The following is a 57,671-nucleotide window of genomic DNA, read 5'->3' on the forward strand; positions in this document are numbered from 1 at the left end:
CATACAAACAAAATGCATAAAAATTCAATAAATGAATTATCACATATTATTTGTTTGTCTATTTAATTATAGACGATAAAGCATTTACTGTCAACAAGTATTTATTGCTATTTCTTAAAAAAAGAATCAATCTGTTGCAGCAACATTGATTACTATACGCTCTCACAATTAAGTCGTCAAGAAAAAATTTAAAAATAAATATCAGCAAAAAAATTCCAAAAATATCTGCCATTGAATATCCTAACTATTTTATTGTATAAATAAAAATAATTCGGAATTTAGTGTAAATACTATCAAAAAAACTTTATTCTGAAAAAAACATTAAATTCAGAATAAAGCTTTTTCTATTTTACTTTAGCAAGAAAATATTTCTTTTTACCCCGACGCGCAATTACAAATTTTCCTTCGAATGATTCAGCAGGATTAATTATATAATCTAGATCCTTGATTCTATCACCATTTATATATATAGCTCCATTCGTAACGTCTTCACGAGCTTGGCGTTTTGATTTCTCAATTTGAGTTGAAACAAGCCAATCAACAATATTCATTGACTCATTCGCAATCTCAACCGTTGGCATCTTTTTAAACCCTTGCTTTATTTCAGTAGCAGTCAGCATCTTAACATCCCCAGAAAATAATGCCTTTGAAATATGTTCAGCTTGGATTACCGCATCTTTACCATGTACAAAAGCTGTCACTTCTTCAGCCAATCTTCTTTGAGCCTCGCGCTTCTCAGGCTCAGCGGCAACCTTCTTAGCCAACTCATCAATTTCCTCTTTTGTCAAAAAAGTAAAGTATTTCAAATATTTCACTACATCGCGATCATCTTGATTCAACCAGAACTGATAAAATTCATAAGGTGTTGTTTTCTCAGGATCCAGCCAAACTGCTCCACCTGCGGTTTTCCCAAACTTAGTCCCATCAGCCTTCAACATCAAGGGAATTGTTAATGCAAATGCCTCTGTATCAGACCCTTCAATCTTATGAATCATGTCAATTCCCGCTGTGATATTTCCCCATTGATCTGCACCGCCAATTTGCAATTCAACATCCTTTTCCTTCAGTAAATGATGAAAATCAATTGACTGCAGAATTTGATATGTGAATTCCGTAAAAGAAATTCCACTCTCTAGTCGACTCGAGACAACTTCTTTGTTCAACATTGTATTTATACTAAATAACTTCCCATAATCACGTAAGAAACTCAGCAGGTCTATTTTTGACAGCCAATCATAATTATTCACAATAGTTATATTATCCTTGCCAAAAAGGTGTTTCATTTGAGATGTCAGTGCTTCTTCATTGTGATGAACCTGCTCCATAGTCTGCAGAACTCTCTCAGAATTTCGACCAGAAGGATCACCTATTGACCCCGTACCACCGCCAATTATAATATGTGCGCGATGTCCAGCCATCTGGAATCGTTTGAGCATCATAAATGGGATAAGATGTCCAATGTGTAGGCTATCTCCAGTTGGATCAACACCACAGTATACGCCAATCGACTTTTCTTCAACTTTTTTCCTTAGTTCTTCTTCATCTGACATTTGGTTAATCGCACCACGCCATGTCAATTCATCAATAATATTCATTTTTCCCCTCCTGAAATAAAAAATCCCTAATACTATTAATAATAGTATTAGGGACGAAATAAATTCCGCGTTACCACCCAAGTTGTCATGATCATGACCAGCTCTTACACCGATAAAGAGGTGAACCTAATCCAAGCTCAATAGTGTAATTCGGAAGAATAATTTATCTTGATTTGCAGCACCATCAAGTCTCTTAAATAGTGATTACCTTCCTACTATCTATCTCATTGCTTTTTGACAGATAAAGTATAACTTAGACATACCTAAGTGTCAATTAAATTCTAACTGCTTTGTTCTTGAGTTTTACCTGGCATTCGGGACAAACTCCATAAACTTCATACTGGCTATTCAAAACCTGATAACCAGTCTTGGCTATAGCAATTTTCTCATTTTTCTTATATGAATCATCAAAAACATCAACTATCTTATTACAATTAACACAAATTACATGATAGTGTGGCACTTCGAAATAATCATATCGCATATGCCCACCACTATCAGCCGCAATTTCAATAATCAAATTATGATCTACAAATAACTGCAGTGTATTGTACACAGTAGCCAAACTGACACTGAAACCATTTTTTCTGACATACTTGAAAATCATCTCAATCGATGGATGAGCATGTGACGTCATTAAATATGACAGTATTACCTGTCTTTGTGGCGTATTTTTAATTTTGTTGCTCTTTAGTTTATTCGCAGCTACCAGCAAAGTATTTTGTTCCTGCGTTGCCATCACATTCACTCCTCAATAGTTATAAATGATAATAATTCTCAACAACAATATTATACCTTAGACAAAAAAAAGTCTATCTAAGAGTTGGCAACTCTTCAAAATCAAAAATATAATGCGCCACACTGCGTCCATTTTTAGATTCTATTCTTAACTGTGCCGGCAATTGTTCACGTAATGCACTTACATGACTAATTATTCCAATTAAACGATTCTTTCCTTCTAAAGTCTGGAGTGCTTCTAATGCAACTTGCAATGAATCGTCATCCAGTGCACCAAAACCTTCATCAATAAACAAAGCATCAATTTGAGTTCCTCCATTTATACTCTGAACAACTTCTGCCATGGCAAGCGCTAGACACAATGCCGCAATAAAACTCTCACCACCAGAAAGAGTCTTGACACTTCTAAGTTTACCCAAATCAGCATCAAAAATATCCAACTCGAGTCCCGTATCTGTAGCATAAGTTCCGTTACTCTTGTCAAGTTCAAAATAATATCGCTCATTCGTTAGATTCATTAATTTAACATTGGCTACTTGCAGCACCTGTCTCATATATTTGCGCAAGACATATCGCTCTAGGCCTAATTTAACTTTCCCTTTCCCACCTATCACTTCCAATAATTGGTTCCATTGAGCATCAAGTTTGAGTTTTGTCTGATATTCGGTCCATCTTTTTTTAACAGTCTGAGTAACTTTGAATAGTTCAGAGTATTCCTGTGAATTCTTTTCATATTCCGCAAAAGCAAATTCTTTGTCCTGTTTTAATTGCACCAGTCTTGCATCTAATTCTGTAATATTTTGAATATCTTTACCATCCGTTCTCATTTCAAGATCAGCAATTTGTGTCTTTAATTCAACAATTTTATTCTGATAATTCCGAATTTCTGATTCAATCACAGCAATCTCTTTTACCTCATCAATCCCTGACCTCATCTTAGCAATGGTTAAATTCTTGTCATGCTTGAACATAATTTCATTGAGTTTTTTTCTATTTTGTCGCAAACTCGCTTCTAAAGAACCATTTGTTTCTTTAAGACCTTCAAGTCTCTCAGTAAGCATCGTTAAGCTGGTAGCAAGCTTGACCGCCTGATCGACAACTTTTTTCTTTTCTGTCTCAAAATCTGTAATTACTTGTTGTTTTTCGAATATAAGTAGTTCCATTTGTTGTAATGAAGTAATGCCATTTGGTATTTCTGCGTGAACCGTTGCTAATTTTGCCTCTATTTTAGCAATGTCGAGTTTAAAACCACGTTCTTGTTCTTTTAACGATTCCATTTTCTCTTCAAACTTTGCTTTTTCATGCAGCATATCTTCAAGATTTATTGAGGCATCTTTAATATTCTGTTTTTGCTCCTTTAGCTCCCGAATCCCAGTATTTAAATCTTTTTTTAATTCAGAGACCCGTATCTGCATCTCCGCAAAATCAACTTCTTTTATATTCAGAATATCATTCAATTTTTGCAAGTCTTGGTCGGAAGTGATCATTAGTTCTGCAATTCTTTCCTCATTGGTATCAATCTTGCCCGCTATTTCACCACTATTTTGCATTAATTTCTGTTGCTTTTTTGCTGCATCTTCAACATCGCTTTCTGTCACCTCAACTAGCAATTCATCTATCATCGATGCTTGTGGATGTTCTAATGAACCGCATAGCGGACAAGGTTCACCTGGTTTTAACTTCTTACTTAACATAATTATCTGATTTTTTGCTAGTACAGCATCTAATTCTTCGTGCTTTTCTTTTGCAATGCTCATCTGCTTTTTTGTATCTGCTAAATCAGCTTTCAGTTTTGTTAAAGTTACCTTTAATTTACCAACCTTGGACTTGTTTTCCTCCATTTCTTCTATCAATTCATCTGCTTTGGTGAGATTGCTCCCTGTTTCTTGCAATTTCAATTCTTTTTCTGATATACCTTCGTTCAGCTTAATAATTCCCTGCTGCTTTTCAATATTTTTCTGGTCTAGAGCTAATGTTTTCTCTAGTTTGGTTATCTCATTTTTAAGTATCTTGAACTCATTGCCAGCAGTTATCCGTTCAACATCTAATTGCGCTGCTTTTTCAACATAAACCTTCTTATCTTTTAATCGTCTTACATCATCAGTTAAAGAATTAATTTCATCTTCTTTTGCTTCTAAATTCCTATTTTCTTCTTGATTTGCCCTAAGTTTCTCTTCGACAGTTCTTTTCTGTGCAGCAACCTCTTCAATTTTGTCCTTTGTTTTATCATAGGACGATTGTTGTTCTTCAAGCCTTAAAACTAACTGTTCATTTTTCTGAAGCCATTTCAACTCATTTAATTTTTTCTCTTCTTCTTTAAGCCAGTCTTCATTTCTAAATTCAAGTAAACTGTTTTTAATAGATCCTAATGTTTCAAAGTCCTGCAGTAATAGTTTGTTTTTCAGTAAATTATCTTGCGCATCTGCAACCTGTTCTTCCATCTTGGTTAACTTTAACTTAGCAGCATCTCTAACTCGCTTACTCTCTTTATTTCTTTCACCTGCAGCCTCTAACCAACTGGCCACATCCAGTTTGCTATCGATTCCATTGATTTGGCCCTTTAATGCATCAATCTCATTCTGCTTTTCTTGGATCTGATTATGTGTCTCTTTTGCTTGGTTTTGAATATCATCCGCCCATTTCTTAAACAAACTCGTAGAAAAGAGCTCACGTAATAGTTTTTCTTTTTCATTACTATCTGAATCTAAAAAATTCCGAAATTTTCCCTGCGGCAACATAATTATCTGTGTAAACTGTTCTAATGTCAGATGAATTAATTCTTGAATAAATTTATTGACTAGCCCAACTTTATTTAGTTCAACTTCTTTACCATCATCTTGATAGCTCAGCAGTACTGTCATATTTTGAATTTTTGTTCCAGAACCTCTCTTTTTGATAATGACTTGTTTGGGTTGGCGTTTAATACGATAAACTTTATCTTGATGTTCAAAAATAAATTCAACTTCTGTCACCTCAGATTCTTTGGCAAAACCTGAGCGCATTGCTTCTGCCTCACGATCATCCCCTGATGTGCTTCCAAAAAGAGCAAAACACATGGCGTCAAAAATCGTCGTTTTTCCACTACCAGTTTTACCACTGATTAGAAAAAGCGGTTGTTCAGCAAAACGTGTAAAATCAATTTCTTGTTTTGCATATGGCCCAAAATTAGTCATCTTTATTTTCAGCGGCTTCATTCTTCTTCACCACCAATCACACGTTCAAGACTATTAGATGCCCATTTTTTTTGCTGCTCCGTTATTTTTTCACCTGTCATATCCTCAAAAAAATTCTCTAACAACCTCATTGGATCTAATTCAAGCACAATGTCTTCATTCTTCGGAAGATCTACTATTTGATTTTCACGACTTAAGCTTATTATTTTGGGATAGAATTCACGCAAATTATTCATGACGTTTGGAATAACCGCCTTATCTGTCAGTGTAATCGCTACGAAATCTTCATTGTCTACTTCGTTATATACACTTGGCGAAATCAGCTCTTCATACCTATCTTGCAGCAATACAATATCATTAAGAGGTTTTATAGCAACAAAATCAGAATGGAAAGGTTCAGTATCAACAATCCATACACCCTTAGTAGTCTCTGCTTCTGACACTGAAAACTTAGCAAGAGACCCACTATATTTAATTCGTTCATCATGCAATGCATTAACATCATGAAGATGACCCAAAGCTACGTAATCAAAGTCTGTAAGGAGGTCTAATGGTACAGCGTTTAATCCTCCTACCTCAATTTTTGTTTCAGAATCAGTTTTGGTACTACCAGCTGCAAAAAAATGTGCGACCAACACATGTTTTTTATTTGCAGCAAAGTTCTCTTTCATTTTTTTTATTATCTTTTTCATAGCAACAGTCAAATCAGTCAATGATTCATCCGCAAAAAAGTTTCTAGCCTGAAATATTTGAAAATACGGTAATAAAAAGAACTGTGTATCTGAAAATTCAACAGGTGTCATTGCTTCTTCGATACTAGTATTCAAGAAGTATTGCGTCGCTTTAAACCATTCCCTTCCAGTATTCAGTCTAGCTGCTGAATCATGATTACCACTGATAGCCAAGATTGGTTTCTTTAATTTTAAATTCAGCTCTACAATCATTTTATTCAAACGATTTACAGAATCTTCATTTGGCAAAGCTCTATCATATAAGTCACCAGCAATTACAATTGCATCAACTTTCTTTTCTAACGCAATTTTTGTAATTTGTGCAAAATCATGCTCCTGTTCCTTCGCTAAATCATATCCGTATAATTTTCTCCCGATATGCCAGTCTGCTGTATGTAAGAAGCGCATCCTATCCCCACCTTTTTTACGAACGTCTGTTCATTTTAAAAGTATAACATATCTTGCCTTTGATATTTACTCACTTGCAAAGTGTAAATAAAAGGACCAGTCAAAAGTCGTCCTTTGTCCTAGTCCCTTCATTTTTTTACATGTAAAAAATATGCATAAGCCAAAATAATCCAATTGTCTTCAAATTTCTTCAATTTATATTGATCTTTCAGAAATATTATACAAAATATCTAGTACTATTTATTACGCAATGCTAAAATCTGTCTAACCATTGATAATTCCTCATTTGTTGGGATTATCATTATTTTTGCAGAAGAATCTTCCGCTGATATTACCCCTTCTTTATTTGTTTCATTGGCATCCTGAGAGATTTTCAGACCCAACACTTGCAGTTTCTCAACAATAAGATTACGTAATTCTCGATTATTTTCTCCAATTCCACCAGCAAATACCAGAACATCCAGTCCACCCAATTCAGCATAATAGCTTCCGACATACTTGACTATGCGATTAATAAAAATGTCGATTGCAAGTTTTACCTGTTCTTGCTCCGAGTTTGCCAATAAATCCCGCATATCCGAAGATATCCCGGAAACACCAAGTAGTCCGGATTCCTTATTCAGCATCAACAGAACTTCGTTCAAACTTAGTGATAGTTTCTTCATCAGATATGGAATGATCGATGGATCAACATCGCCAGCACGTGTTCCCATTGTTAAGCCTGTCAAGGGTGTAAATCCCATTGATGTATCAAATGCCTTACCATCTTTTTCAGCAGCTACTGATGCTCCGCTTCCTAAATGAAGTGTTATCATCTTCAAAGATTTCAACGGCTTATTTAGCAAATCTGCTGCCCGATGAGAAATATATTCATGGCTAATTCCATGTTCTCCATATCTTCTAATTCCAAATTTCTTTGTATATTCATATGGTATGCTGAAAATCGCATTTTTTTCAGGTAAATCCGTGAAGAATTGACTATCAAAAACAGCATATTGTGGAACTTCAGACAATGTCTGCTTCATGATATTCACATATTTAACTTCCATTGGATTATGTAAAGGTGCAAAATCATTCATTTTAGATAACTTGTTTAAATTATCCTCTGTCAATTCGACAGCTTCCTTAAACAGTTCACCACCTGCAACAACACGATGCCCTACAGCCTCTATTTCTCCTAAATCAGTAATGATTTTAAGTTCTTGCAACTTTTCAAAAATTAACTCAGCAGCCTTTTCATAAGATAAATTATCAATCTTAATCTCATACTTTTTGCCACTGTATTTAACTTCGAATAGGGATCCTAGCATGTTTATTCGTTCTACTAGGCCCTTCGCGATAACACTCTCATCACTTGCTTCAAATAACTTCCATTTAACTGAAGAACTTCCTGCATTTACCAAGAATACCTTACCCAATCAAAGCACCTCCATTATTATTAACTTAATTATATCGTACTTCTTATTTTCTGACAGTATTCCATTAAAATTTGCACAAATCAAGCACCTACTAAAAAAGTATGCTAAAATTTTTCGTAATAACTAATTAAGAGGTAACTACCATGATTACAAAGCATATAATAGAAGGAAAAAGAAACTCATTCACTTGGTTCGACGTTTGTGACATCACCGATGAAGACAAAAATAACCTCATTGAAAACCATGAACTCAATCCCAGACACATTGCATACGCAACAGATAAACATGAAAGAGCTCGCTACGATCAGCAAGAAAACATCGAAATATTGATTTATAACTTACCTGTTAAAAAAAATGTCGACACTAATAATTTTGTTTTGGAGCCAATCACATTTTTGGTCAAGAAAAATACTGTTTTTACCTTCCGTTCTAAATTCTTAGATCTTGATACTGCAAAAACGATTGCAAAAGCGACTCATTTGGATGCATCAATAAAAACCTTGATTTTAACTATCTTATATCAAGTCACAATCTGCTTTCAAGATGCCATTGACAATCTAAACCTCACACGCGATCGTTATTTAAATAACCTTAAACACAAAATAAGCAATCAGAATCTGATTCAGTTATCAAATGTTGAACGCAGTCTTGTTTATATCGCTAGTGGTATCAAAACAAATCTATTAGTTCTTGAGAATATAACTGAAAATCAATCTTCACAAGAATTATCTCAAACAGAAAAAAAACTCTTGCATAATATTTCAATTGAAGCCCATCAGGCAGAACAAACTGTCGAGATTGCATTAGAAGTTACTGAGCGTATATCTGCAACGTCGAACAACTTACTCAATAATAATTTAAATGATGTTATGCGTTTTTTGACTGTTTGGTCTCTTGTGCTAACAATTCCGACTATTATCACAGGCTTTTATGGTATGAATGTAGTTCTACCATTCGCTAAGGGTTCGATTGCATGGGTCAATATTACATTTGCGACAATAATTATGATAATAATTCTAGTTATTTTTTTCAAAATTCGTAGATTTTTCTAAAAATGTTGCAAAAAGCCGAAATATTTGTAATTTATCTTCTTAATACCCCCCAAAATGGGACCATCAAATAAAAAAAGCATTTTTTTCTATTTTTTTTCTGCAAATACTAAAATTTCTGGCAATTTTTTATCCATTTTTGTCACATTTAATGAAAGGTCTCATAAACACCTTCACTTTAGCAATATTTCGCTTTTTTATTCTGAATTATCACTTATTTATATTACGATATATTACAAAAGCAATAAAATGTTACAAAAAAGATCCCTATAGTAACAGAACTGCTATTTTCCTGTCATGTTTAATGGATATACTAATCACTGTTGACGCGATTTGATTTGGAAATCGCATGAAGGGTAGCTAAATGCTACGAGACAAAAAACAGGAGTGAATATATAACTATGGATATTAAGAAAATTTTATTGTCAGCTGCAACAGTTACAGGTATGTTAACAGCTGGTACAGTCGCAGCAAATGCTGATACTGTTACAGTTAAGGCTGGGGATACTGTTTCTGAATTAGCCAATGAATACAACACTACAATCGATGCTATTAAGCAACAAAATAGTTTACAAGATGCAAACGTGATTGTTGTTGGTCAAAAATTAGAAATTGGTGGAACTACAAGTACTACAAGTACCTCAACAAGTACTACAAGCACAGCATCAACTTCTACCAGCACAACAAGTGCACCTGCTGCAAGTACAACAAGTACACCAGCTGTAAGCACAAGTAATACTTCAAGTGCTGCAACTAGTACACCTGCTGTAAGTTCTTCGAGCACTACTACAGCTGCTGCTAGCTCAAATACGGCAACATCCACAACATCGACAAGTACATCAACATCATCAAGCGAATCTGCTGCTCGTGCTTGGATTGCCGCTCGTGAATCAGGTGGTTCATATACAGCAAAAAATGGTCAATATTATGGTAAATACCAACTTTCTGCTTCGTATTTGAATGGTGATTATTCTGCTGCTAACCAAGAACGTGTTGCCAACAGTTATGTTGTCAGTCGTTATGGCTCATGGCAGAATGCGGTTCAACATTGGCAAACTAACGGCTGGTACTAAAACTAGTCGTCAATTACAACAGTGTTATAATATAGTTTTTAAATAGGATATTAATAAAAAAAGGCGTTGACACGATTATTTTGTGTCAGCGCCTTTTTTATGCATATTCAAATTACAGTTTGCCTAAAAAGAATTGTTTATCTTATCTAAACTTGCTTCAAATTGCCATCCATAATCTCATAAATTCGATTGGCGTATTCCTTTAATCGCAAATCATGTGTCACTATGATAACGGACTTATTATGGTTATGTGCTAAATCTCTAAATAATTTCCCCACTTCAACAACTCTTTGTGAATCCAGAGCTGCAGTTGGTTCATCAGCAAAGATTATATCTGGATTCGAATAAAGTGCCCGTGCAATTGCTACACGCTGTCTCTGCCCCCCCGACAACTCACGCGGATACTGATTCAATAAATCTGCGATTCCTAGTTGTTTAATTACTGCAGTGAAATCAGCTTTATTCATGTTCCCTTCTTTTTTTACACGCCTCGCTAATTCAAATTGTTCTTCAACTCTAAGATACGGAACCAAGCTATAATTTTGTAAAACAAAACCAATTTTTTCTAATCTAAGTTGTTCTTTTTGTTTCTCTTTCAAACTATCTAGTTTTACATTATCAATAAGTACTTCCCCAGAAGAGGGTGTCTGTATTCCACCCGCAATTGTCAGAAAAGTACTTTTCCCAGATCCAGAAGGGCCTAGCACCAGACATAGCTCACCTTTTTGTGCTTTAAAATTAACATTAGTTAGGACATGAATCCGATTCTTCTTCTCACCAAAATATTTATTAATTTCTCTTAAAATAACCTTCTCCATTACCTATCCTCCAATCACTGTCACTGGATCAACACGTGTCACTACCCTTATTGGAATTATTACACCCAACAATGCAACCACAACTAAGCCAATAGCCACAATACTCAGCAATGGAATACTGAAATACATTGGGACTTCCGAAGGTATGAAGCTCGCTGTTAATCCCGTCAGTGCAGTTCCAACTATCAACCCACTGACAACAATTAATAGTGACTGTGAGATCGTAGCACGTACCAATACGCCCACAGGAACCCCCTGTGCTCGTAATACTGCATAGTTCTCTAGTTTTTGCATTGTCAGTATATATAGGAACACAGCAACTACTACTAGTGAGATTATCATTAAGAAACCTATCATAAAAATAAAGGTAGTCAGTTGTGCAGAATACCCAGGAAGTTTTTTAATGAACCCTCCTACTGAGTAATTCTTTAAACCACTATCCTTGCTGAGAATAGGCTTACTATCTTGCGAGACAATTGCGCTTGCTGCAAAAGTAGATCCTGCATTTTTTAATACCTTGGCCACACTATTAGCGCCGTAGATGACAGGAGCAATATTAAGTTTCTCATTATTTACAAAACCGCTAATTAAATAATTGGTTTGACCAGAATTCAACTTAACCTTATCCCCTATCTGATAACCTGCTTGCTTAAGTGAGCTATCTGCCAGTACCTCATTAGCTTTTATTGGCTTTTTACCCTCTATGACTTTCAAATTTTTCATAATAAACTGGTTACTATTTACGCCCACAAACTGTGCACTAACCTTACTATTACCATCACCGTGAACTACGACCGGGACTTGCGTTACAATTGCTGTTTTCTTACCAGTCTGTACCTTGTTTAATTGTGATTTTGTAATTATCGATTGGGTCATGCTTGTATTAGCATTATCATTTAAAATAACACTTTGAATATCCCATGATTTAATTGCATCCGTATTCTGTCTAGCTAATCCTTGGGCTAAACTAGTTAAAATAAATATTAAATAACTTATTAAAACAATCATTGCTATGATCAACGTATACCTCAGTTTTTCGTAACGCATTTCTTTCCATGCAAGGAACATATTTTAATCCTCCTGTTTTATTTTTTTGACAGCCATATCTAGATAATTTAGTAATTTTTCTTTATCAGTAGGTTTAAGAAGTATTTGTTTAATAACTTCATGAGACAAAACCATCACGGCCCATTCTTCAAAATCTGCTGGCTGTTCTTCAAATACCTGTTTTTCTTCGTTCTTAATTAGTGATTCATTCACACAAAGATGCATTTTGATAAAATTAAAGAACTGACTGTTTGCAGTTTGTTCCACAAAATTGCGAACAAGCATTTGATAAGGAATTTTTTGCCCCTGTCTGCTTACATTTTGTTTATGAATTTCTTCCATAGCGATTCGATAAACATACCAGTACGCATCATTAATACCATTAAAGTATTTGTAAAAACTTCCTCTTGAAATCCCAACTTCATTAATAATTCTTGCAACTTGCGCCTGAGACAATGGATACTTTTCAAATTCATTCAGCATTGCCCGAAATATTCTTTTTTTCTTTTCAATATTTAAATTTTCAAATGTTTCTGAAACCACATGACTCCCTCCTTACATTTTTGGTGACACGGTGTCACTATGTATGGATAATAGTTCAGTCATGTATTATCTGTCAAGTTAATAGTTTTATCAGAATTTAGGAATACATGGCATACTATCGTACTTAAATTTTATCATTATTACTACTATTTTTACTTCTATTATTTGCATTATTGCTAGATAAAACAGTTAAATTGAGAGTATTAATCGCAAATAAAAAAGCTGAGTTTTTTAACCCAGCCTAACTTATACTAATTATTTGTGATATAAAATTCATTGAACCAATCATATATATCCTTCGGTTCACTGTAATCAACAATATGACCACCAGGATATTCATGATACTCAACGTTGTCAGTATATTTTCTAAAGAAACTTGCAAGTTTGCGACCAGTTTCAAGTGGAAACACTGGGTCTTTTTGTCCCTGAGAAATAAATACTCCTGTATCCAACTTTTTTTCTGTAAGGCTCTTTCTAGCTTCCTCAATATAGAATTGAGGCAATCTTGCACTTAATATTGCTACTACATCCAACCAATTCGGATAGAAAATACTCAAACCTGCGCTAATAATTGCACCTTGACTAAATCCCAAGCAAAATAACGGATTACCTTGCAAGTTTTTCTGCCCTAGGATTTTTTCTACTTGATCATGAATACCTGCGATAACATCCCCAATAACTTCTGTTTCTGTCTTATCAATAAATTTAGGAATAAAATATGCATATCCACTTCCGTAATTGAGATCACCTTGTATATGCAACTCAATTACATCTTTCCCAAAAACTGGAACCAGTGGCCTCAAATCAAAATAAGATGAGTTCATTCCATGGAGTGTCATAACAATTGGGGTTTCCTTGGTCACTTCAATCTTAGGATATATAATCTCATATTTATACTTCATATTAATCTCCTATTTCTATATTTTAATTATAACTTTTTTAATTATAATTGCTAACATCTTAAATAGAAATTAAAAATTAATAAATTTAACAAAATATAATCTTTATTAAAAAAATGACCTTGCTATTTTTTTATATGTTTCAATTGTATTTATGTAACTTTTAATACTAGTCATTTCATTTGCCTGGTGAGCTATTTCCCAAGTATTCGGTCCTAACACCACAACCGGCAATGTCGGATATTTCTGCACATAAACACTCGCATCAGTTGCACCATTAATAATTCCCAATTGTGCTTTAGAACCAAAATTCTCCTTTGCTGCTTTAAGTACTTGTTTTACAAAAGTATTCTCTGAAGACGTACTCATCGGGAAAAAGTCATGGACTATTTCAAGTTCTAACTTTAATTTATGTTCTTCATTTAAATTACGAATTACCTTAGCAAGCATGTCTTTGACCTTTTGATTACTCAGCACCATTGTTGGTCGAATATTACCATATAGTTCTGCATAGTCGGGGATTATATTAACTTGACTACCCCCTTTGATTGTAGTGATACTGTGTTTGAACTTTCCTAGGATTGAATCGACAGGGCTATTCTCAAATATCTTCCGTTCAGCATTAATGAAATAATTCAACCCAATAATTGCATTAGTTCCTCTTTCAGGGATTGAACTATGTACAGATTTGCCAAAACTTTTAATTCGATAATTTAATGATCCTGAATGTGCATGAATTATTTTACCACCAGTAGGTTCTCCCACAACCATGGCTGAAACGTCATCCAATACATCACTATCAGCTAAACGATATGCACCCTTTGCACCGAATTCTTCACCTGAAGTAGCTACCAATCTTATTCTGCCTGGAATTTTTTCTAAATCTTCATTCAATTCAATCATTGCAATTACCGCTGCTGCTAAACCACTCTTCATATCTGCGGCACCACGCCCATAGATATTATCGCCAACTACTTCAGCTTCAAAGGGTTTGTGTTTCCATTTTCTTTCATCCCCAATCGCTACAGTATCTTGGTGACCTTCAAAGCAAAGTACTGGCCCATTGCCGACACCGATATTGGCAATAAGGTTTGCACTATCTTCATCAAAGTAATCTGCATGTACCTTAATATTTTTATCTTCGAGTAGTTTTACCAGATACTTAGTTACTTTTGCTTCATGTCCGTTAACTGAATTTATTTTTATCAAATCACGTAATATTTTAATTTTTTCATCTTTATTCATAGTCTATCCTCCTCAATTAATTTAGTATAAAAAAATTAGTGCGCACTTTCCTAATAGAAAAGCAGCACTAATCATCTATTCTTTTTTACTAAAGCTCTTAAAATCTAATACTTTATCTTTAACTAAAATTGCTTTCTTTACTGAAGATGGATTGTGAGCAATTTGATATTTAAGTTTATCAAGTGTATCTATTACCTTACGCAATTCTTTAACTTCTTGCAAAACATCCTCATCAGCCTCACTAACAGCCTGTAGATTGACAAGATTTTTTACCATTGTCTGGTACCTAATGATTGCAAAAATAATATTGAAATTCGAAGAAATCGTCCTTGGATTCTCTAGATCTGGATGTTTTTCAAGAAGAGAATATATTTCTGGATAGTAGCGCAAAGCCACCGTGTATAATGGAAAATACCGATGAAATACTTGTTCCTCATTCTTAAATCCGAATCGATCAACTTTTTCCATAATATCTCCCCCTACAAATCCAACTATTACCTAAAAATCAGCCGGTCTTGTAATACCTTTACCAAAATAATATACAATTGCCTTCAAAATTCGTTCACTTGCATGACCATCACCATAAGGATTTTTCGCTTTTGCCATTGCTTGATAAATTTCGTCATCATTTAACAGCAAGTCCATATTTTTCTCGACTTCCATCTGGTTTGTCCCGACAAGCCTTAGTGTTCCAGCTTCAACGCCTTCTGGTCGCTCAGTTGTATCACGTAAAACGAGAACTGGCTTTTTCAATGCTGGGGCCTCTTCTTGGACACCACCAGAATCTGTCATAATATAATAGCTTCTAGCACAGAGATTGTGAAAATCAACAACATCCAAAGGCTCAATCAAATGAATTCTTTCAGTATTCCCAAGTATCCGCTTAGCAACCTCTCTAACTTTCGGATTCAGATGCATCGGATAAACTACCTCTACATCCTGATTTTGCTCAACAATTTTGTGCACAGCCTTAAATACCTGTTCCATTGGCTCCCCGAGATTCTCGCGTCGATGCATTGTCAATAATATCAATCTATTCTTCTCATCTACTTCTTCTAGTACACTATGATGATAATCACTTGTCACAGTTTCTTCAAGTGCATCAATCGCTGTATTACCAGTTATAAATATCTGTTCACTTTTATGGTTTTCCTTAAGTAAATTATCTTTACTCTGACTGGTAGGAGCAAAATAGATATCACTCAAAACATCCGTCATTTGACGATTCATCTCTTCTGGATAAGGAGAATACTTATTCCATGTCCTTAGACCAGCTTCAACATGACCTAATGGAATTTGGCGATAAAAAGTTGCTATACTTGCTGCAAAAGTTGTCGTCGTGTCTCCATGAACCAAAACTATATCAGGTTTTTCCTTCTCTAACACTCCATCTAATAATTTCAAAACATTAGCAGTGATATCTCCTAATGTTTGATTTTGTTTCATAATATCAAGATCATAATCAGGGACAATATTAAAAGTTACCATCACTTGATCCAACATTTCACGATGCTGTGCCGTCACAACGGTTACGGTATCAAACTGACTTTCTCTCTTCTTCAATTCTAATATCACAGGTGCCATCTTGATAGCCTCAGGTCTAGTACCAAAAACTGTCATCACTTTTAATTTCTTCAAAAAATATTCACCTCAATATTATCTAATTTATGTATTAATTGTACTACAAACAAAAGTTTACTGGAACAGTAATCCCAAGTAGTTTATACTGCTTTTTGCATATATTCTCCATATATCTGTTAGAAAATTCACAAAAGTTAACCATAATGGCCCTTACTTCAAAGAAAGGAGCCAAATCAAAAGTTAACTTTCGACTTGGCTCCTTTTTAATCAGTTATAGATATCCGAGTGCGCTTGATCGGAATCGAACCGATGACCTACCGCTTAGGAGGCGGTTGCTCTATCCTGCTGAGCTACAAGCGCATACCAATAAGCAAAATACTAACTATATAAGTATATGAAGATAACCTCCTAAAGTCAATAGTTCGCTTTATTAGTAACTGACTTAAAATAAATATTCTCACACAGTCTGTTTAATTAGGGCGTGTGGCATAAGTCAATAAAATTTGGGCATTAACACGAAATACGAATATAGCTTTAACTTTGCCACACGTAACTCACAACTAGACGAAGAATTTTGACTTATTGTGAACACGTTTATCTAGGATTAATAGGAAGCGAGTTAAATTTTAATTTTTGTCCCTTGCCCTGTTTATTGTCCTATTTTTACTCTATTGATTTTCTTTCTTATGCCGCTTTCCCTTATTTAATCTGTCTCTTTTTCTTTTCTTGTGCTTTTTTTTCTCAACAATAACAGGGGAAACTATTTTCTTCTTCTTGCGCTGTACGGGTTCAGTTTTTGATTTAGACAGTTGAGATTCCCTTACCTCATCCGGTATTTCTTCCACTCGCAATAATGCACCACGATAAACAGTTCCAAAATGTAGCTCGTAATTTTCAGATTGCACCAACTGGCGGAAATTTCTCAAATCATGATCATTACCCAAGTTAATTACAATTCCGCTTGCTCCCATTCTACCAGTTCGTCCTACTCGATGAATATAGGTATTGCTGTCCTTTGGCAAGTCATAATTAATAACCGCAGGGAGACCTACAATATCGAGTCCACGAGCTGCAACATCCGTCGTCAATAACAAACTAATCTCACCCTTACGTAGCTGACGCAAGGCTTTTTCACGTTCAACTTGACGCTGTTGTCCCTCCAATACTGCTACCTTAACACCCAAGTATTTCAGCTTATCTGCTGCATTCTCAATTTCAGTGACTTTTTTAAAAAATACAAGGGCACTGAATTTTTCAAGATTAGAAAGTTTGCGCAAAGTATCAATTCTTTTCCTAACAGGGGTCTCCACCAAAAAGTGTTCAACCTCGCCTTGAGTCTGATCCTCTGCCCGAACATCAAAAACCTCGACCTCAGTCCCAAACCACTGATGTAATTGGTCGAATATGTCCGACTTAGTGGCTGAGAAAAATGCGAGCTGAACAATTCCAGGTGCGTGGTTTAATAACGAACGGCATGCAACCAAAGTTTGTTCAGTCAATAAGTCATCTGCTTCGTCAAAAACAAATGCTTTAACATTATGCAGCTTCAACTTCTTATTCTCGGCTAATTCAAGCATTCTCCCAGGTGTTCCAATTACAACCTCGGGTGCCTTCTTCAACTTTTCAATTTGCCGTTTTACATTCGCACCTCCAATTAATGAGAGCACCGTTAAATCTACAAGTTTTGCCCACTGCCTTGCCACCTCTGTAATTTGTGCAGCTAATTCTTGCGATGGTGCAACTATCACCAACTGAACGCCTTGTGCTTTATCAACTTGTTCAAGTAGTGGGAGCAAGTATGCTAAAGTCTTACCCGAGCCCGTCGGCGCAAGCCCTAATACACTCTTTCCTTCCTTCAATGGTTCATACACCTGTTCTTGAATCAACGTTGGTTTTGTAAAGCCTTGTTCTTTAAAACTATTTTCAAATTTTGAATTCATTTTTTCCTCTTCTGGACCTGTGACAAAAGTTAAATATCTCCAATCAGGTTTCAAACTAATTTGAAATTTACGCTCTTTTGCCATATTTCCCTATCTAAATTCTTTGTCTGCCCTAAATACAATATTTGCACTTGATCTTAAATCATATAATACACGATTAACTTGTACACTGACAGCTAACCAGTCCTCCATTTTTTGCTTATTATCCAATGATAAAGGGTCTTGTAGGATACTTGTAAAGTCTGAAACTTCAGCTGCCATCGGATTAGCGGCTGTTTTTTGAGTCAATATTCGCTTTGTGGCCCCATCAACTAGTTGAACATCAGCAAGGTCTGCTGCATTATCCATAATAATAGTCTCTCTAAGTCCATATATTTCACTTGTCAGGTATGAATTTGCAATTTTACCCACATTCAAAGTCACCGTGTATCCAGAATAATTTAGCAGTGCCAAACCTTTACCATCAATCCCATTTCGAAGTTTAGTTGCTGTGTAACTCACACTATCTGGAAGCCCAAACCAACTAACAGCATCGTATACAAGATATACGCCTAAGTCTTGCAATGCTCCACCTGAAAAATTCAACGAAAAGACATTCGGTTCATTACCTGCGAGAAAATCATCGTACTTGGAAGAATACTTCATATAAGTCAATGTAGCACCTTGAATAGTATCCATCTGCTTAACCGTTTCTTTGATTTTCAAGAAATTTAGTTCATGAAAATGCCTTGCTGCTTCAAAGTAGTAGACATTATTATATCTGCGCAGTAATCTCTGTAGAACCTTCATTTCAGCAGGGCTTGAACAAGCAGGTTTTTCAACAATCACATGTTTACCTGCCAAGATAGCCTGCCTACTCTGTTCAAAATGCAAACTATTAGGAGATGCAATATAAACGACCTCAAAATTTCCTTCAGAGAAAAATTGATGCAGGTCTCGATAACCCTTAACATTTTCCGAAAATTCACGCCCAAATTGCTCCGCTTTTTCAATTGAACGTGAAAAAACGCTGGTTAATTCCCAGGAACCGTTTTCTTGTGCAGCTTCAACAAATTGTTTCGTAATCCATCCCGTACCTATTACCCCTAACCTCAACATAGAACCTCCTCCTTTGTGAATCGCTTTCTTAAAAACCATTGTAGCAAAAAAAGAAGGTGGAGTATATCTAAGTAGGAATAGTTAGCTACTTAAATTAAAAAAATATTGCTATAACCTAATTGTTGTTAATATCTTTCAGATAATACAATCTTATTTCAAAAATAATATATTGCTGTTAAAATCTGTTTAAATACTACTTTATTCAACACTTAAATGTTATATTATATCTTGAAATCAATTAAAGTTATACTATTTTGTAGATTAGTGAGAGGAGCGCAATTATCAATGAATCACAAACGACATGCTACTTCAGGATTCAGCCCGCGCAACCATTTCAACCCTCTCGTCCTATTTAAGAAGAAGTCAATCCCGGAAGTTTTGCCTAACTTCTATGTAGGCAAGTGGAATTTTACAGATGAACTTAGTGGAAAAGTTCATTTGCTTGAAGTCAATGCTACACTCAAAATACTCATCGATGGTCGTAAGTTACCTGGAAAAATAACAAAATTAGATGATAAAGAGTTGATCTTTATCGACAAATATGGATATCAATTGCGTCTTGATGCCACCGAAAAGCATCCTGTAAGCCTATTTGATGAAGCAGATAATCGTGTTTATCCAATTGTAAAAATAGATAATTAACTAGCGACATAAGTTTTAATTTCTGGTTCTTGAACTCTTGGGTAAAATGACAACATAATCAGGTGCTCGTTGTTCTGTTACTAGATTAATCAATTTATTCTATTGTTTTTTTATCATTGGAGGATGCGTTTGATGAGGTTATTCACTAATTACATAGATACTCCTATTGGCAAGATGGTCAGTATCAGTGATGATAGTTACCTGTATCTATTGCAGTTCACTGATTCGAAAAAATTGGACTTACGAATACAGCAAGTGTGCAAATTTTACAAAGCTGAGTTGGTTGAACAACCCACAGCCGTCTATCTCACTTTGAAAAAGCAGCTTACCGCATACTTTCTAAAAGAAATAGATACATTTTCAGTCCCATTAGTTCTTAATGGAACATCTTTTCAAAAACAGGTTTGGAACATCCTGCAAAGTACACATTCTGGCGAACTGCTCACTTACAAGAAAATCGCAGAATTACTCGGAAGTTCTGGCAAGTCACAGGCGGTCGGAAATGCCAATGGAGCCAATAAAATTGCAATCATAATTCCTTGTCATCGAGTAATAAATGCCAGCGGTTCTCTTGGGGGCTATGCGGGTGGGCTATCACGAAAGATGTTTCTTTTATCTCTTGAAAGCAAAAATGTAACTCTGTTCTAATTGTTCTAAACCCATGTTAACAGCATATAATTGTATCTACCTTATCTACCCACAACAAAATAAGCAGTTGCAGATCGAGTACTGATATGATATTCTCCCCGTGAAGCACGTTTATGTCTAATAATAAAGGACTAGATCATGAGTTGAATTTTTGATCTAGTCCTTTATTATTTTTTTCTTAGAATGTTATTGCGGAAATAAGACTCCTATTTAATATTTTTTGTTATTCCATCTGACACACTTACCATGTATTTATCAGATAGACCATATTTTGCAAGGATTTTCTTGAGAGTTCCATCTTTTTTCATTTTATTTAGTGCTTTATTTGTTGCATTCAGTAATGACTTATCTGAGAAGTTTACTGCAGCACCAATTTGCCCAGTAGCCTCAGATTTGTACGAACTCAGCAGTTTAAGTGATAGTGATGAATCCTTTGAAAGTGTGTAATCAGCAACTATCCCATCGGTAACACAGGCTGCGATTTTACCAGTGTCTACAGCCAACATTAACTCAGTTTGTTTCCCATACACTTGAACATCCTTAACTATTCCTTCTTTCTTCCATTTTTCTGCAATTTCCAAAAATGCTGTTCCCTTTTGTGCCCCAATAACTTTACCCTTTAAATCCGATAATGAATTGATACTAGAATTTTTAGGAATTACAACTGCATCCCCTTCTTTATACCATATGTCTGTAAAAGCCGCTTTTTGAAGGCGTTCTTTCTTTATATACATAGCATCTGTCACCATGTCGATTGAACCCTTATTCAACTCAACCAGAAGATTTTCAAATGGAACTTGCTTCATTTCGACTTTTTTAATTCCAATACGTTTAGCAATCTCCTTAATGATATCTGCATCAATACCCGTGAATTTCTTTGTTTTTGTATCAATGTAAGCAAATGGTGCATCATTGGATGATCCAACAACAAGTACACCTTTTTTCTTTATTTTTGCAAGCGTATCTGTACTAGATGATGTCGAAGAACTTTTTGAACTGCTTTTACCTGAAGAACAAGCAGTTACAAATAATAATAGTGCTGTGATACTAAGCAACATTAATAATATTCTTTTCTTCATGTACTTATCTCCTTTTTTAATGCAAAACCTTCATTTTCTTCTCCAATAATTTCATCAACTGCGACAAAGGCAAACTCAAAAGCAAATATACACCTGCTAAAATAGTATATGATTCAATTGTTTCAAATGTCTGTGATGCATATGTCTGTGTCCGTAACAGTAACTCACTCACTGAAATGATAGCCAGTAATGATGTATCCTTTATCATCATTACCAAATAATTACCAAGAACAGGGATACTATTTGCAAAGGCCTGTGGAATAATTATTTTCCACAAGACCTGGTAATAAGTAAATCCGAGTGCCAATCCAGATTCTTTCTGACCATCATCAATAGAAAGAATAGCAGAACGAAATACTTCAGAAATATAGGCCCCATAATTAATTGAAAGTCCTGCAATCCCCGCGGCCACTGCTGAAAATTGTATATTAGCACTACTGTTACCCATTGCTTTCAATATATTATCAAGTATTAATGGCACAACATAGTAAATATAGAAAAGCTGTACTAACAATGGAGTTCCCCTAACAATTTCCACAAGCGTTGCAAAAAGTACCTTAACAATCTTTAATTGTGTAAGCCTGCAAATAGCAACTAACAAACCTACTACCACAGCAATTAAGAAACTTGAAATCGTTGTTTGTAGTACAACCACTACGCCCTGTAACAGTGACGGAACTAAGTTATTAAAAGCATCTGTCCAGTTTAAATTCATGCAAAAACTCCTTTCTTTACAGAATACGTGCGAGAAATTCTTGAGTTCTGAGATTCTGAGGATTTTCAAAGATTTCTTTTGGAGTTCCTTGCTCCACTATGTATCCACCTTCCATAAAAATCACTCTATCGGCAACATCACGAGCAAATCCCATCTCATGTGTGACCACAATCATAGTCATCCCATCGTTAGCCAATTTTTTTATAACTTTCAAAACTTCGCCAACTAACTCTGGATCGAGTGCCGAAGTGGGTTCATCAAATAATAGAAGCTCTGGATTCATCGCAAGTGCTCTTGCAATTGCCACTCGCTGCTTTTGACCCCCAGACAATGAAGATGGATATACATCTTTTTCTCAAGCAGACCCACCTTGTCCAATAATTCGCAAGCTTCTTTTTCGGCCAATTCTTTCTTTTTCTTGTTTAAACTTCTAGGTGCCATTGTTATGTTATCTATTACCTTCTTTAAGTTGAACAAGTAATATCCCTGAAATACCATTCCAACATTTTGTCGATACTTATTTACCCTTATTTTCCCATTTAGGATACTTTGATCTTGAAAGATAATATCGCCTGCTGTTGGTATTTCTAGTAAATTTAAGCATCTTAAGAATGTACTTTTTCCCGAGCCAGATGGTCCAATAATACAGACCACTTCTCCTTTTTTTATGTCCATACTGACATCTTTCAAAACCAGATTTGATCCATAACTTTTTGAAATACTCTTAACAGACATCATTATTTCTTCCATTTTTGTGCACCTCCTAAATCAGGATATTTTACTTACACTTAATTCTTGAATTGATTCCTCTAAAATTGTTAATCCAACATTTAGCTGATCTTCTGTTATCACTAAAGGTGCTAAAAAACGAATTACATTTCCATGCGCACCCGCATTTTCAATAATTAATCCCTTTGAAACGCATAATTGAATTAAATCACTTACAAACTTAGTAGCTGGCTCCTTAGTTTTTTTGTCCTCAACAAATTCAATTCCAAGCATTGCACCCCAGCCGCGAACGTCTCCGATAACCGGATATTTAGTTTTCCACTCCAAGAATTCTTTTTTGCACCGCGTTCCAATTTTTTGTGCTTTAGTTATCAAATCCTCATCCTTAATGATTTCCAATACTTCAAGTGCCGCTGCACACGCTACTGCATTCCCTCCAAAAGTCCCTCCAATCACACCTTTTGGTACACTGTCCATTATTTCTTTTCTTGCAATCACTCCACCTAAAGGTAATCCACCTGCAATAGACTTAGCCACTGTTAAGATATCTGGTGTAAAACCTGCTTCTTGCCAATAGTTTGAAGCAAACATTCTTCCAGTTCTTGCAAACCCGCTCTGAACTTCATCCGCAATTAATAAAATGCCATTTTCATCACAAATTTTGCGAACTGCTTCGACCCACTTTAATGGTGCAGGAATAAATCCACCTTCGCCTTGAACCGGCTCAAGTACAATTGCAGCAACCTGATCAGCAGCTGATTCCTCTTCAAAAATTTGATTTATCCTAGCTAAGTAATATTCAATTGCATCTTCTTCTTTTATTCCCTTTGGTAAATGATACAAATTAGGAAAATCTGCCCTAAATATTCCATCGGCTAATGGACCCGTACCTTTTGCATATGCTTTCTTTGATGTCATCGTCATTGTTAGTAATGTACGGCCATGAAATGCACCTGAAAAAACAATCACATTCGGTCTCTTTGTATATACTTTCGCTATCTTTATAGCATTTTCGTTCACTTCTGCACCACTATTTGCAAAAAAAACCTTTACCTCTTCATTTTTCTTTACAGGGGCAATTTCAGCGAGTTTTTGTGCCAATTTTGTATATCCTTTATGTGTGACTATATTGAACATTCCATGCAAATATTTCTCACTTTGTTTTTTTACTGCCTCCACAACACGTGGATTTGTATGGCCCACATTTAAAACACCTACTCCACCTACCCAATCCAAAAATAAGTTTCCATCTGGATCTTGGATAATTGCACCTTCAGAATTTTCAATCACTACAGGATATATACATCCTACAGAATTGGGAACATATTTCTTTCGCTCACTCAATATGATATTTGCCTTGGGCCCAGGTAATTGTTTAGTTATAATTTTTGGCAACTTCGTACTCAACATTTATGATTCCTTCTTCCATTGACTTGTAAAATATTAGATATATAATGATAAACAAAAAAAGTTGGTGATCAAATGGCTATAAATTTCAGATCAGTTTACTATGCAACTAAAGAAAAGTATGAAATGAATCTCATAACTGGTAGTACCGGATTGGATAAATTATTTAGCTGGGTTCATATTTTGGAAAACATAAATACGATGGATTATCTGCACGGAAATGAGATCGTTATAACAACTGGAATTGGAAAAGATTCTGACACTTGGCTTTTCGAATATGTTCAAAAGGTAATCTCTTCAGGGGCAACAGCTCTAATTATTAATACGGGGCAATTCATTAGGGATATTCCGAAAAATATAGTTGATTATTGTAGTAAAAAGAATTTTCCATTAATTACAGTTCCTTGGAAAATACATTTAATTGATATAATTAGGGACTATTGTAATCGTATTTTTGCAAGTGAACAGTTGTCATATAGTCTCATGGGAAGTATAAAAAATGCAATTTTCCATCCTAATTCGCCTGAAGCTTTTGAGCGTCAACTTGAAAGAAATAATTTCGACTTGCATTCTGATTACACTATTCTTGCCATCAGCAGTGATGACTTGGATATTTTAAGGATTAATTCTAATCTTTATGGTAAACTTCGTCTCAAAGTTGAAGTTGAGCTCAACAAATTCAGATTCATCAACTGTATTTTTGATTACGATAATTCCTTCTTCATCGTGATTAATAGTTCCATTAACATTCCAGAATTTGCCAACTCAATCGACAAAATGTTGAAAATAAATTTCAAGGAATATAATTTTAATATCAGTGTAAGTTCAACAGCATCATCAATTTTTGAATTACATCGTTCATACAAACAAATTGAATATGTTAAGGCTCATATGCATAAAAAATCATCAAATTCAGTATGTTTTTTTGAGGATAATGGAATAAACGAACTCATTTTAGCAGTTAACAATTATCAACTTCTCGAGGACAGTGCTTTAAAAACACTGGAACCAATCTTAAAACATGACCAAGAGGCTGGTACTGAATACCTTGATCTCCTTAAACTATATCTACAAGAAAACTGTAGTGTTAAAGCTGTTTCCGAGAAAACATTTTCCCATCGAAATACAATTAACTACCGGATCAAACGTATTAAAAATCTATTGGGAGTAAATCTAGATGAAAATGAAGAGCGTTTTAAACTTATTCTGGCATTTCACATTATGGATATTCTGTAATCTCTCCCATCTCCTTTTCGTTGTAAGAATATTATCATAATTATTCATAATATAACATGTATTAAGGCATAAATATTCTATTGTATATTTGTGCTGGAGCACAAAATCACTTTTTTTCTTAGGTTTATACCTTTCAAACTTACTTTTTTAAAAGATAGCGCTATCATCTTAAAATGAGCATATAAAAAAATCTAGTCGTAATTCTGATTGAGTACAGTTTTTGCTGATCTCATTATCAAAATTAATCCTAGATTTTTTGTTTATCATAAAATTTTTATACAAATAAAGTTTAGATATCTTCGTATCCATGGAACTCAATACATTTTCTTACAAAAAAGTCCGTATTATTTTATATATGCATTTTTCCAAAGAAATCCACCTACTGAATTGTACTTCACACCTTTAACATTCGACTTTATCATGAGTGCAGAAGTAGGTTGATACAACAGAGCAAGCGGTTGTTCCTCATCAAGGACATTTGTGGCATTGCTCATTGCTTTCCACCTGCCATCTGCATCACTAGCACTATCATTTTTAGCACTTGAAACATACTTATCATAGTCGCTGTTCTTCCATTTTCCGAAATTATAAACATTATTACTTGTCATTAAGTTTAAGTACGTCAATGGATCAGTAAATTCTGCACCCCAACCAGTTAACACAAGATCAAAGTCTTGATTCATCATCTTAGTAATTCTATTTTTCTTTGGCATATTTGAAAGGTTGACCGTTAATCCTGATAATGTAGTCTCATATTGGCTTTGCAAGAATTCACTTGTGTTCTTACTTGTATCATCGTCATCACTAAGGAATGTTAAAGTCAGCTTATTAACACCTAACTCTTTTAAACCTTTTTTCCAGTATTTCTTAGCAAGTTTCTTGTTGTGTTCTGAAGCTTCTTTTACCTGTGCATCTTTTGCAAAATCTTTTCCTTTGTAACTTGTTAATCCTTCTGGTACAAAATTCTTTGATACAACAGAACCATCACCCAAAACTTTTTTTACAAGTTGTTTGCGGTTTACTGCATAAGATAGGGCCTTACGAATGTTTACATTTTTTAAAGCCTTTCTAGTCGTATTGTAATCGACGTAGGTCGTTCTTGCCTGCTCCAACGATTTAAATTCTTTGTTGGTTTTTAATTGACGAGCTTGCTCACTGCTTAAAAGTGTTTCGTCTAATTTACCGCTTTGATACAAATTGTATGATGTCGTCGTACTCTTTGTTACCTGGAAGTTTATTTTTGTTAACTTAACTTGTTTCTTACCCCAATAGTAATCATTTTTCTGTAAATTCCACTTATCATTTGTCCCCGTCCAGCCTTTAACAACAAAGGGACCATTGTAAAGCGTATATTTTGAAGAAGTTCCATATTTTTTGCCATATTTGTTAACAGCATTTTCATTTAGAGGATAGAAGCTCGAAATTACAAGTAATTTTTTGAAATAAGGAATTGTTTTATCCAAAGTCACCACTAACTTGTACTTACCTACTGCTTTAACCCCTAATGTATCAGGGGATTTCTTGCTATTCATAATATCCTCTGCATTTTTCACTCCATCAAAAAGATAAGAGTTCGGTGCGGCAGTTGCTGGAGTTACCATCCTACGCCAGCCATAAACGTAATCTGCAGCAACTACAGATTTGCCATTACTCCATTTAGCATTCTTCCTTAGATTAAAAGTATATGTTTTCTCGTCTTTAGATACCTCGACGCTCGATGCTCCTGCTAATTTCAGCTTATTATTGCCATCCAAAACATAAAGTCCTTCATTACTGTTACGTAGAACTTCTCCCCCAACAGAATCATCAACCTGATCCGGATCTAATGTTTCAAGAGATGATGGTTCGCTCCAATTTAAAACCTGTTTGGTTGCAGCATCAACCTTCTTACTTGATGTTCCTAAAAATAACAGACTTGCCGCAACTACCAATCCACTTGATACCAAAACTCTACTCAACTTCATACTAAAATCCCCCTAAAAATTTTGTAATAACTCTGTAAGATATTCAACACCCTGAGAAAAGTCGCTAACCAAGATGTGTTCATTTGGTGCATGGGCTCCGCTTGCTGCATTATGTACTCCTACTAACACAATAGGCAGTTTAAGTACGTTCCCAAAACATTCAATTGGTCCACCACCAGCAGCATTAGGAACATATTTTACTTGCCTATCCCCATAAACTTTTTTCGCAGTAGCCATAGCAAGTTTTACAAATGCATGGTCTGAATCAGAACGAAAAGCATTCTCGCCAAGATTGAATGTGACTTTTAAATCCGCAAAACCATTTTTCTTCAGATGCGCCTCAACTAGCTTAACCATTTTCTCTGGATCTTGCCCCGGCACTAGACGACAGTCTAATTTAGCCTTTGCATACTTGGGAAGAACTGTTTTCACTCCTTCACCCTCATAGCCAGAAGTGAGACCATTAATTGTCATCGTTGGTTCATTTACAAAGGCATATGCTGGCTTATCTGTTATAAAATCACGTTTTAGGCCAAATGTTTCTTTGACTTTTTCTTCATCAAAATCCATTTGAGCAACTGCTTTTTTCTCCAAATCAGTTAAATCATCAACATCATCATAGAAACCATCTACAGTAATTCGTCCATTCTTGTCTTTCAGAGTGGCTAATCCCTGAACAAGTCTCCATGCTGCATTTGGTGCAAAACAAGCAAGTGAAGAGTGCATATCAACATCTGCGGTAACTGCTTCAACGTCAAAGCTAACAATCCCCTTCATACCACTAATTACTTCGAAGCGCCCGACAGAATTTTTACCGCCGCCTTCCCAAATACATGCATCAGCTTTTAGTTCTTTTGCATGCTCTCTAACTGCCTCATCAACATGCAGACTCCCAATTTCTTCTTCTCCTTCGACAAAAAACTTCAGATTCACTGGAAGTCCTCCATTTTCTTGGAACCACTTCACCATTACGAGGCGCGCCATAAGTTCACCTTTGTCATCACTGGCCCCCCTAGCAACCAATTTACCTTCGACAAAAGTCGGATTAAATGGCTCCGTCTTCCATTCGTCCAATGGCTGCGCTGGCTGAACATCATAATGATTGTAAAACAGAACTGTTTTTGCACTTTTTCCTTCAAACTCTGCATATACAAACGGATTTTGTCCTTCTTTTTCCCATTTTTCAGATTTTTTTGCACCTAACTGTTCAAAAGTCTTTACTAGCCAATCACTAGCTTCATCAATTCCCTTGTTCTCAGCAGAAACACTTGGAATTGCTAGATAATCAAGAAAATCGTTAAGATGCATTTCTGCATAATTATGTATATTTTTGGACATAATAATTCCCCTTTCTCAAACAAAAAAACACCCCAGTTTATCAGCAATGATAAAACTGCGGTGTAATATTGAAAGGTTTCATTTTTTTAAAATGTTTGTATTTACCAATCACTATCCACATCGCAGTTTTACATGCCGCAATGTGAACCGTGACCAAAAAGCCTACGTCATCGGGTTGCACTGCGGCATCCTAATAATGACTAGGCTAATAATATTGATTTGCATGTTTAATACTTTTTCGAATGTCATCAGTGCAATCCTCCTTGTATGAAATGAACTAGTTGTTTAATTGATGTTTTCCATTCTACTACATTGAGCTTAAATTTCAATAGTTAATTTGTATTTAATATTCAAAAATCAATTAATATTATTCATTTTCCTTTCTAAAACTAAGTCATTCCTAAAATCCATAAAAAAGGACAGCAATTTTTTATGCTGGCCCTCAATTATCTTTTGCATTATGTTCGAAATTATTTGACTTATTTTAGTTCGAAATTAATTACAGTGTTAACCTTATCCACTAAAATTATTGTTATAAACACATTTTTTGTTTCAGTTTTATCATGCATTTTATAACTTAATGTTATAGTGTGTTCCTTTTAATGATGTCTTCAAATTTTGCTCGTCAAAATCACCTGCAACAACCGCATTTCCGTCAGCAAGACTGACAGCAACTTTTGTTACCCCTGAAACTCCTGTAAAAGCTTCAGTCACCTTTTTCACACAACCACTGCATTTCATACCAGTAATATCATATGTTTTCTCCATAGCAATCACTCCTTAATTTTTATAATCTTTGCACTTTTTTAGACGACTGATCTAAAAGATCTAAGACGCAGCGCATTTAATAAAACTGAAACCGAGCTAAAACTCATTGCGGCCCCTGCAATCATCGGGTTAAGTAATGGACCACCAAATAAATATAATCCTCCCATTGCCACTGGAATTCCCATGATATTATACGCAAAGGCCCAAAAAAGATTCTCCTTAATGTTATGGATAGTTGCTTTGCTAAGCAGATATGCAGTTACGACATCAAGTAAGTCACTATGCAGCAAGACAATATCAGCTGCATCAATTGCCACATCAGTCCCTGAACCAATCGCAATTCCAACGTTGGCTCGCGCCAAAGCAGGTGCATCATTTATTCCATCACCAACCATTCCAACAAGCTTGCTTTCAGCCTGCAAAGCCTGAACTTGGTTTGCTTTATCTGCTGGCATAACTTCACTTCTAACTGTTTTTATCCCAACTTGTTCAGCAATCGCTGACGCAGTCTTAGCATTATCACCAGTCATCATAATAACTTCAATCCCCGCATCCTGCAATTTGGTAACTGCAGTACGACTAGAATTCTTGATAGGATCAGCAATTGCGATAATTCCTGCTAATTTTGTTCCAAGTCCAAGTAATAATGGTGTCTTTCCTTGTAATGCAAGTTCATCCAACTGATTCTTAATAAAAGATACATCGACCTTGTTCATCATCATCAATGACTCATTGCCCAAAATTACTGTTTGATCATCAATAACTGCTTGAATACCTTTGCCCGCTACTGATTGGAAATCTGAGACAACTTTGGTCTTCATATCATGTTCCTTGGCATACATCATAATTGCCTTTGCAAGAGGGTGCTCAGAATTATACTCTAGTGCCTCGGCAAATTCCATAACGTCTTTTTTTGTAAGATTATTAAAAGACAAAATATTAGTAACACTTGGAACTCCAGTTGTTATTGTACCAGTTTTGTCTAGCACAATTGCTTGAATATTCTGCAGCGACTCAAGTGCTGTTCCACTCTTAAAGAACACCCCATTATCTGCTCCTTTACCTGTTCCGACCATTATTGCTGTTGGTGTTGCCAATCCAAGTGCACAAGGGCAGGCAATTACTAAGACGGCAATCATAATTGTCAATGAGAAACTAAACGATTCATTGCCAATAGAGTACCAGCCCAATCCAGCTAATAATGCCAAAGCAATAACCGTTGGTACGAAAATAGCAGATACTTTATCAGCAATTTTTGCAATTGGAGCCTTCTGAGCCTGTGCATCTTCTACTAACTTAATAATTTGGGACAAAACCGTTTCTTTTTGCTCCTTCGTAATCCTAAATTTAAAAGAACCAATTTGATTTAGGCTACCTCCAAATACACTATCTCCAAGTTTTTTTGATATTGGCATGCTTTCGCCCGTCAACAATGACTCATCAACAGTCGAATTTCCTTCAATAATTTGTCCATCTGCTGGAATTTTCTGCCCAGGACGAACAATAACAATATCTCCAACCTTTACATCAGATAACAGTCGTTCTTCTTCCTGTCCATTAATTATTACGTTTGCGGTTTTGGGTGCTAAATCCAACAACTTTTTTATTGCTGTTGACGTTTTTCCTTTTGAAACTGTTTCAAAATATTTTCCTAGTGTGATTAAAGTCAGTATTGTTCCAGCAGCCTCATAATAAAGGTCATCAGAGTAACTATAATTACCTGAAATCACCTGAAATGTTCCAAAAAAACTGTACACTAGAGCAGCACCAGAACCTAGCGCAACAAGTGAATCCATATTGGGATGCCCCTTTGCTAAGGTCTTAAAACCGATTTTGAAATAGTCGATATTCAAGATAACTACAGGTATTGCCAATATCAATTCAACAGCCACAAAAATTCGCGGATTAGAATTCGGCTGTATGAAACCTGGCAGCCAAAACCCCAGCATTGAACCCATTGCAAGATACAAAAGTGGAACTGTAAAGATAGCCGAATAAAAAAACTGACTCCATAATTTATTTATCTGTTGCGTTTTACTAAATGTTCGTTGTTCTATCTCATCAGATGTTCCTTCAAGACGTTTGGCACCATAACCTGCATCAACAACCGTTGAAATGATTTTCTGCTCATCAAGAGACTTGGGATCATATGCCACATTCATCTTTTCAGTTGTCAAATTTACACTAACATCAGACACACCTGCCAACTTACTGACTGCTTTTTCAATTGTCAAAGAACATGACGCGCACACCATACCATCAATTGCATAGTCTTCTCTTTTCATCAGTCACTTACCTCAAGTTTCAATGTCATTGCATTTAAAGCGACAATAATAGTTGAAAGCGACATCACAATTGCCCCAACTGCTGGACTCAAAATAAGGCCTATTCCTGCAAGAAGCCCTGCCGCAAGTGGTAATGCAACAATATTGTACCCTGCACCCCACCAAAGATTCTCAACCATTTTTCGATTAGTTGCTTTTGCAAGATATAAGAAGTTCAAAACATCTTTAGGATTACTCTTAACCAAAATTACATCAGCTGAATCAATTGCCACATCAGTCCCCGCTCCAATCGCAACACCTATGTCGGCTCTCATTAAACTGGGAGCGTCGTTGACTCCATCGCCAATCATCATCACGTGGTGACTTTCATTTTGATACTGTCTGACAATCTTTTCTTTATCTTCCGGTTTCAAATTTGCCTTAACAATGATTTCACCAAGTTGTTGAGCTACTTTTTGAGCAGCTAATTCATTATCGCCAGTTAACATAACAGGTTCAATTCCCAGTTTATGCAGTTCAGTAATAAAAGCCTTTGACTCTGGCTTAACTTGATCACCTTGAGCGACAAAACCCAGAACCTCTTTACTGCTGCTTATCAAGTAACTAATCGAATTTCCTTTTTGAGCTAAAGCGGCAAAATGTACTTGGTTGAACTCAATATTATTTTTCTTCAAATAGTCTGCCGTTACAATACTATATTCATGACCAGCAATTGTACCAGTGATACCTACACCCTTAACCGTCTGGGCATTAGATGCAGAACCCGTTTTTAACTTTCTATTCCTTATTTCAGCAAGAATACCTGCAGCTAACGGATGACTCGAATTTGCCTCTAGTTGTGCCATTAAACTCAAAACTTCATTATCTGAATAATCTGAATGCAAGCTTTTGACCTCATTTACCTTAAAAACACCTTCGGTTAAAGTCCCTGTCTTATCCATTAAAATAACATCTAAATGCTTGACCTGTTCCAAAGCTGTTCGATTTCGAATTAATAATCCATGTGCTGCTGCCAGTGAAGTGCTTCTAGAAACTACAAGTGGAATAGCCAATCCCAGTGCATGTGGACAAGCAATCACTAAGACTGCAACAGCCCGATTGAGTGCAGTACTCATATCTGCGAGATTCAGCCAAGCTAAAAATGCAATAATTCCGATCAATAATGCCGCGTAAAATAGCCACTTGGATACCAAATCAGCAATTGATTCGGCCTTTGACTTATCTTTCTGTGCCTGGTCCACAAGCTTGCCAACTTGCGCCAAATAACTATTCTCACCAATTCCAGTGACCGCAACAAGAAGTGTTCCATCTCCATTCAACGAACCACCAATAACTTTATCTTTTTCTTTCTTTAAAATAGCTTTAGATTCACCCGTCACCAACGATTCATTCACAGAACTTATCCCCCCGACAATCTCCCCATCGGCTGGTATTTTTTCTCCTGCCAAAACCTTAACTTGTTGGCCCTCTTTCAACTTACTCAATGGCACATCGACCATTTTTTCGCCTTCGATCACATGTGCTTCACCTGGCAATAAAGCAGCCATCTTCTCAAGCGCATTGCCCGCATTCATCGTAGCATTCATCTCAATCCAATGTCCAAGCAACATGATGACAATTAGACTTGCTAATTCCCAAAAAAAGTCCATTACATGTGGCACACCAGTGATAAAATGATTCATAATAAAAGCATATAGACTATAAATGTAAGCTACACTAATACCCAACGTAATCAACGTCATCATTGCTGGGCTTTTTTCTCTTATTTCCTGCCATGCTCCGGTATAAAACGGCTGACCACCATAGAAAAAAAGAAATGTTCCTAGCAATAGAACCAACCAATCTGAACCAGGAAATGATAGGTCAAAAGGAAGTTCAATCCCCATAAATGATGAAAGTATAAATATCGGCAAAGCAACTACAAACGAGATCCAAAACTTTTGTTTGAAATTACCCATGTGATGCATGTGTCCAGCACTCATATCATGCCCCATCTGGCTGTGATTCATTTCCTGCATGTCATGATGTCCCATCTGGTCATGATTCATATCGGACATATCATGATGCTGCATTTCACCATGATTCATTTCCAATATGTTATGGCGCTCCATCTTCGAATTTTCTTTCCCATTATTCTTCATATACTTAACCCCCACTTATTTTCTGGTAAGTCTAACAACATTCATTTTTCATTCCTGCGGGTAAACAATCGCATTTCACCATTTCTGGTGCAGTTTTACTTTTACGTTCTAATATTTTCTGCAGTTCTTTAATATCTGAACGGCTTAATTCTAATTTTGAAAGTAACTCAATTACAATTTTTCCCTTTTTCATATTGCATAAATGGTCAAATAATTCCGTAACATTCTCATTCATTGCCTCTTTTTCTCCAACAGTTGGATGATAGATAAACTTGCGTCCATCCTTCACAGTCTTCAAAATTTTTTTATTTACAAGTCTTCTTAACAAAGTTTTGATTGTAGATTCTGTCCAAGTACGCTTTTGCTGCATCAGTTTAATTACTTCAGAACTACTTGCTCCATTCTTGGTCCAAATAATTCGCATTAATTCCCATTCTGCGGGACTCATTTTTGTCGCATCGATTGCTGTCATTTATGTCACCCTTTTTTATTTTCGTCTACAGTTGTAACCATAAATGTATGATATTACCAAAATTTACATTTGTCAACAAAGATGATGGATTATCAAAAAATTATTTGCATTATTTATTAATGTAAATAAAAAAGTTTCAGCATTAATTGATTTTCATCTATTAGTACTGAAACTAATCTTAAATTTTAATTTATATCATTTTATCAAGTTTCCCATTAACTGTCGGATATCTTCAGTCTTCATTACATCACAATAAATATGATTCATAATTTTCAACTCCGCTTCGTGCACATCCATCGTTGCTCCAGCACAGGCATCCTCAGCAACAATGACGTTAAACCCGCGATCAGCTAAGTCTCGTACAGATGTTGCCACACACTGATCTGTAACAACGCCGGTGACTACTACTGTTTTAATTTGTAAATTATTCAACAACTGTACATAAGCTGTTCCATTAACAACACTATCCGTTGATTTTTCAACAATAATATCTTCTTTTTCAGGGGCAAGCGCATCAATAATTTGTGAACCATAGGATGTTTTTTGCAACAAAATATTATTCCACCCTGGTCGTCGTTGCACAGGTGAGCGGTCTCGACCATCTTTTCTAAAACTTGCAATTCGAGCATAGGAAACTAACATATCTTCTTTACGAAAAAAATTCAATAGTTTCCTATTATTTGGAATGACAACTTGGTTAACCCGTTCGTAAAAGGGACGCCACTGCTCAAAAGTAGCTTCTTCTTTGAACTTCACGGCATCTCCAAAATCATCAAGTACAAATTCATTTTGCATATCTACGACTAAAAGAATTGTACTGTCCTTCTCAATCGGGTAAACAAAATCTCCACTATCGTTTGTTGAATAATATAAAGTATCTTCCATTCATAGACTCCTCCGTTATCTGCCATTTAGCTAATTCTTCTCTTATATGAGATTACTATTCCTATTAGTATCCAAATAATCACAATGTATGGAAATAAATTCATTGGAAAACTTGGAATCGGCCAAAGATTACTGTAAATAGGATAAATCAGTACACACGTTCCCATTATTGGTGAAAATAAGTGCTTCCAAAAGGAGAAAAACTCACGATGTTGCATGAAATACTTAATTGCTCCAATATTAACCATTACATAAACCAGTAACAGTGATAATGTTCCCAATGTTCCGCAATAATTATAGAAATTAGTTGGCCCAACCTTTAGCCCAAAAATTATATATGCAACTAAAGCAACCACAGAAACCGTATCTAAAGCATGCTTAGGGGTCGCAACTAATGACTTATTTACCGAAAACCAAGATGTAAGATAGCCGTTATCTGCCAAGGCCTTCATCATGAATGCTGCAGCATTCATTGCACCTAAATAGCAGGCAAAAAAGCTTGTGCAACTTGCAAAATCAATAAACACCGCCATATAATTTCCTACGTATCGGGTAGCTAAATAATTTAATGGTGCTGATGAATTAGCAAGTTTCGTAATATTACTTGTTCCAAAACCAATAACTTGCGCATAACTAACAACTACATAAAAGATAACTGCAAAAATTACGGTTCCTAAAATTGCCACGGTAATTGCTTTTTTAGGCTTTTTCGCTTGGGGAGCAACTGTTGCAGCTCCTTCAAAACCAGCAAATGACAACAGTGCAAAAACCATTCCGGTTCCTAAACCACTTAAAGGCGTACCAGACAAAGTAAAAGGTTTAACTGAATTACCATTATCGCCACCAGAAAAAATAATTATTAATGCTAAGATTGCCAAAGCTGCAACCGAAATCAATTCAAGAACCAAGGCAAACCTTGTTGAAAACTCAATCCCTTTATGACTTAACCACCAGCCAGCCACCAATGCAATTACGATATAAAATGGAATTGGTAAGTCAATATCAAAATGTTTCAAGAATACATCAGCAAAGTTAGAAAATATACTCACACATCCGACCGTAAAAGAAATATATGTAAGCGTTAAAGCCCAACCAGATAAAAATCCTATTCTTTCACCCAATGCTTTAGAATTATACGCGTATGCTGAACCTTCACCTGGAATATGATGCGCTAACTCAACAAAAGATATCCCGACAAAAAAAATTCCAAGACCACCTAAGATAAATGCCAGTGGAATTGCAGAGCCCGCTGCAGTCGCAGTCCCGGCAGTATTAAATGCCATCGCTCCAGTTGGTGCAACCACTGCTATCGATAGACCAAAAACCTCTAATAAAGATAATTTTTTCTCTTCTTTCATTTTTCCCTCTCATTTCATATCTTCATATTAGTAAATCAAACGATGTAATTCTGCAATTTTTTCTTGCTGCATCCCATCATAAAACTTAACTTCTGATTTCTTAACCTTGCAATATGCTTCTAATAATTTAGCAGGCAATACCTTCTTAAAATATTCATCCGCTGCAAGTTCTTCAATTGCTTCATCCAAGGAATTCGGTAATTTTTTAACTCCGAATTTTTCTCTTTCTTCAACAGATAATTCTGCGGGGTCAACATCGACGGGTTGGTTAGGTAAGATTTTATTTTTGATTCCATCAAGACCTGCTAACAGGATTCCTGCAATCGCCAAATAAGGATTGGCAGAGGCATCACTGGCCTTCAATTCAATGTTCATCGAACTCTCCTGATTTCCCCAGAAAGTTGATGGAATTCGTACTGCAGCCTCACGGTTATCCTGACCATATGTCGCATAAGCCGAACTCCACTCCCCCGGTTGTAATCGTTGATATGAATTAACCGTTGGACATGTCAATGCAACTACAGCTTTTATATGTTTGAGCAGTCCCCCCACAAAATACTTTCCAAGTATGCTCAACTTCATCTCATCAGATTCGTCGTATAACGCATTTGAATCGTCCTCAATCTTCCACAATGAAAAATGTATGTGACCACCATTTCCTTCGGTCGCAAGAAGCGGTTTTGGTGCAAACGTTGTAAATAAATCATGCTTTTTGGCAACATCTTTGATTACACGCTTAAACCTAATTTCATTATCCGCTGCACTTAATAAATCCGTTGGTTCCATTGATAGCTCGTGCTGTCCAAAACCAGCCTCAGGATAATATTGTTCAGCATCTATCCCACTTTCTTCGAGTGCCTCTAGGACCTCTGGCAGCATATGATAAAAAGTGCCAGTTGCTTCAATACTAAAGCAGGGATGCGCATCAACAGGCTCTAATTTCTTTTCTTCATTCTCTTTGAAATAAATAAATTCATTTTCATATGTTCCAATTGTTTTCAAACCCATATCTGCATACTTCTCAAGAACATTTTGCAATAATAATCTAGGATCTGCTTCATACAAACTTTGAGCTGTATCATAATGATTACACATCAATGTGGCAATTTGTTTGACACCCGGAACAAGCGCAAGTGTTTTCAAATCTGGAATTAACCGTACTTCACCCACTGCCGTCATCCCCACAATATTTTGGAGCTGGTCATGCGAATTCATGCCAAACATCGCCCGTGTAATCCCAATCCCACTTATCAAATGACTACCGAGTTTCTTGACTGTAATCGTCTTTCCACGCGCAATTCCATTGTAATCAACATACACAAATTCTAAGAGTTTGATATTATTAGCAGCAATAAAAGCTTGTGCTCCCGCAATATCTTCTGCACTTTGTTCAACCATTTAAACTCCTCCTCATTACATTTTGAATATTTATAACTTATATCACTAAAATGTTGTCTCCTGTATATCATTATATTCCAAGAAAAATTATGGAATTAATGTAGGATACTGATTATAATTTCGCAACACTCGGTTTATGTAATTATACATAATAAAGCTGTAATAACAATATTTATTCATTATTAATTAGTATAAATAAAAAAAGATGGCTTTTATTTTATTTTCCATCTTTTTTAGTTCATATTTAATTTTAATCTTAGATTAATCTTTGCCTAATGTTATTTTTTTGAACTTTATGATATTTTCTTTATACATTTTACTCTTACCATCTAAAAAAATGTATTAACAGGCCATCACATCATCACATAAATCATCTAACTCGCAGTTAAGTTCTACCTAATTCGTTTTTCATCACTGACAATTTCGACTTTAATCCTATCTGGATCTTCAAAAAATAACGTATACACGTCGTTACCACTTGCATGAGGGTAGCGTTCCCCATACAGCTCGTTATATCCGCGCTCATGGATCTCTTGACGAATCAAGTCAACAATCTGAGAAGATTCAACGTAAAAAGCTAAGTGATTTAGTCCTATGGCTGTCCTATTATATTTTGGCTCAACCCTCTCAGTCTGCACAAAAACAATATAGGTCCCGTCAAAACGAAAACTTACACCGTCTTCCCATTCTTGAAATAGTTGGTAATTGAGTTTATCAACTAACAACCATTCCCAAAAATTTCGTGTTTCTTTTAAGTTTCCCACATATAATTCGATATGACTGATCGTACCTGTTTTTTTCAAAATTTGAATACCCCTAATATTAATTGATAATACTAGCCTAACATATTTAGTATTTCTAAAAAATATCTATTAATTATTCTTATACTATCAGGGGTTCTCTGTAAGTTTTTCTTCTATCAAATGAGCTTTTATACTAAGATAACAGCTTTATTCATCCAAAATTTCAATAATTATTAAAAATTAATTCTTCTCTCTTGAAATTGACTATATTTTTAATTTTAAACGTTGCATATGAATGTGGCTTTATTATCGTTCCTTCATCAAGGTTATTTTCGAAAATATCAACTCTCGTCACTTTATTATCAATTTTACCTTCAACATCAATGATTTTATTTGAATCATTCAAAATTCTAATTAGATATCTTTTTTTCTCCTTGGATGGATAGAGTGCCGATACCACTAACTTCTGGTCAATTGCCAACAATGATAGATTCCTCGGTATTTGATAATTAATTTCTGTTGGCCAGATTTTATTATCCAAGCGATTTATAAATAGATTTAATGTCTGCTTCTGATAGCCAACACTTTGATCAAAAGACTTATTTATTTCTCTTGAAAGTAAATTATGCGACTCGTCTATTTTATTCAATTTCATCCCGATGAAAAACTCCCAATTTCCTTTTTCCTGTGCCATTGGCGTCGACATCATAATGTGACCTTCATTTGTAGTATCTCCTGATGCTCTTCCAGGTCTCCAAGCCAAATTTGGTTTTCCCAACTGTCCGGTTGTAGCTAATAAGGTTATATAAAGATACTTATTATCAAACTCAAACTCCTTTAATCCTCTGGGAAAGAAACTAAGAGAGTTATTATTACCATTAACATTAAGCAGCTTATCAAAATTATATATATTTACAGGTTTTTCATCAAATTTGTCTTTCCAATCCTTGGGAATTCTTTCATTTGTGACATCAACTATCCCACCTTGTATTCCGGCCTTAACTCCAAAAATTTTTCTATTTGGATTTATTCTCAATCGTAGTCGATGCGATTCAATATTATTATCAAAAATCAATTTAAAAGAAATTTCCTGAGAAATTTTATTTAATGATATCACAAGCTTATAGACAAATTTTTTATTATCGTCTCCATTGACTCTATCCACTAAATTTTCCGGTAGCAGCTTTTCGCCATTTATTATTAGATTTTCAAATATATCACTGTGATGGGTTACACTACAATTACTAAAAGGTAAAACTTGCTCTTTCTCACCCTCAATGGGAGAGTAATCATAAGTATCTCCATCATTACCGGACTCCAGCAACGAAATAAAGTCTTCGATGACCTCGGTACCATTGGTAAAGCTTACTTTTCCATCATTAAATTCAAATTTAATATTCTTTGTTGAAATATAATTACTTTCTTGAGGTATATAAGGTTCGCCTTGGTCTGATATATCATGGAACTTTATTACTGTATATCCTAAAGGATCGAGCTGTACCTTAATTGTACATGTCAGTGAAAAATACTCGGGTTCATCAAAATATTCTCTTCCCTTTTCGGTCATTTTTAAAACATGTTTTCTTATAGGATAATGTTTATCAACTGTTACTGACTGATATTCAACATTCTCAAACTTAATATTTTTTGAACGAGCCATAATACTTACCTTCTTAAACCCATTAAATTTCTGCGGTGTAGTATTAAATAAAAGTAGTTCATTCTTATTAAGATTCAGCGAATCTCCAATTTTCTTTTTGATCAAATTTTCAATTCCATCCGCTAACTCATTTGCTTCTTTAAATCTATGCATAATATCTTCTGCAACATTGTCAGAGACACTTCCACCTAATGAATCATGTGCCTGTGACTCCAATAACTTTTTCCATAATAACGTAAGCATCCCTTTACCAATTTCAATGCCCGCACTTTCAGCTATAATCATAAGCGGTTCAACACGTTTTAAAATTTTTTGTTCAATTTCAAAATTTTGCTTTTTTATTGATTGTCTTACTGAGCCAATAGTCCTGTGAATTCTTGAATATGTCGGTAATCGTAACTCACCACTGTAGTCAGGTAACGCCTTTTTTCTTAAAATATTTATAAATTCCTGATAAGTACTAATTTCCGTCTCATATTTACTTCTTTCGTTAATATTTCTTACAGTTTCTGCGATATTATGGACAATATTCATCTGGTCAATCCCCGATGGAATTAAAACGTCAGAATTATTACCATGTTCTTCTAAAAATTTGATATTAGGATCATATCTATCACTGATAAAACTAAGCATTTTTTCCTTGGCATCTAGTCCAATTTGTCCTGTAAAATATCCAAAGGGAAAATTGGCAGCGATTATTGAATCTTGTCCCAATGCTCGCCACTTGAAATAAGGTGAGGAAACCTGAGTATTAAAATTAGTCCCTCTCCAAAAAAGAATACTATCTATTCCAACTTGATTTAATAGCATCGGCATCTGTGCGTTAAATCCAAATGTATCAGGTAGATACCCTACCATCATCGCTTTTCCATATTTTTCAGTAGCTTCACTTATACCAATATAAAGATTTCGTAAAATAGATTCAGCATCAGGAATCAATGCATCAGTTTGAGTGTACCATGGTCCTACAAACAGCCTATCTTCCTTCACCAATTTACGTATTCTTTCTAAATTCTCAGGATGAGTATCTACATATTCATCAAGAATAGATGTCTGCCCATCAAGACAAAAATTGGCTTCTGGATGTGTTTCAAGTTCATCAAGTATCTCAGTAAAAACTTGATCTGCTAGAACTTGTGAATCCATTACTGTAAAATACCACTCTCTATCCCAATGTGTATGATTTACAAGATATGCTTTTACCAATTTACTGCCTCCTTATTATTCTTCAGATTCAATACTACTTTTCGTAAATTTTTTCAATAAATTAGTCAAAATTGCCACTGTGAAAACACCAACCAAAATTGCAATAGTATAGAGTATCCAATTAGAAGAAAATGGGATTGCCATAACTGTGGAGAGTGCTGTTTTTTGGTATGTTCCAAAAAATCCATTAACTGCACATCCTAACGAAGTACCTACAATAATACTTGGGATCACTCTAACTGGATCAGCAACTGCAAATGGAATTGTTCCCTCTGTAATACCTACAATTCCCATTACTAATGCAGATCTTCCACTTTCAATTTCTTGCTCGGAATACAATTTTTTACCACCTAATAAAGTTGCAACAAACATTCCAAGTGGAGGTATTCCAATTGCCATCAACATAGCAGTACTTGCTTGATATCCGCCTGAGGTGAATGCAGCCATACCAAAGGCATAAGCAATTTTATTGATTGGGCCACCCATATCTACGGCCATCATTGCACCCAGAATTCCCGCCATTAATACAGCATTTGCTCCACTCATTCCTTTAAGCCAAGCAGTTAAGAAGGTTGTCATCGCTTGAATAGGTGTACCTATCACATATATCAGCAAAAGGCCAATTATGAGTGTTGCCAAAAATGGGATAATAATTAACGACTTAACAGATTGTAAATTTGCTGGCATTGGTATCTTTTTTAACCATTTGGCACTATAACCAACCAAAATACCTACTAACATACCTCCTAAAAAGCCTGTCCCCATATTCGAAGCAATCAATCCAACTATAAACGCTGGGGCCAACCCCGGACGATCAGCAATCGCAAAAGCAATATATGCTGCAATCATCGGAACAATGAAAGTTAATCCAGTCTGTCCCAATAACCTAAGATTCCCCCAAATAGTAGATGTCTCGTTCCAAACACTATTTCCACCAAAGATAACTGCAATTGATGTCAATAATCCTGCGGCTGTAACTAGTGGAATCATGTATGAAACACCAGTTTGAAAATATGCTGCTAATTTCTTCATTTCTCCTTTAAATCCACTCATCTTCATTCTCCTTTCGCTAATTTAATAGCATCTTGTATAGTTGCTTTCCCATCCTTAACAACCTTAGATGTGCCAACCTCTAAAATCTTTTTTTCATTAAATCTATCTTCATTTTGGACTGTCGTGTCTACTGCAAAAATAACTACGTCAGCTTCATCAATTTCTGCTTGAGTCAATTCATTTTCAATGCCCATCGCCCCTTGCGTTTCAATTTTAATTTCACAATTCTCTTTTTTGGCAAACTTTTTTAAATTAGCTGCTGCCATATACGTGTGCGCGATTCCTGCTATACATGCCGTTATTCCAACTATTTTCATCTTTCATTTCCCCTTTTTTGTAATATTTTTAATATATTCTCTTTTGAATCAGCTTTCTTTATAGCTTCTACGAAATCATCATCCATCAGTTCGCCCGACAAAGTTGCCAACATTTTTAGATGTTCGTTCCCCTTATCTTCTGGTGAAACTGCCATTAGAAAAATATTTTTCACTTTAGACCCATCTAGTGAGTTCCACTCAATTCCTTCTTCATTTCTTGCAAACATCATCGTTGTCTGAATAACGTGTGTACTTTTACCGTGTGGAATAGCCAATTCGTTACCAATCCCTGTTGTTGAAGCTTTTTCTCTTTCTAACACATCATTTTGGAAGGCCAAAACATCATCAATATATCCATTTTTCTTCAATACCGTTGCAAGTTTTTGAATTGCATCTGACTGATTTAAAGCTCCTAAATTTAGAACTATATTTTTCTCAGAAATAAATTCACCTATCTTGTCATTCATTCTCACTACCCTCTTTTTCTCTTGATTCCAGTTCATATATAACTTGTGACTTTGTTGTAGCCTTAACGATTTTTTTTATTTTTGTCTTGTTTGTGACGATCTCATTCAATACTTCATAAAAATCATTGATAAACGGTTTAGCATCATCCGTCAGAAACAGAAAAAATAAAATGTTAACTTTTTCACGTCCCTTATAAATGCCCTTTGGAGAAATAAAAACAAAAACAGCTGATTGATTAATATGCTCCTTAGTGGCATGTGGCAATCCTACTTCATCATAAAAAGTCGAAGATATTTCTTCTCGCTCCAAAATGGATTTCTTTAAATCTGCCTTTGAAATCTTGCTGTTTTCAGCAATTTTGCTTACCTCCGTAACAGCATCTTCAAAGGTGACACGTTCATTTTTTATAATAATATTGTTAAAGTTAATTAAATTTCTCATTCTAAATCTTTTGTTTCTATGCGATATCTTTCTCAAACCATTTTTTATTTCTCCAACTGCACTAATATCTAAAAAAGGTGTTACAACAATCAGCGGTACATCTCGTTCAATTGTGTTAATCGTTGCAATAACCAGGTCAGCTTTTTTTACTTCATCTTTACTTAGGTTCTGATATTCATTGTTTGATAACACTTTTAAAACTTCTAATTGATTAGGAAAATTTTGTAAAATTCGCTGTTTAAGCAATTGTGCTGTGCCCAATCCTGAACTACAGACAAGATACACACTAAAAATTGACTTTTCTCTTTCAAAATATGCCTGAAAGTGCAATGCAATATACGAAACCTCATCATCATCAAATCTGACATCGTATTTCCCATGAATAGTATTGCTTAGTTTTAGAGCCTCTTCATAAGCCCTGACAAAATTCTTCTTAACTTCATCCTTCAAGGGATTTCTAATACTCAATCCTAAATTGATTCTTTTAATTGCAGGTGTTAAGTGCAGCACTAGCCCATTCAATAAATCTTGGTCATAATCCTCAATATTTTTCTCCAAAAATTCAGATAGTTCAGAATTATAATTTGTACTAATTTCTTCATTCATCCCTGCTTTTACTGAACGAATATGAATATCCAAGTAGTACTTTTCAGCTATTGGTATTTTTATTTTGAATTCATTTTCTAACTTTTGGACTAAATAAAGTGTCTCTTTATTGATAATTCCCTCTGTTTCAAAATTTCGAAACTCATTTTTTTCACTGATTCTCGATAAAGAGATGGCAAGATGAATTATTAATGACTCCTTTTCATAATCTGTAAATTTCAGTTTTGAATCTGCTATAAATTCATCAGTAATTTTAATTATTTTTTCCAACAAGCTTTTTTCAATGATATTAGCTAATACTTCTTCATCAACAGCTAACTCGTCATTTTGTGTATTCCAAAACTTATATAATAAATCTGCTGCAAATTTTCTTTTTTGTTTGGAAGTTCCATCCATCACCAACCCTTCATGACCCATAGTCTTAATTGCTATTCCATACCGATTGAGTGTTGGTTTAGCTTTTTGAATTTTTGATTCAATTGATGCCCTACTTGAAAAAAGTGAATCAGCTAAATCTTGAATCTTCAAAGGGTGGCTAGAAAATGTTAATTTTGATAATAATGACAGTGTGACTTCATCATTTTCAAAATACATTTTTTTAATATTCTTATCTGCTTTGCATCACCTCTTACCTGTATTCCAATTCCCCTTTTTCTTATTAATTCGACATTATATTCGTCCAGAAATTCTTCAATGTGGTTTAAATGGTTAGCAATTGTTTTTCTAGAATATCCTGTACTCTCAGATATATTCTGATAATGGATGGTTCCTTGTTTCAGAAGTAGTTTCAAAATTTCTTGATCTTTTGTATCTAAGTTTTTATTCCCTAACATTGAATATCAACTCCCTTTGAATACGTTTTCATTATATTGTATTAAATTGGTCCTTCATACTTATAAAAGTGAACTATCATTAGTGCACTTAAAATTACTTTTTACTTATCCTTTTCTGTATATTATTCAATATTCAGAAATAGAACAGTCTGAAATCAAAAAACTGACTAATTCTAGTAAGGGGCTGTAACAAAACAAATGTTTTGTGGCAGCCCCTTACAAATTACATATATTTAAATTTTTTTATTATTATGATTATCATTCTGGGTACTTCAAACTAATTAAATTAAAATCTCGCTAATCAAACATTTTTTCTAAATACTTTCTAATCTTCAAATACAAAATTTCCTTAATATTCTGATATTCGAAAAACATAAAATACCAATTCTGCATAATATGAAACCATGTAGATAAACAATAAAACGCTGGCAAGTCACCCTTACTTTTAATATATTTTTCCCATAACTCATTGTCATATTCTTCAATAAAGGATACTAAGTCCCATTCCTCAATATTTCTGGATGAAACACCTTGAAAAAATGCATACGCAATTCGTTGTTCTTCTTCATTAATAAATGGATGATCAAGTTTAGCTATGATACACCGAACTATATCAAATATAGGCTTGGTATTTTCCATATGAAAGGCATCATGTGAGATTGCAGAACCTAGAAAATCACTACCATGGGCAATCGCATGTGCCCAGCCTTTTTCTGGAACATATCCACGAAAATCATTTTCTTTTTTCAAATTATCAATTGCACTTTTGAAAATAAGCACTCGCTGTTTATCAGTGAAAAGGCGTGTTTCTTCATCAACGTCCAATAAGATACTACCCAATAATGCACTAAATGAACGTAAAAAGACACGATCATCCTCTTCTCCATCAATCTCTGTAAATATTCCCAGCTTATTTATAAAATCAGTGATAATCATCTGTTGCTGTTTTGCTGTGAATGCTTTTTCTTCAAAGCCTCTTGCAAATAAACTATAAATCAATTTATCTCTTAATTCGGAATCCACGTTACCAAGATTGTCCATCATATAAGTAACAGTTGAATCCCTAAAGTTTAGGCTTCCCTCTGGCAATTTCAGTAGTTTCTTCAGTTCTTGTTTCAAAAAAATCCCCCACAATTTATCAAAATTTTAATTCCTGATGCTTTCAATAACTGTTACTTTACTGCTACTTACCTCCTCTGGTTTAGTATTTGTATTAATTATATCCTACTATAAAAGATATTATTGAATTAATATAACATTGTATCTTTTTATCCATTGGTTAGAACTAACAATTATTTTCACTTTCTCCTTTTTAAGATTACTAGTTGACTTAAAATTCAGTAACACTTATACTATCAAAAAGAAAGCATGATAATTGAACGTTGAAGGAAAGAGTAATCGAGCTGATTAGATGTACAGCGACTGCCAACAGTGAGAGGGCAGGGTCTAAGACTTGATGAAGATGAATCTGGAGTTTTGCTAAGGTGCGAGCTGTCAGTGCGTTTTGACTCGATATCGTCTATAACATAATATATTATTGTGTTAATGAGGCTACGAAACCATTGTTTTCGCAGTAAATTTTGGGTGGTACCACGTTTAGACGTCCCTGCATTAGGTTGCAGGGGCTTTTTTATTTGTAAATATATTATAATGAAAAAGGAGAAATTTTATGACAAGAATTAGGTTTCATAAGATTATTGCATGGTTAGTTTTCTGGCGTGGCAGTTCTAGGGGAAGCAAGGCCATGCAGAATTAGTAGCTCTCTATAAAAATGAATTTTATTAAGAAATTGGGGATGAACAATAAATGAATTCTAGAAAAATCGCTATCACAACTATCTTTGCTAGTTTATTTTTATTACTTACGGCGTGTGGTAAGCAGACTAGTAGCACACAGAAACAAGTTCTAAATCTCAGCGCTACCGCTCCACTGAGTACAATTGATATCTCAAAGTCAACAGGATTTGGTCAAACTGGAAATGTCTTTGAAAGTTTTTATCGTTTGGGTAAAAATGGTTCTACAACAGCTGGTTTAGCAAAATCCAGCAGTGTTTCAAAGGACGGGAAAACATGGACATTCAAAATCAGAAAAGCATATTGGAGCAACGGTGATCGCATAACTGCACAAGATTTTGTTTACTCATGGCGTAGAACGATAAATCCTAAGACAAAATCACCCTATTCATACTTATTTAGTGGTATCAAGAATGCTAATGCAATTATTGCTGGTAAAAAATCTGCCAATCAAATCGGTATTAGTGCGCCCGACAAACAAACTGTTGTTATCAAACTCGACAAAGCAATTTCTTATTTTAAAGTTTTGATGGCTTATCCATTATTCGGACCGCAAAATCAGAAAGTTGTAGAAAAATATGGGAGCAAGTATGGAACTCGTTCACAGTATATGGTTTACTCAGGTCCATTCACAATCAAGTCATGGACAGGAACAGGTAACAAATGGAAATTCGTAAAAAATACTCATTATTGGGATAAGAAAGTTGTTAAGTTGCAGCAAATTAACTATACTGTCGTAGAAAATCCTACGACTGGGCATGAACTGTATCAGCAAGACAAATTGGATATGACACCTTTGTCTAACCAACAAGTTAAAAACTATCAGAGTTCATCGCAGTTTAAGTCTTATCCATACTCTTACATCTCATATATCGCATATAACTTCAAAGACAAAGATGCTGATAAACGTAAGGCCCTGAATAACCGTTATATTCGCTTGGCAATGTCCCTAGCAATTAATCGCCAAGTTCTTACTAAGAAAGTACTGGGGGATGGTTCTTATATCCCAACCGGTTTTGTAGCATCTGGATTAGCTGCAGATCCAAAAACTGGTGAAGACTTTGCAAAACAACAGGCAGTTAAAAACACTGTAACTTATAATGAAAAGCTGGCAAAAAAATATTGGAAAAAAGGCTTGCAAGAAACTGGTCTGAAGAGCTTGAAGCTGACATTGCTTTCTTCTAATGATGACAGCAGTAGTAGTGTAGTTTCACAATACTTACAGTCTCAATATGCCAAAGTTCTACCTGGCTTATCAATAACAATTCGCAGTGTTCCAAGTAACAATGCTTCACAAAATGCAAAAGATGGCGACTTTGACCTGTACTTGTCTGGTTGGGGCGGTGATTTCAATGATCCTATCACATTCCTCCAAATTCCATTAACTGGAACTTCTTATAACTATGGTGGGTATTCAAGCGCCCAGTATGATGCTTTAATAGAAAAAGCACAAAATGAGGACGCTAATGATGCCAATAAGCGTTGGAGTGATTTGGTCGCTGCAGCTAAAATATTCAATGCTGATCAAGGCGTAACACCTGTCTACCAACAGGTTACATCATATTTACAGAAATCTGATGTTAAGGGAATTATTCATAATACTGCTGGAACACAGTGGAATTATAAGTATACGTATATTAAGTAATGATTATAAAAAGATAAAATGTACAATAAACAGAGCTATGCCATAGAAAATATTATGGTATAGCTCTGTTTTGTACAAAAATTAAGATTATGTTTGTATTTGCATCTTCTAGCTAAAATTTTGAAATTACACTTTTTCATCTACTTAAAACTATAAAGTATATATATACTTTATTGACTTACAAAAGTCTGTATGTTATTTTTAAACAGTAATAATTACTATTTAAAAATTAGGAGTGATCATCTTGCGTACAAATATTATTTTAGAATGTAAAGAAACTAAGGAACGACTCTATCTTACAAGTAAGAACAAGCGTAATACTCCCGAAGCACTCAAGCTTATGAAGTACTCGCCACGTCTCAAGCAACGTGCACTTTTCGTTGAAGTAAGAAAATAAAGGAGATACTTATGTCAAATAAAACTGATCTATCAACAGCTTACCGTATGCTCAAAAGTCCTAATATCAAAACTAGAAAGCGCGCGCTAAAGATTTTGCACGATTCTCGTAAAAATAAAATAAAAAAGTAATTAATACTTAATAGTGACTATTGCATTTACCCTATTATTCGTATAATGCCCTCTTTTAAAATTTGGTATAATGGATTCCAGTACTTTATGTATTGGAGGACACTATGAAAAACAGGAATCTACAATTATTAATTCCCGCTGATATTAGCGAGAAACTGAGTCTTAAAGGCGACGATAAAGCCATACTCAGTGTTCGCAACAATAAATTGATTGTCGAATTTCAAGAAAATCAATCACATACTGCTAAGAATTCTTTTATTTGGCCAATTATTATTGCATTGATTACAAGCATTGTCTTTTACATTTACTGCATTGTACAAAATATCAGGTTTATTAAATTAGTTGGCAATTCTTCATTAGCAACTGCCATTATCATATTAGGTGCAATTATTGGTACAATTCTTTTCACCTTTTTCTTTATCATTGATCGCAAGAATCCGCATAATGAGTTTGCAAAAAATGTTTATTGGCGTAATTTTCCTGTTATCGTAATTTCTTTTGCTCTAATTCTTGCACTCTGCTTAGTTAGTGCTATGTGGTTACTTGGAGTTTTATTCAAAGGTGCAATGTTTGACAATTTCACTGCCAGTATTATTCTTTTTGTATTCTGCACCATCATTAATCTTTTTATGATCCACTTTGCATTAATAATTGACGGCAATGTACTCTCAACGGTCTTAACGCTTGTAATCATCAGTGGAGTTGCAATTTCAATGGCAGTCAATAATCGGCGTTACTGGTGGCAGCATAACCTCAGCTTTTTGGGAACTAATCAGGCTTCAAGCGGGTGGCAATTCAATGCAACTCTTATCCTGTCTGCATTTTTGATGCTAGCATTGATTGATTATTTATTTGTAAGCTTGCATAATATTTATGCCCATACTTGGAAGCTCTGGCTCTTGCGCGTCCTATTGACAATGGTTGCGATTAATCTTGCTTTGGTAGGAGTCTTCCCTAATGATGCTTCTTTCCACAATTTGCATGATCATGTAGCCTTTTTCCTGATTTACTTTGTACTGATATTAATTATTGGTATTCGCTGGCTATTACCCGCCATAACAAAAGAGTTTATATTCCTCTCATATGCTGTCGGAATTTCGCTTATAGTCTCAGAACTTTTATTCAGCGTTGTCGGATATTTTTCCTTAACAGCATTTGAAATTATCTCTTTCATGCTTTCGTTTGGTTGGCTATTATTAGTATTTAACTATATTGAAGGATTAATAGATAATGATATTCAAAGTTACATTCATCTTGAATAACTGACTTTAAATATTTTTTAATAATTGAAAAAAGGTCGGATCAAAATTTAACTTTTGGCCCGACTCTTTTATTTGTTCCTAATAAACATGTTCCATAATTTTTTTCATTCATTATTATTCTCCACTACTAAATTAATAATTTGTAAATTCTATGCTCATTGTTTCTGCATCAATTGTCGCATCCGCTCCTAGTGGTGTAGTCATCATTGGAACTGTATGTGAGCTATCATAATCATAAATAATTGGTATTTGCTTGTCGCCTAACACTTCTTGCAAAATATCAATTGGTTTCATACTGGTTCCTTCGCCATCAAAAAGTGCATGCTTTCCGAGAATAATTCCCTTGATGTTATCAAAAACACCTGCAAGCTTGAGCATCGCAAAATTCTTCTCAACAGTTGAAGCATCTTTTTCAGCATCTTCAATCAATAAAATATCATTTGCAGTCAATTTTGGGAAATACTCAGAGGCAATAAAACCATACATTGTGTTGAGATTTCTCCCTATAATTCTACCTTTTAGGGTCGACTCATTGGTATAGTGCCACTTATTAACAACTGTATTTTTCTCATGTTCAAAATCTTCCCAATCAAGTTTCTCATCTGTCCAATAAAGAGGAGCTTTAGTAATAATACTTTCTCCATATTTTGAATTAACCACTTTTTCAAAATAATTCCATGTTTCTTCAACAAGAGGTTCCCATTCACCAAATGAAGAAACAACGGCTGGTCCATACAAAATACGACATTCTGGAGCTTTAGTCTTCACTGCTAATAATAATGCTGTAGTATCTGAATAACCAACAAAGATCTTAGGATGCTTTTTTAGATACTCATAATCAATATATGGCAAAACTGAGTTTGTATTTGTTCCTCCAATAGTTGACATGATGATGTTAACTTCAGGATTATGTATTAACTCATTGATTTCCTGGGCACGTTCAAGAATCGTACCAGAACGATACCTATCAATTTTACCAGTAAGACTTCCAGTGGTCAGTTTAACCCCTTTGCTTTTCAAGAATTTCAGAGCACGCTCAAATCTTTTAGGTGCTAAAACAGTGATCGGTGTCGAACTTGTATAGAATCCGATATTCATGATATTAACCTCCTATAAAGAAATAACTCTACTCTCGTGTACCTCATTATAACTTAATTAATATTCTTCTCCTTGCTGAAGTGAAATGCCATCAACCATTGCTGCTAATTCAGTATTACTATACAAGCTACCTTTTTTGACTGTTAGAGCCACTGGCAAGGTATTAGTTCCCAATAAATCAACTATTTTCTGAATTTTGCTATCCGTAGGACTAACTATTCCATTTTTTGAAACTCTGTACAATACCAGATTACGGTTGCTATTTTGCTTTTCCAAACTTTCCCTGGGGCTGGGTCAAAAGTGAAATTTAAACCTAACTCCGCTACTTATTCCGGATAAACGTGTTCCATAAGTCAAAATTTTCCGTCTAACCTCGAATCACTCATAGCAAATTACTCGCTATGTTCGTAATTTCTTGTTGGTACTCAAATTTTACCGATTTATGTCACACTCGCTTCTATTTCTTTGCTATTCTTAGATTCTTCAACTACAACTATGTATATAATATCTACCATTTTACAAGTTCCTCACGCCCATTATATTCCACACTAATTTAAAATTTAATCGTTTTTTTTGTTCACCGCAAAAAAACTGATATTAGGTCGATTAACCCGCAAATTCTTGCGTATCTCTATTCATAATTACTATTATATATTAGAATAATAGTAATGTAAGAGATAAAATTTTTCAAGTAATTACAATATTGGCTTAAATTACCACCCTTTAAAATGCTTTATATTTGAGAATAAATTGTGTACCAATAAAAAACTTTTCAATACCTCTATAAATAAGGAGACCATATTAGAAATTATGAAACCTAAAACTTATCCTAGTAGACGAACACGTTCACAACACACATATGATTTCTACAAAGAACGCCGGAATGATCCCACATGGCGTGACGATTATCTCAGAGTCAGATCTATCCGCCAACGCACAATTATTGTTGAGGTTACAATTGGAATTATTATTGTTTTTGTGGGTATCTTTGTTTTTAATGAGTTACAAAAACAGACCACCCATGACTCAAATAACCGTGTTGCAGACTCCACCAGTTCCTCGCAAACGACTGTCCAAAACAGCAGTTCAAGTGCCAGCTCTAAAATAGCAAAAAGCAAGACTGATTCAACCAGTACGGTCAAGCAATCAACTACCATTAGTAACTTTTCGCGCTACAACAAGTATTCTGGAAAATACATAGGCTATGCCAATTCATACACTTTAGACTTTAAAAAGGGAACATTAACTTCAGATGATACGAATCAATCACAAGTTTATTACTTTAAACAAGTTATCCTGCATCCCGATGATAGCTTAGTTATTAACGTTCAAAGCACAACTACGCAGGAGGCTCCAAGTTATTTGAGTATCCTTTTAGCTCCTGCAAATAAAAAAATTACAGAAAACTGGCAAACAGGTGCCAGCCTGGAAGATAATACCGATGACTCAACAAATCGGTTTAGTCTGGCTACCTCTAATAATAATGGCAAAACTTACAACATGAGCCCAGCATATAACGCATTTTCCGAGAATGATACCTCGGGTTCAAGTAACACTTCTAGTTATTCAACAATTTTTGCTACTACAAATTAATCAGGCACTTTATCTGATTCAGATTTTCAAAAGAAAATGTAACATGAGTTGTACAATGTGGATACTAATACGAAATTACTAACATATCGTGCACTTTGCTATGGGTAATTCAAGATTAAATTGAAAATTTTGGCTTATGGTACATATTTATCTGAAATAAATAGAGGAGTTGGTTCAAAATATATTTTTCCACAATCAAGTCTCCTTTTTTAGTAAGTAGCTCATAAGCTGTTCTTGTCCTTTTCTTCCTCTGATAATTAACAGGTGACTCTGCTTGGTACTATTAGCCAAAATCAATTCAGACATCTGCTTCTCATCGTAAGAGGCGATAAATTTCAAGAACTCCCAATATTCTCGGTCAAAATGTTCTTTGAACTGCGCGGGCATCTCTGGCCGGGTTTTTTTATTTAATCTAAACAATATTGAACGCTTAATAACCCGCCAAACTGCTTTAAACTTATTTATCTTCAACCATATGATAAGGTCTGCTTGTTTAAGACGTAAATCAATTGTTGACCGGTAATTACCCTCAATAACCCAATTCTTTTGTTCCATAAAATTAATCTGTTCTTCAACAAACCATTTTTTTGCCTTGGATGAATAATCTGTTTGATGCCATAAACTGTCGAGTTGCAATAAAGGATAACTCAGATTCGCTGCAATTTTCTTAGCTAGTGTTGATTTACCACTCCCACAGTTCCCAATAATTATTATTTTCATTGAACCCTCCCTATTGTACTTTTATTGACTTCCATTTTTTTTATTGTAAACTATCTTGATAACCACAGCAAAAAAGCAGGGTCTCCAACAAAAAAGTATTTGTTCGAGTTCCTGCTCTTTTAATTTATTTAGTTTGTTGCTACTGTACTCCAAAAATTCTTTGCAATTTCTTGTCCTTGTGTAATCTTAGCCCACTGCTGTGAAATTGTCAGCTCATTGCCTGAATCGCATGATGCGAAACCACATTGATGTGAAATAAATAAGCGGTCTTTTGGAATAATCTGACTGGCTTTGTCTAATAAACGATAAACACGTTTCTCATCATCCAAAGTATTAGTCTTACTTGAAAGCAATCCTAAAACGACCTCAACATTTGGTTTATTACGTAATACTTCAAGTGCTGAAAGATCACCAGCACGGTCATCATCCCATTCTAAGAAGAAACGGTCGTAATGTTGATCACGTAAGAATTTTTCGGCAATTGCCTTATATGAACCACCTGCGGCATGACGACTCTCGTAATTACCACGACAATTATGCGTCCAGACCTTCAAGCCCAACTCATGACCATAATCAACCACTGCATTATTAATTGCGACAAATTCGTCCGCCAAATCTTCTAATCCTTTTGTTCCATCAGCGAAAAAACTGCTCTCGTTATCATCCGCAAAAAGTTCCCATAAGCAATCATCAAATTGGACGATCTCACCACCTGCTGCCTTGTAATCATCCAAGAATTCTTTATAAGCCTTGATTACCCCCTCTTTTAACTCATCTTTTGTTTTATAAACTTGATCTTCACCAAAGAGACCATCAAAAACTGTTAGTTCGGTAACCGCGTGTGCTGCTCCCCATACAGTGGTCTTAACTGTTCTTCCCTGTGCTTGTTTTTTGATTTCTTTGAAAATATCAACAAAATGATGGTTCTTACCTGATAATGGTCCAGTAATCTTAATGCCAATATCCTTGCGTGTTTCAAATGTACCGCCATCATGATCTTTAAATGTATAGCCATGGTCTGCAATGTATCGTTCAATTCCCTTGAATCCCCATAGAAAATCAAGATGCCACATTGATTTTGAGTACTCACCATCAGTGATTACACTCAAATTATGTTCTATTTGAGATTGAATAATCTTACTGATTGCCTTGGATTCTGTTTCCTTGTAACCTGGCAAGTCACTATAAAATGGATACTTTATATCATCACGATGCTCGATCTCATTCTTATATTCAAGTAATTCTGGTGTGCGTAGCAGTGAACCTACTAACTGAAATTTATCAACTGTCATTTGTTCATTCCTCCTGTTTTTTCTTTTCATTGGATATAGTGTAACAAAGATATTCATTGTTAGATAATACTTGTTTATTTAGTGATATAATAGGCAATACCTATAACCCAAGGAGGAAAACGATGAGAATCCAACAACTACATTATCTTGAAAAAATAGCTGAAACTGGTTCAATGAACGAAGCAGCTAAACAACTCTTCATTAGCCAGCCCTCACTCTCACAAGCAATGAAGGAGCTCGAAAAAGAATATAAGATTCAACTTTTTTACCGTAGTAAATTAGGAATCACCTTAACCGCTGAAGGACGCGAATTCATCAACTATTCACGTAGTATCTTGGATCAAGTCAACTTGTTAAATGAACGCTTCGGTAAGGAGGCAGTTCGTAAACAAATCTTCAGTGTTTCTGGCCAGCACTATGCCTTTGTCGTGCACGCTTTTGTTGAACTAGTTAAAAAACTCGGTGAAGATGAGTATAATTTCACACTACGCGAAACACAGACTGAAAATGTTTTAAATGATATTCAGACCTTTAGAAGCGAGTTAGGTGTAATCTACCTGAATAACTTCAATAAAACAGTCTTACTGCGTTTAATTTCTGAAAAAAATCTTGAATTTATTCCATTATTCATTGCTTACCCCCATGTATTCGTCGGACGTGACAATCCTTTGACAAATAAAAAAAGGATCACACTTGCTGATCTCGAAGACTACACTTATCTTTCCTACGAGCAAGGCGATACCAATTCATTTTATTTCTCAGAAGAAATTCTCAGCACATTACAACACAAAAAATGGATTCAAATCAGTGATCGTGCGACAATTTTTAATCTAATGGTTGGGCTCAACGGATATACAATCAGTTCAGGCATCATCAGTAGTGAACTCAATGATGAAAAAATTGTCGCAATTCCACTCGATGTTCCTGATAGAATGACTCTTGGTTACCTTAAACATAAGAAGATTGAACTTAGTGACACCGCTAAAGATTATTTAGATTTACTTAAACAGCATATTCGTGGATACGGTTTTGGGATTATTGGAGAATAAATAAGTGTTTTCATTTAACATTTTTCTTATATTTTAAAAAAACTATGCTAATCAGTGAAACACAAAGTTTGTAATATAGCTACTTAGTTTTTAAAACTCCAAAATGCCGTACAATAAATGGTGCCTTTATCGGCTTTAATTCGGTCCAAGTATTTCCTCGACCTGTCTTTTTCGTATAGTGGATACCATTGTAAATAGTCTGTCCTTTTTTATTAAATTTATAGGTATCTACATAAAGTCTTATAGTATTGCCACTAAAAATTGCTTCTGGTCCTTCAGAGCCATCATATCCCTTAAGATTTACGTTTAGTGTTACAGATTTATAAGGCCCCAGATAATTATCAGAAGTAGCCATTGTTAACTTATTCGTTGTAACATCCTCATTCTTGTAAAAAAGAACATATTTCCCATCGTGATATGTCAAGTTTCCATCAATCATGTTATTGGGCAAATTATTTCCAGTTATACCCTGCCAATTATTTAGGATACGACCAGTTTTTTGGTTAAAGTCAGATACATAAAGATGAAATTTGCCAGTAACTGTAGACTTTCCAGCCATAATTATATGATATTTTCCCTTGGCATCCTTGAAAAATTCAGGAGCCCACTCAAAATGGTTGACAAAAATCTTCGAATGAGGCCATTTTATCTTTTCCCACTGTTTAAAATTCTTTGTTCGTACTATCCCCTTGGTATAGACAATGTACCAATAATCAGCTATTTTAATAATACTTGGATCACGGACATTCAATCTTGGATAGCTAACATGTAATTTTTTCCAGTTAATACCATTCTCTGAATAGATCAGTCTCAAACTGTCTTTTCCTGTTTTCTTACCATTATACGTTCGTGCAGTATTATAAGGATCACTTTGAAATCCATTTTTAGCTGTAACTGTCATTGGTTGGAAAGTTGCTGCAACGTATTTTGCCTTGTTAAAACT

50 protein-coding genes, 1 tRNA gene, 1 pseudogene and 1 other annotated feature (1 of these 53 running past the window's edge) are annotated in these 57,671 nt (G+C 35.0%); of the genes and pseudogenes, 11 read left to right on the top strand and 41 right to left on the bottom strand.

Annotation, left to right across the window (positions count from 1 at the left end; translation table 11 throughout):
- Positions 1-344 precede the first annotated feature (344 nt).
- The 5 genes from tyrS to GSM_RS10260 all read right to left on the bottom strand — a co-directional run bounded on the left by tyrS (position 345) and on the right by GSM_RS10260 (position 8,063).
- On the bottom strand, positions 345-1,595 hold the full coding sequence (gene tyrS / locus GSM_RS10240) for a tyrosine--tRNA ligase (RefSeq protein ID WP_010078195.1): 1,251 nt from the start codon (positions 1,593-1,595) through the stop codon (positions 345-347).
- Positions 1,596-1,641: 46 nt separating this feature from the next.
- Positions 1,642-1,832, bottom strand: a binding site (T-box leader).
- 37 nt (positions 1,833-1,869) lie between these two features.
- Positions 1,870-2,334 (bottom strand): Fur family transcriptional regulator, encoded by a 465-nt coding sequence (locus tag GSM_RS10245; RefSeq protein WP_003688470.1) that lies wholly within the window; start codon positions 2,332-2,334, stop codon positions 1,870-1,872.
- A 73-nt stretch (positions 2,335-2,407) separates the two neighbouring features.
- Positions 2,408-5,527 carry an AAA family ATPase gene (locus tag GSM_RS10250; RefSeq protein WP_003688469.1) on the bottom strand — a complete coding sequence of 1,040 codons (3,120 nt, stop codon included), beginning with the start codon at positions 5,525-5,527 and terminating at the stop codon, positions 2,408-2,410.
- Positions 5,524-6,645, bottom strand: a complete 1,122-nt coding sequence (locus tag GSM_RS10255; RefSeq protein WP_003688468.1) for an exonuclease SbcCD subunit D — start codon at positions 6,643-6,645, stop codon at positions 5,524-5,526. Before GSM_RS10255 ends, GSM_RS10250 begins: the two co-directional genes overlap by 4 nt.
- A gap of 236 nt (positions 6,646-6,881) precedes the next feature.
- Positions 6,882-8,063: an acetate/propionate family kinase gene (locus GSM_RS10260; protein WP_003688467.1), complete on the bottom strand. Its 1,182-nt coding sequence runs from the start codon at positions 8,061-8,063 to the stop codon at positions 6,882-6,884.
- A 143-nt stretch (positions 8,064-8,206) separates the two neighbouring features.
- Between GSM_RS10260 and GSM_RS10265 the strand changes: the two genes are divergently transcribed.
- On the top strand, positions 8,207-9,115 hold the full coding sequence (locus tag GSM_RS10265; RefSeq protein WP_003688466.1) for a magnesium transporter CorA family protein: 909 nt from the start codon (positions 8,207-8,209) through the stop codon (positions 9,113-9,115).
- A gap of 398 nt (positions 9,116-9,513) precedes the next feature.
- Positions 9,514-10,185, top strand: coding sequence for an aggregation-promoting factor (gene apf / locus GSM_RS10270; protein ID WP_003688465.1), 672 nt, complete (start codon positions 9,514-9,516; stop codon positions 10,183-10,185).
- 146 nt (positions 10,186-10,331) lie between these two features.
- Here apf and GSM_RS10275 read toward each other — a convergent pair whose 3' ends face one another.
- From GSM_RS10275 to GSM_RS10320, 10 genes are all read right to left on the bottom strand, one after another.
- Positions 10,332-11,003: an ABC transporter ATP-binding protein gene (locus GSM_RS10275; RefSeq protein WP_003688464.1), complete on the bottom strand. Its 672-nt coding sequence runs from the start codon at positions 11,001-11,003 to the stop codon at positions 10,332-10,334.
- Between the two features lie 3 nt (positions 11,004-11,006).
- Positions 11,007-12,071, bottom strand: a complete 1,065-nt coding sequence (locus tag GSM_RS10280; protein WP_003688463.1) for an ABC transporter permease — start codon at positions 12,069-12,071, stop codon at positions 11,007-11,009.
- 3 nt (positions 12,072-12,074) lie between these two features.
- Positions 12,075-12,593 (bottom strand): TetR/AcrR family transcriptional regulator, encoded by a 519-nt coding sequence (locus GSM_RS10285; protein WP_003688462.1) that lies wholly within the window; start codon positions 12,591-12,593, stop codon positions 12,075-12,077.
- Between the two features lie 251 nt (positions 12,594-12,844).
- Positions 12,845-13,495, bottom strand: coding sequence for an alpha/beta hydrolase (locus tag GSM_RS10290; RefSeq protein WP_003688461.1), 651 nt, complete (start codon positions 13,493-13,495; stop codon positions 12,845-12,847).
- Between the two features lie 105 nt (positions 13,496-13,600).
- Complete coding sequence (locus tag GSM_RS10295) at positions 13,601-14,737, bottom strand: ArgE/DapE family deacylase (protein WP_003688460.1); 1,137 nt, start codon at positions 14,735-14,737, stop codon at positions 13,601-13,603.
- A gap of 75 nt (positions 14,738-14,812) precedes the next feature.
- Positions 14,813-15,205, bottom strand: a complete 393-nt coding sequence (locus GSM_RS10300) for a hypothetical protein (protein WP_003688459.1) — start codon at positions 15,203-15,205, stop codon at positions 14,813-14,815.
- A 30-nt stretch (positions 15,206-15,235) separates the two neighbouring features.
- Positions 15,236-16,375 carry a non-hydrolyzing UDP-N-acetylglucosamine 2-epimerase gene (gene wecB, locus GSM_RS10305; RefSeq protein ID WP_003688458.1) on the bottom strand — a complete coding sequence of 380 codons (1,140 nt, stop codon included), beginning with the start codon at positions 16,373-16,375 and terminating at the stop codon, positions 15,236-15,238.
- A 229-nt stretch (positions 16,376-16,604) separates the two neighbouring features.
- Positions 16,605-16,678, bottom strand: a tRNA-Arg gene (locus GSM_RS10310).
- Positions 16,679-16,986: 308 nt separating this feature from the next.
- Positions 16,987-18,258, bottom strand: coding sequence for a DEAD/DEAH box helicase (locus GSM_RS10315; protein ID WP_029327429.1), 1,272 nt, complete (start codon positions 18,256-18,258; stop codon positions 16,987-16,989).
- Positions 18,259-18,348: 90 nt separating this feature from the next.
- A complete protein-coding gene (locus GSM_RS10320; RefSeq protein ID WP_003688456.1) occupies positions 18,349-19,356 on the bottom strand; it encodes a Gfo/Idh/MocA family protein in 1,008 nt (335 codons plus the stop codon).
- 285 nt (positions 19,357-19,641) lie between these two features.
- Between GSM_RS10320 and GSM_RS10325 the strand changes: the two genes are divergently transcribed.
- Both GSM_RS10325 and GSM_RS10330 read left to right on the top strand, forming a co-directional pair.
- On the top strand, positions 19,642-19,998 hold the full coding sequence (locus GSM_RS10325; RefSeq protein WP_003688455.1) for a DUF4828 domain-containing protein: 357 nt from the start codon (positions 19,642-19,644) through the stop codon (positions 19,996-19,998).
- A gap of 132 nt (positions 19,999-20,130) precedes the next feature.
- Positions 20,131-20,646, top strand: coding sequence for a methylated-DNA--[protein]-cysteine S-methyltransferase (locus tag GSM_RS10330; RefSeq protein WP_003688454.1), 516 nt, complete (start codon positions 20,131-20,133; stop codon positions 20,644-20,646).
- 206 nt (positions 20,647-20,852) lie between these two features.
- Here the strand turns inward: GSM_RS10330 and GSM_RS10335 are convergent, their stop codons facing one another.
- The 4 genes and pseudogenes from GSM_RS10335 to GSM_RS10350 form a co-directional block, all read right to left on the bottom strand.
- Positions 20,853-21,725, bottom strand: a complete 873-nt coding sequence (locus GSM_RS10335) for an ABC transporter substrate-binding protein (protein WP_003688453.1) — start codon at positions 21,723-21,725, stop codon at positions 20,853-20,855.
- 16 nt (positions 21,726-21,741) lie between these two features.
- Positions 21,742-22,440 carry an amino acid ABC transporter permease gene (locus GSM_RS10340; protein ID WP_003688452.1) on the bottom strand — a complete coding sequence of 233 codons (699 nt, stop codon included), beginning with the start codon at positions 22,438-22,440 and terminating at the stop codon, positions 21,742-21,744.
- Positions 22,441-22,456: 16 nt separating this feature from the next.
- Positions 22,457-23,178, bottom strand: a pseudogene (locus tag GSM_RS14265) (amino acid ABC transporter ATP-binding protein).
- 30 nt (positions 23,179-23,208) lie between these two features.
- Positions 23,209-24,579, bottom strand: a complete 1,371-nt coding sequence (locus tag GSM_RS10350) for an aspartate aminotransferase family protein (protein WP_003688450.1) — start codon at positions 24,577-24,579, stop codon at positions 23,209-23,211.
- A gap of 72 nt (positions 24,580-24,651) precedes the next feature.
- Between GSM_RS10350 and GSM_RS10355 the strand changes: the two genes are divergently transcribed.
- Positions 24,652-25,812 (top strand): PucR family transcriptional regulator, encoded by a 1,161-nt coding sequence (locus GSM_RS10355; RefSeq protein ID WP_003688449.1) that lies wholly within the window; start codon positions 24,652-24,654, stop codon positions 25,810-25,812.
- A 344-nt stretch (positions 25,813-26,156) separates the two neighbouring features.
- Here the strand turns inward: GSM_RS10355 and GSM_RS10360 are convergent, their stop codons facing one another.
- From GSM_RS10360 to GSM_RS10445, 17 genes are all read right to left on the bottom strand, one after another.
- On the bottom strand, positions 26,157-27,776 hold the full coding sequence (locus tag GSM_RS10360) for a peptide ABC transporter substrate-binding protein (protein WP_003688448.1): 1,620 nt from the start codon (positions 27,774-27,776) through the stop codon (positions 26,157-26,159).
- Positions 27,777-27,788: 12 nt separating this feature from the next.
- On the bottom strand, positions 27,789-29,114 hold the full coding sequence (locus GSM_RS10365) for a M20/M25/M40 family metallo-hydrolase (protein ID WP_003688447.1): 1,326 nt from the start codon (positions 29,112-29,114) through the stop codon (positions 27,789-27,791).
- Between the two features lie 570 nt (positions 29,115-29,684).
- The gene (locus tag GSM_RS10375; RefSeq protein ID WP_003688446.1) at positions 29,685-29,882 is read right to left on the bottom strand and encodes a heavy-metal-associated domain-containing protein; all 198 of its coding nucleotides are present in this window, start codon (positions 29,880-29,882) and stop codon (positions 29,685-29,687) included.
- Positions 29,883-29,920: 38 nt separating this feature from the next.
- Positions 29,921-32,167 (bottom strand): heavy metal translocating P-type ATPase, encoded by a 2,247-nt coding sequence (locus tag GSM_RS10380; RefSeq protein WP_003688445.1) that lies wholly within the window; start codon positions 32,165-32,167, stop codon positions 29,921-29,923.
- Positions 32,167-34,308, bottom strand: coding sequence for a heavy metal translocating P-type ATPase (locus GSM_RS10385; protein WP_010078198.1), 2,142 nt, complete (start codon positions 34,306-34,308; stop codon positions 32,167-32,169). The genes GSM_RS10380 and GSM_RS10385 overlap by 1 nt, the downstream gene beginning before the upstream one ends.
- A gap of 31 nt (positions 34,309-34,339) precedes the next feature.
- Positions 34,340-34,780, bottom strand: a complete 441-nt coding sequence (locus GSM_RS10390; RefSeq protein ID WP_003688442.1) for a CopY/TcrY family copper transport repressor — start codon at positions 34,778-34,780, stop codon at positions 34,340-34,342.
- Positions 34,781-34,975: 195 nt separating this feature from the next.
- A complete protein-coding gene (locus tag GSM_RS10395) occupies positions 34,976-35,665 on the bottom strand; it encodes a cysteine hydrolase family protein (protein WP_003688441.1) in 690 nt (229 codons plus the stop codon).
- Positions 35,666-35,691: 26 nt separating this feature from the next.
- The gene (locus tag GSM_RS10400; RefSeq protein WP_003688440.1) at positions 35,692-37,023 is read right to left on the bottom strand and encodes an APC family permease; all 1,332 of its coding nucleotides are present in this window, start codon (positions 37,021-37,023) and stop codon (positions 35,692-35,694) included.
- A gap of 27 nt (positions 37,024-37,050) precedes the next feature.
- Positions 37,051-38,421 carry a glutamine synthetase family protein gene (locus GSM_RS10405; protein WP_003688439.1) on the bottom strand — a complete coding sequence of 457 codons (1,371 nt, stop codon included), beginning with the start codon at positions 38,419-38,421 and terminating at the stop codon, positions 37,051-37,053.
- A gap of 392 nt (positions 38,422-38,813) precedes the next feature.
- Entirely contained in the window at positions 38,814-39,224 is a 411-nt protein-coding gene (locus GSM_RS10410; RefSeq protein WP_003688438.1) for a VOC family protein, read from the bottom strand.
- Between the two features lie 163 nt (positions 39,225-39,387).
- The gene (locus tag GSM_RS10415; RefSeq protein WP_003688437.1) at positions 39,388-42,030 is read right to left on the bottom strand and encodes a glycoside hydrolase family 38 N-terminal domain-containing protein; all 2,643 of its coding nucleotides are present in this window, start codon (positions 42,028-42,030) and stop codon (positions 39,388-39,390) included.
- Between the two features lie 15 nt (positions 42,031-42,045).
- A complete protein-coding gene (locus GSM_RS10420) occupies positions 42,046-43,083 on the bottom strand; it encodes a PTS fructose transporter subunit IIC (protein ID WP_003688436.1) in 1,038 nt (345 codons plus the stop codon).
- Positions 43,084-43,085: 2 nt separating this feature from the next.
- Positions 43,086-43,400: a PTS fructose transporter subunit IIB gene (locus GSM_RS10425; protein WP_003688435.1), complete on the bottom strand. Its 315-nt coding sequence runs from the start codon at positions 43,398-43,400 to the stop codon at positions 43,086-43,088.
- On the bottom strand, positions 43,397-43,867 hold the full coding sequence (locus GSM_RS10430; protein ID WP_003688434.1) for a PTS sugar transporter subunit IIA: 471 nt from the start codon (positions 43,865-43,867) through the stop codon (positions 43,397-43,399). The genes GSM_RS10425 and GSM_RS10430 overlap by 4 nt, the downstream gene beginning before the upstream one ends.
- The gene (locus tag GSM_RS10435) at positions 43,860-45,509 is read right to left on the bottom strand and encodes a BglG family transcription antiterminator (RefSeq protein WP_003688433.1); all 1,650 of its coding nucleotides are present in this window, start codon (positions 45,507-45,509) and stop codon (positions 43,860-43,862) included. The genes GSM_RS10430 and GSM_RS10435 overlap by 8 nt, the downstream gene beginning before the upstream one ends.
- Positions 45,461-45,748, bottom strand: a complete 288-nt coding sequence (locus GSM_RS10440; protein WP_003688432.1) for a helix-turn-helix domain-containing protein — start codon at positions 45,746-45,748, stop codon at positions 45,461-45,463. Before GSM_RS10440 ends, GSM_RS10435 begins: the two co-directional genes overlap by 49 nt.
- A 297-nt stretch (positions 45,749-46,045) precedes the next feature.
- Entirely contained in the window at positions 46,046-46,867 is an 822-nt protein-coding gene (locus GSM_RS10445; RefSeq protein WP_003688431.1) for a DUF2785 domain-containing protein, read from the bottom strand.
- A 687-nt stretch (positions 46,868-47,554) separates the two neighbouring features.
- Here GSM_RS10445 and GSM_RS10455 point away from each other — a divergent pair.
- From GSM_RS10455 to GSM_RS10470, 4 genes are all read left to right on the top strand, one after another.
- Positions 47,555-49,186: a peptide ABC transporter substrate-binding protein gene (locus tag GSM_RS10455; RefSeq protein WP_003688430.1), complete on the top strand. Its 1,632-nt coding sequence runs from the start codon at positions 47,555-47,557 to the stop codon at positions 49,184-49,186.
- Positions 49,187-49,430: 244 nt separating this feature from the next.
- Positions 49,431-49,583 carry a 50S ribosomal protein L33 gene (gene rpmG / locus GSM_RS10460; RefSeq protein ID WP_003688429.1) on the top strand — a complete coding sequence of 51 codons (153 nt, stop codon included), beginning with the start codon at positions 49,431-49,433 and terminating at the stop codon, positions 49,581-49,583.
- Positions 49,584-49,594: 11 nt separating this feature from the next.
- Positions 49,595-49,714, top strand: coding sequence for a putative metal homeostasis protein (locus GSM_RS15220; protein ID WP_162097659.1), 120 nt, complete (start codon positions 49,595-49,597; stop codon positions 49,712-49,714).
- 104 nt (positions 49,715-49,818) lie between these two features.
- The gene (locus tag GSM_RS10470; RefSeq protein WP_003688428.1) at positions 49,819-50,976 is read left to right on the top strand and encodes a DUF998 domain-containing protein; all 1,158 of its coding nucleotides are present in this window, start codon (positions 49,819-49,821) and stop codon (positions 50,974-50,976) included.
- A gap of 132 nt (positions 50,977-51,108) precedes the next feature.
- Here the strand turns inward: GSM_RS10470 and GSM_RS10475 are convergent, their stop codons facing one another.
- Together GSM_RS10475 and GSM_RS10480 are read right to left on the bottom strand one after the other, a co-directional pair.
- Positions 51,109-52,074 carry a S66 family peptidase gene (locus tag GSM_RS10475; RefSeq protein WP_003688427.1) on the bottom strand — a complete coding sequence of 322 codons (966 nt, stop codon included), beginning with the start codon at positions 52,072-52,074 and terminating at the stop codon, positions 51,109-51,111.
- A gap of 57 nt (positions 52,075-52,131) precedes the next feature.
- Positions 52,132-52,350, bottom strand: a complete 219-nt coding sequence (locus GSM_RS10480; RefSeq protein WP_003688426.1) for a hypothetical protein — start codon at positions 52,348-52,350, stop codon at positions 52,132-52,134.
- A gap of 534 nt (positions 52,351-52,884) precedes the next feature.
- Here GSM_RS10480 and GSM_RS10485 point away from each other — a divergent pair.
- Positions 52,885-53,667 carry a hypothetical protein gene (locus GSM_RS10485; RefSeq protein WP_003688425.1) on the top strand — a complete coding sequence of 261 codons (783 nt, stop codon included), beginning with the start codon at positions 52,885-52,887 and terminating at the stop codon, positions 53,665-53,667.
- 195 nt (positions 53,668-53,862) lie between these two features.
- Here the strand turns inward: GSM_RS10485 and GSM_RS10490 are convergent, their stop codons facing one another.
- Positions 53,863-54,387: a P-loop NTPase family protein gene (locus GSM_RS10490; protein WP_003688424.1), complete on the bottom strand. Its 525-nt coding sequence runs from the start codon at positions 54,385-54,387 to the stop codon at positions 53,863-53,865.
- Positions 54,388-54,515: 128 nt separating this feature from the next.
- Positions 54,516-55,679, bottom strand: coding sequence for a cobalamin-independent methionine synthase II family protein (locus GSM_RS10495; protein ID WP_003688423.1), 1,164 nt, complete (start codon positions 55,677-55,679; stop codon positions 54,516-54,518).
- 122 nt (positions 55,680-55,801) lie between these two features.
- Here GSM_RS10495 and GSM_RS10500 point away from each other — a divergent pair, with 122 nt between their 5' ends.
- Positions 55,802-56,728, top strand: coding sequence for a LysR family transcriptional regulator (locus tag GSM_RS10500; protein WP_003688422.1), 927 nt, complete (start codon positions 55,802-55,804; stop codon positions 56,726-56,728).
- 79 nt (positions 56,729-56,807) lie between these two features.
- Here GSM_RS10500 and GSM_RS10505 read toward each other — a convergent pair whose 3' ends face one another.
- A protein-coding gene (locus tag GSM_RS10505; protein ID WP_003688421.1) for a glycoside hydrolase family protein crosses the window boundary here: on the bottom strand, positions 56,808-57,671 show its 3' portion. Its footprint extends 291 nt past the window's final position; only the last 864 of its 1,155 coding nucleotides appear in the window; its start codon lies beyond the right edge, outside the window; it ends in the stop codon at positions 56,808-56,810.

Origin of the sequence: Liquorilactobacillus mali KCTC 3596 = DSM 20444 (assembly GCF_000260415.1) — a bacterium.
In the GTDB taxonomy this organism is placed as follows: Bacteria; Bacillota; Bacilli; order Lactobacillales; family Lactobacillaceae; genus Liquorilactobacillus; species Liquorilactobacillus mali.

Coding starts and splice junctions, on each gene's coding strand:
- GSM_RS10490 (WP_003688424.1), bottom strand. CDS start 54,387: ATGAAAATAATAATTATTGGGAACTGTGGGAGTGGTAAATCAACACTA.
- GSM_RS10360 (WP_003688448.1), bottom strand. CDS start 27,776: ATGAAGTTGAGTAGAGTTTTGGTATCAAGTGGATTGGTAGTTGCGGCA.
- GSM_RS10365 (WP_003688447.1), bottom strand. CDS start 29,114: ATGTCCAAAAATATACATAATTATGCAGAAATGCATCTTAACGATTTT.
- GSM_RS10340 (WP_003688452.1), bottom strand. CDS start 22,440: ATGAATTTAAACTGGACAGATGCTTTTAATAACTTAGTTCCGTCACTG.
- GSM_RS10430 (WP_003688434.1), bottom strand. CDS start 43,867: ATGAATGACAAGATAGGTGAATTTATTTCTGAGAAAAATATAGTTCTA.
- GSM_RS10440 (WP_003688432.1), bottom strand. CDS start 45,748: ATGTTAGGGAATAAAAACTTAGATACAAAAGATCAAGAAATTTTGAAA.
- tyrS (WP_010078195.1), bottom strand. CDS start 1,595: ATGAATATTATTGATGAATTGACATGGCGTGGTGCGATTAACCAAATG.
- GSM_RS10295 (WP_003688460.1), bottom strand. CDS start 14,737: ATGAATAAAGATGAAAAAATTAAAATATTACGTGATTTGATAAAAATA.
- GSM_RS10425 (WP_003688435.1), bottom strand. CDS start 43,400: ATGAAAATAGTTGGAATAACGGCATGTATAGCAGGAATCGCGCACACG.
- GSM_RS10475 (WP_003688427.1), bottom strand. CDS start 52,074: ATGAATATCGGATTCTATACAAGTTCGACACCGATCACTGTTTTAGCA.
- GSM_RS10375 (WP_003688446.1), bottom strand. CDS start 29,882: ATGGAGAAAACATATGATATTACTGGTATGAAATGCAGTGGTTGTGTG.
- GSM_RS10330 (WP_003688454.1), top strand. CDS start 20,131: ATGAGGTTATTCACTAATTACATAGATACTCCTATTGGCAAGATGGTC.
- GSM_RS10290 (WP_003688461.1), bottom strand. CDS start 13,495: ATGAAGTATAAATATGAGATTATATATCCTAAGATTGAAGTGACCAAG.
- GSM_RS10485 (WP_003688425.1), top strand. CDS start 52,885: ATGAAACCTAAAACTTATCCTAGTAGACGAACACGTTCACAACACACA.
- GSM_RS10470 (WP_003688428.1), top strand. CDS start 49,819: ATGAAAAACAGGAATCTACAATTATTAATTCCCGCTGATATTAGCGAG.
- GSM_RS10335 (WP_003688453.1), bottom strand. CDS start 21,725: ATGAAGAAAAGAATATTATTAATGTTGCTTAGTATCACAGCACTATTA.
- GSM_RS10400 (WP_003688440.1), bottom strand. CDS start 37,023: ATGAAAGAAGAGAAAAAATTATCTTTATTAGAGGTTTTTGGTCTATCG.
- GSM_RS10420 (WP_003688436.1), bottom strand. CDS start 43,083: ATGAGTGGATTTAAAGGAGAAATGAAGAAATTAGCAGCATATTTTCAA.
- GSM_RS10275 (WP_003688464.1), bottom strand. CDS start 11,003: ATGGAGAAGGTTATTTTAAGAGAAATTAATAAATATTTTGGTGAGAAG.
- GSM_RS10325 (WP_003688455.1), top strand. CDS start 19,642: ATGAATCACAAACGACATGCTACTTCAGGATTCAGCCCGCGCAACCAT.
- GSM_RS10315 (WP_029327429.1), bottom strand. CDS start 18,258: ATGAATTCAAAATTTGAAAATAGTTTTAAAGAACAAGGCTTTACAAAA.
- GSM_RS10265 (WP_003688466.1), top strand. CDS start 8,207: ATGATTACAAAGCATATAATAGAAGGAAAAAGAAACTCATTCACTTGG.
- GSM_RS10320 (WP_003688456.1), bottom strand. CDS start 19,356: ATGTTGAGGTTAGGGGTAATAGGTACGGGATGGATTACGAAACAATTT.
- GSM_RS10380 (WP_003688445.1), bottom strand. CDS start 32,167: ATGAAAAGAGAAGACTATGCAATTGATGGTATGGTGTGCGCGTCATGT.
- GSM_RS10350 (WP_003688450.1), bottom strand. CDS start 24,579: ATGTTGAGTACGAAGTTGCCAAAAATTATAACTAAACAATTACCTGGG.
- GSM_RS10405 (WP_003688439.1), bottom strand. CDS start 38,421: ATGGTTGAACAAAGTGCAGAAGATATTGCGGGAGCACAAGCTTTTATT.
- GSM_RS10390 (WP_003688442.1), bottom strand. CDS start 34,780: ATGACAGCAATCGATGCGACAAAAATGAGTCCCGCAGAATGGGAATTA.
- GSM_RS10245 (WP_003688470.1), bottom strand. CDS start 2,334: ATGGCAACGCAGGAACAAAATACTTTGCTGGTAGCTGCGAATAAACTA.
- GSM_RS10455 (WP_003688430.1), top strand. CDS start 47,555: ATGAATTCTAGAAAAATCGCTATCACAACTATCTTTGCTAGTTTATTT.
- GSM_RS10500 (WP_003688422.1), top strand. CDS start 55,802: ATGAGAATCCAACAACTACATTATCTTGAAAAAATAGCTGAAACTGGT.
- GSM_RS10355 (WP_003688449.1), top strand. CDS start 24,652: ATGGCTATAAATTTCAGATCAGTTTACTATGCAACTAAAGAAAAGTAT.
- GSM_RS10250 (WP_003688469.1), bottom strand. CDS start 5,527: ATGAAGCCGCTGAAAATAAAGATGACTAATTTTGGGCCATATGCAAAA.
- apf (WP_003688465.1), top strand. CDS start 9,514: ATGGATATTAAGAAAATTTTATTGTCAGCTGCAACAGTTACAGGTATG.
- GSM_RS10435 (WP_003688433.1), bottom strand. CDS start 45,509: ATGTATTTTGAAAATGATGAAGTCACACTGTCATTATTATCAAAATTA.
- GSM_RS10395 (WP_003688441.1), bottom strand. CDS start 35,665: ATGGAAGATACTTTATATTATTCAACAAACGATAGTGGAGATTTTGTT.
- GSM_RS10385 (WP_010078198.1), bottom strand. CDS start 34,308: ATGAAGAATAATGGGAAAGAAAATTCGAAGATGGAGCGCCATAACATA.
- GSM_RS10280 (WP_003688463.1), bottom strand. CDS start 12,071: ATGTTCCTTGCATGGAAAGAAATGCGTTACGAAAAACTGAGGTATACG.
- GSM_RS10300 (WP_003688459.1), bottom strand. CDS start 15,205: ATGGAAAAAGTTGATCGATTCGGATTTAAGAATGAGGAACAAGTATTT.
- GSM_RS15220 (WP_162097659.1), top strand. CDS start 49,595: ATGTCAAATAAAACTGATCTATCAACAGCTTACCGTATGCTCAAAAGT.
- GSM_RS10495 (WP_003688423.1), bottom strand. CDS start 55,679: ATGACAGTTGATAAATTTCAGTTAGTAGGTTCACTGCTACGCACACCA.
- GSM_RS10255 (WP_003688468.1), bottom strand. CDS start 6,645: ATGCGCTTCTTACATACAGCAGACTGGCATATCGGGAGAAAATTATAC.